This window comes from Danxiaibacter flavus, from assembly GCF_041060425.1.
In the GTDB taxonomy this organism is placed as follows: Bacteria; Bacteroidota; Bacteroidia; order Chitinophagales; family Chitinophagaceae; genus Danxiaibacter; species Danxiaibacter flavus.
On record NZ_JAULBC010000014.1, the window covers coordinates 1 to 57671 of the forward strand.

Annotated in this window: 45 protein-coding genes and 3 riboswitches (1 of these 48 running past the window's edge); of the genes, 23 read left to right on the forward strand and 22 right to left on the reverse strand. The window is 41.2% G+C overall.

From position 1 onward, the window contains the following. From QTN47_RS26880 to QTN47_RS26905, 6 genes are all read right to left on the reverse strand, one after another. On the reverse strand, positions 1 to 1362 hold a 1362-nt coding region (locus QTN47_RS26880), incomplete at its 3' end, for a phage tail-like protein (RefSeq protein ID WP_369332554.1). Positions 1363 to 1423: 61 nt separating this feature from the next. Continuing rightward, entirely contained in the window at positions 1424 to 3382 is a 1959-nt protein-coding gene (locus QTN47_RS26885) for an OmpA family protein (protein WP_369332555.1), read from the reverse strand. Positions 3383 to 3434: 52 nt separating this feature from the next. Next, positions 3435 to 4418 carry a PorP/SprF family type IX secretion system membrane protein gene (locus QTN47_RS26890; protein ID WP_369332556.1) on the reverse strand — a complete coding sequence of 328 codons (984 nt, stop codon included), beginning with the start codon at positions 4416 to 4418 and terminating at the stop codon, positions 3435 to 3437. Positions 4419 to 4488: 70 nt separating this feature from the next. Further along, positions 4489 to 5715, reverse strand: a complete 1227-nt coding sequence (locus QTN47_RS26895) for a T9SS type B sorting domain-containing protein (RefSeq protein WP_369332557.1) — start codon at positions 5713 to 5715, stop codon at positions 4489 to 4491. A gap of 910 nt (positions 5716 to 6625) precedes the next feature. Continuing rightward, entirely contained in the window at positions 6626 to 6967 is a 342-nt protein-coding gene (locus QTN47_RS26900; protein ID WP_369332558.1) for a DUF4907 domain-containing protein, read from the reverse strand. After that, positions 6960 to 8024, reverse strand: coding sequence for a Kelch repeat-containing protein (locus QTN47_RS26905; RefSeq protein ID WP_369332559.1), 1065 nt, complete (start codon positions 8022 to 8024; stop codon positions 6960 to 6962). The genes QTN47_RS26900 and QTN47_RS26905 overlap by 8 nt, the downstream gene beginning before the upstream one ends. Before the next feature lie 361 nt (positions 8025 to 8385). Here QTN47_RS26905 and QTN47_RS26910 point away from each other — a divergent pair, with 361 nt between their 5' ends. The 4 genes from QTN47_RS26910 to QTN47_RS26925 all read left to right on the forward strand — a co-directional run bounded on the left by QTN47_RS26910 (position 8386) and on the right by QTN47_RS26925 (position 13341). Then, entirely contained in the window at positions 8386 to 9720 is a 1335-nt protein-coding gene (locus QTN47_RS26910) for a DUF4270 family protein (protein ID WP_369332560.1), read from the forward strand. A gap of 8 nt (positions 9721 to 9728) precedes the next feature. Next, the gene (gene bamG / locus QTN47_RS26915) at positions 9729 to 10982 is read left to right on the forward strand and encodes a BamG family beta-barrel-assembly machinery protein (protein ID WP_369332561.1); all 1254 of its coding nucleotides are present in this window, start codon (positions 9729 to 9731) and stop codon (positions 10980 to 10982) included. Positions 10983 to 11545: 563 nt separating this feature from the next. Next, positions 11546 to 12631 carry a sensor histidine kinase gene (locus tag QTN47_RS26920; protein WP_369332562.1) on the forward strand — a complete coding sequence of 362 codons (1086 nt, stop codon included), beginning with the start codon at positions 11546 to 11548 and terminating at the stop codon, positions 12629 to 12631. Next, positions 12631 to 13341, forward strand: a complete 711-nt coding sequence (locus tag QTN47_RS26925; protein ID WP_369332563.1) for a LytR/AlgR family response regulator transcription factor — start codon at positions 12631 to 12633, stop codon at positions 13339 to 13341. Before QTN47_RS26920 ends, QTN47_RS26925 begins: the two co-directional genes overlap by 1 nt. 90 nt (positions 13342 to 13431) lie before the next feature. Here the strand turns inward: QTN47_RS26925 and QTN47_RS26930 are convergent, their stop codons facing one another. Next, positions 13432 to 14388 (reverse strand): energy transducer TonB, encoded by a 957-nt coding sequence (locus QTN47_RS26930; protein WP_369332564.1) that lies wholly within the window; start codon positions 14386 to 14388, stop codon positions 13432 to 13434. A 287-nt stretch (positions 14389 to 14675) separates the two neighbouring features. Here QTN47_RS26930 and QTN47_RS26935 point away from each other — a divergent pair, with 287 nt between their 5' ends. Beyond that, the gene (locus QTN47_RS26935; RefSeq protein ID WP_369332565.1) at positions 14676 to 15059 is read left to right on the forward strand and encodes a LytR/AlgR family response regulator transcription factor; all 384 of its coding nucleotides are present in this window, start codon (positions 14676 to 14678) and stop codon (positions 15057 to 15059) included. 355 nt (positions 15060 to 15414) lie between these two features. Here QTN47_RS26935 and QTN47_RS26940 read toward each other — a convergent pair whose 3' ends face one another. Together QTN47_RS26940 and QTN47_RS26945 are read right to left on the reverse strand one after the other, a co-directional pair. After that, the gene (locus QTN47_RS26940) at positions 15415 to 15993 is read right to left on the reverse strand and encodes a MarC family protein (RefSeq protein ID WP_369332566.1); all 579 of its coding nucleotides are present in this window, start codon (positions 15991 to 15993) and stop codon (positions 15415 to 15417) included. 161 nt (positions 15994 to 16154) lie between these two features. Further along, on the reverse strand, positions 16155 to 16859 hold the full coding sequence (locus tag QTN47_RS26945) for a Dph6-related ATP pyrophosphatase (RefSeq protein ID WP_369332567.1): 705 nt from the start codon (positions 16857 to 16859) through the stop codon (positions 16155 to 16157). 266 nt (positions 16860 to 17125) lie between these two features. Here QTN47_RS26945 and QTN47_RS26950 point away from each other — a divergent pair, with 266 nt between their 5' ends. Beyond that, positions 17126 to 18439 (forward strand): hypothetical protein, encoded by a 1314-nt coding sequence (locus tag QTN47_RS26950; RefSeq protein ID WP_369332568.1) that lies wholly within the window; start codon positions 17126 to 17128, stop codon positions 18437 to 18439. Between the two features lie 210 nt (positions 18440 to 18649). On the opposite strand, the gene metE is transcribed toward QTN47_RS26950, so the two are convergent. The 4 genes from metE to QTN47_RS26970 all read right to left on the reverse strand — a co-directional run bounded on the left by metE (position 18650) and on the right by QTN47_RS26970 (position 25893). Further along, entirely contained in the window at positions 18650 to 20968 is a 2319-nt protein-coding gene (gene metE, locus QTN47_RS26955) for a 5-methyltetrahydropteroyltriglutamate--homocysteine S-methyltransferase (RefSeq protein WP_369332569.1), read from the reverse strand. A 135-nt stretch (positions 20969 to 21103) separates the two neighbouring features. Then, positions 21104 to 21289, reverse strand: a riboswitch (cobalamin riboswitch). A 315-nt stretch (positions 21290 to 21604) separates the two neighbouring features. Further along, entirely contained in the window at positions 21605 to 23980 is a 2376-nt protein-coding gene (locus tag QTN47_RS26960; RefSeq protein WP_369332570.1) for a ribonucleoside-diphosphate reductase subunit alpha, read from the reverse strand. 305 nt (positions 23981 to 24285) lie between these two features. Further along, on the reverse strand, positions 24286 to 25254 hold the full coding sequence (locus QTN47_RS26965) for a ribonucleoside-diphosphate reductase small subunit (protein ID WP_369332571.1): 969 nt from the start codon (positions 25252 to 25254) through the stop codon (positions 24286 to 24288). A gap of 128 nt (positions 25255 to 25382) precedes the next feature. Then, positions 25383 to 25512, reverse strand: a riboswitch (cobalamin riboswitch). 168 nt (positions 25513 to 25680) lie between these two features. Continuing rightward, positions 25681 to 25893, reverse strand: coding sequence for a hypothetical protein (locus QTN47_RS26970; protein ID WP_369332572.1), 213 nt, complete (start codon positions 25891 to 25893; stop codon positions 25681 to 25683). A gap of 189 nt (positions 25894 to 26082) precedes the next feature. Between QTN47_RS26970 and QTN47_RS26975 the strand changes: the two genes are divergently transcribed. Next, a complete protein-coding gene (locus QTN47_RS26975) occupies positions 26083 to 26670 on the forward strand; it encodes a hypothetical protein (RefSeq protein WP_369332573.1) in 588 nt (195 codons plus the stop codon). A gap of 798 nt (positions 26671 to 27468) precedes the next feature. Here QTN47_RS26975 and tamL read toward each other — a convergent pair. The 5 genes from tamL to QTN47_RS27000 form a co-directional block, all read right to left on the reverse strand. Next, positions 27469 to 29805, reverse strand: a complete 2337-nt coding sequence (tamL, locus tag QTN47_RS26980) for a translocation and assembly module lipoprotein TamL (protein ID WP_369332574.1) — start codon at positions 29803 to 29805, stop codon at positions 27469 to 27471. A gap of 5 nt (positions 29806 to 29810) precedes the next feature. Then, positions 29811 to 34778 carry a translocation/assembly module TamB domain-containing protein gene (locus QTN47_RS26985; protein ID WP_369332575.1) on the reverse strand — a complete coding sequence of 1656 codons (4968 nt, stop codon included), beginning with the start codon at positions 34776 to 34778 and terminating at the stop codon, positions 29811 to 29813. 119 nt (positions 34779 to 34897) lie between these two features. Further along, positions 34898 to 35245 carry a hypothetical protein gene (locus tag QTN47_RS26990; RefSeq protein ID WP_369332576.1) on the reverse strand — a complete coding sequence of 116 codons (348 nt, stop codon included), beginning with the start codon at positions 35243 to 35245 and terminating at the stop codon, positions 34898 to 34900. Continuing rightward, a complete protein-coding gene (locus QTN47_RS26995; protein ID WP_369332577.1) occupies positions 35238 to 35597 on the reverse strand; it encodes a phage holin family protein in 360 nt (119 codons plus the stop codon). Before QTN47_RS26995 ends, QTN47_RS26990 begins: the two co-directional genes overlap by 8 nt. A 10-nt stretch (positions 35598 to 35607) precedes the next feature. Beyond that, on the reverse strand, positions 35608 to 35868 hold the full coding sequence (locus tag QTN47_RS27000; RefSeq protein ID WP_369332578.1) for a YtxH domain-containing protein: 261 nt from the start codon (positions 35866 to 35868) through the stop codon (positions 35608 to 35610). Positions 35869 to 35933: 65 nt separating this feature from the next. Here QTN47_RS27000 and QTN47_RS27005 point away from each other — a divergent pair, with 65 nt between their 5' ends. Further along, positions 35934 to 37037: an AI-2E family transporter gene (locus tag QTN47_RS27005; RefSeq protein WP_369332579.1), complete on the forward strand. Its 1104-nt coding sequence runs from the start codon at positions 35934 to 35936 to the stop codon at positions 37035 to 37037. A gap of 151 nt (positions 37038 to 37188) precedes the next feature. Here the strand turns inward: QTN47_RS27005 and QTN47_RS27010 are convergent, their stop codons facing one another. Beyond that, positions 37189 to 38355 carry a trans-sulfuration enzyme family protein gene (locus QTN47_RS27010; RefSeq protein WP_369332580.1) on the reverse strand — a complete coding sequence of 389 codons (1167 nt, stop codon included), beginning with the start codon at positions 38353 to 38355 and terminating at the stop codon, positions 37189 to 37191. A gap of 72 nt (positions 38356 to 38427) precedes the next feature. Continuing rightward, complete coding sequence (locus tag QTN47_RS27015) at positions 38428 to 39792, reverse strand: APC family permease (RefSeq protein ID WP_369332581.1); 1365 nt, start codon at positions 39790 to 39792, stop codon at positions 38428 to 38430. A 290-nt stretch (positions 39793 to 40082) separates the two neighbouring features. Continuing rightward, positions 40083 to 40287: riboswitch (cobalamin riboswitch) on the forward strand. A gap of 140 nt (positions 40288 to 40427) precedes the next feature. On the opposite strand from QTN47_RS27015, the gene QTN47_RS27020 reads away from it, so the two are divergent. From QTN47_RS27020 to QTN47_RS27055, 8 genes are all read left to right on the forward strand, one after another. Continuing rightward, positions 40428 to 42359 (forward strand): TonB-dependent receptor plug domain-containing protein, encoded by a 1932-nt coding sequence (locus QTN47_RS27020; RefSeq protein ID WP_369332582.1) that lies wholly within the window; start codon positions 40428 to 40430, stop codon positions 42357 to 42359. 19 nt (positions 42360 to 42378) lie between these two features. Continuing rightward, positions 42379 to 42957: a DUF6580 family putative transport protein gene (locus tag QTN47_RS27025; RefSeq protein ID WP_369332583.1), complete on the forward strand. Its 579-nt coding sequence runs from the start codon at positions 42379 to 42381 to the stop codon at positions 42955 to 42957. Positions 42958 to 43222: 265 nt separating this feature from the next. Next, a complete protein-coding gene (locus QTN47_RS27030) occupies positions 43223 to 44164 on the forward strand; it encodes an ABC transporter substrate-binding protein (RefSeq protein ID WP_369332584.1) in 942 nt (313 codons plus the stop codon). Between the two features lie 109 nt (positions 44165 to 44273). Continuing rightward, on the forward strand, positions 44274 to 44780 hold the full coding sequence (locus QTN47_RS27035; protein WP_369332585.1) for a bifunctional adenosylcobinamide kinase/adenosylcobinamide-phosphate guanylyltransferase: 507 nt from the start codon (positions 44274 to 44276) through the stop codon (positions 44778 to 44780). A gap of 50 nt (positions 44781 to 44830) precedes the next feature. Continuing rightward, positions 44831 to 45856, forward strand: a complete 1026-nt coding sequence (gene cobT / locus QTN47_RS27040; protein WP_369332586.1) for a nicotinate-nucleotide--dimethylbenzimidazole phosphoribosyltransferase — start codon at positions 44831 to 44833, stop codon at positions 45854 to 45856. A gap of 2 nt (positions 45857 to 45858) precedes the next feature. After that, entirely contained in the window at positions 45859 to 46650 is a 792-nt protein-coding gene (locus tag QTN47_RS27045) for an adenosylcobinamide-GDP ribazoletransferase (protein WP_369332587.1), read from the forward strand. Beyond that, positions 46635 to 47231 (forward strand): alpha-ribazole phosphatase, encoded by a 597-nt coding sequence (gene cobC, locus QTN47_RS27050; RefSeq protein WP_369332588.1) that lies wholly within the window; start codon positions 46635 to 46637, stop codon positions 47229 to 47231. Before QTN47_RS27045 ends, cobC begins: the two co-directional genes overlap by 16 nt. Positions 47232 to 47338: 107 nt before the next feature. Further along, complete coding sequence (locus tag QTN47_RS27055) at positions 47339 to 47551, forward strand: cysteine-rich CWC family protein (RefSeq protein WP_369332589.1); 213 nt, start codon at positions 47339 to 47341, stop codon at positions 47549 to 47551. 334 nt (positions 47552 to 47885) lie between these two features. On the opposite strand, the gene QTN47_RS27060 is transcribed toward QTN47_RS27055, so the two are convergent. Further along, complete coding sequence (locus QTN47_RS27060) at positions 47886 to 48761, reverse strand: SMP-30/gluconolactonase/LRE family protein (RefSeq protein ID WP_369332590.1); 876 nt, start codon at positions 48759 to 48761, stop codon at positions 47886 to 47888. Between the two features lie 221 nt (positions 48762 to 48982). Here QTN47_RS27060 and sucD point away from each other — a divergent pair, with 221 nt between their 5' ends. The 6 genes from sucD (at position 48983) to QTN47_RS27090 (ending at position 56319) form a co-directional block, all read left to right on the forward strand. After that, the gene (gene sucD / locus QTN47_RS27065; protein WP_369332591.1) at positions 48983 to 49855 is read left to right on the forward strand and encodes a succinate--CoA ligase subunit alpha; all 873 of its coding nucleotides are present in this window, start codon (positions 48983 to 48985) and stop codon (positions 49853 to 49855) included. Between the two features lie 249 nt (positions 49856 to 50104). Continuing rightward, the gene (locus tag QTN47_RS27070; RefSeq protein ID WP_369332592.1) at positions 50105 to 50521 is read left to right on the forward strand and encodes a hypothetical protein; all 417 of its coding nucleotides are present in this window, start codon (positions 50105 to 50107) and stop codon (positions 50519 to 50521) included. A gap of 129 nt (positions 50522 to 50650) precedes the next feature. Next, positions 50651 to 51727 carry an NAD(P)/FAD-dependent oxidoreductase gene (locus QTN47_RS27075; RefSeq protein ID WP_369332593.1) on the forward strand — a complete coding sequence of 359 codons (1077 nt, stop codon included), beginning with the start codon at positions 50651 to 50653 and terminating at the stop codon, positions 51725 to 51727. A gap of 34 nt (positions 51728 to 51761) precedes the next feature. Next, positions 51762 to 52229: a hypothetical protein gene (locus QTN47_RS27080; protein WP_369332594.1), complete on the forward strand. Its 468-nt coding sequence runs from the start codon at positions 51762 to 51764 to the stop codon at positions 52227 to 52229. 558 nt (positions 52230 to 52787) lie between these two features. Beyond that, positions 52788 to 55634 carry an FG-GAP-like repeat-containing protein gene (locus tag QTN47_RS27085; protein WP_369332595.1) on the forward strand — a complete coding sequence of 949 codons (2847 nt, stop codon included), beginning with the start codon at positions 52788 to 52790 and terminating at the stop codon, positions 55632 to 55634. Positions 55635 to 55803: 169 nt separating this feature from the next. Further along, positions 55804 to 56319, forward strand: a complete 516-nt coding sequence (locus tag QTN47_RS27090; RefSeq protein ID WP_369332596.1) for an O-acetyl-ADP-ribose deacetylase — start codon at positions 55804 to 55806, stop codon at positions 56317 to 56319. A 233-nt stretch (positions 56320 to 56552) separates the two neighbouring features. On the opposite strand, the gene QTN47_RS27095 is transcribed toward QTN47_RS27090, so the two are convergent. After that, positions 56553 to 57338, reverse strand: a complete 786-nt coding sequence (locus tag QTN47_RS27095) for a TPM domain-containing protein (protein WP_369332597.1) — start codon at positions 57336 to 57338, stop codon at positions 56553 to 56555. Between the two features lie 276 nt (positions 57339 to 57614). Here QTN47_RS27095 and QTN47_RS27100 point away from each other — a divergent pair, with 276 nt between their 5' ends. Then, positions 57615 to 57671 carry the beginning of a glycoside hydrolase family 140 protein gene (locus QTN47_RS27100; RefSeq protein ID WP_369332598.1) on the forward strand. 1344 nt of this gene lie beyond the right edge of the window, so only the first 57 of its 1401 coding nucleotides appear in the window; the start codon lies at positions 57615 to 57617; the stop codon falls past the right edge of the window.

Genomic DNA, 57671 nt, shown 5'->3' on the forward strand with positions numbered 1-57671 from the left:
GATACTGTCCCTGAAGTCATTGTTAATCACCAGCCAGTTGCTTACACTGTCACGGCTGATCCGTGTCACACTGTCCCGGAATACTTGCGTATTGGTGATACTGTCTGCGATGGTTGGCATATTTAGTTTCAGCCTGGCATATTTCAATAAAGTGCTGTCACCTACTTTGGTCACACCGTCTCTCGCCAACACATCTATAAACTTATCACTTGACAAAGAATCACCTTTCGCCTTCACTGTCATAAACACACTGTCCTGCAATATGGTATTCTTATCATACCAATTGGTTGTGCTATCCCTGATCACCTGAACTATATTGCTGTTCACCCAATTCGTCACGCTGTCCTTCACAATGGGATTGTTAACTACAATTGTAACAACCGAATCTTTGAATAAATTATTTGTTGTGAGATGCTGTATAAAAGAAGTATCTCCGGCTAGACCAACTACATTCAGCATCAGCTTAACATCTCTTAATACTGAACTGTCCCCGCCATTGATGACAAAATACTTATCTCCTGTAAGTGATTTTTTCACGATCATGTTAGTAGGCACCCATTGAGTGGAGTCATTCGGATCTCTTATGTAAACAAAGTTTGTAGTTGTATCGATAAATATACTTCTCGTTGAATTAATAGTTGTTGTACCCGGTACGCCCGGAACACCCTGCCCACCCTGAATTCCAGCAACGCCGTCCTTTCCGTCCCGGCCATTTTTGCCATTGATCTTCGTCCATGTACCATCGCTGTTCTGAACATATACATCACCTGTTGAATAATCTGTGTAGATATTAATGCCTTCCCCCGGATAGCCTGCATCACCTTTGTTACCGGGAGCCCCATTGCCACCCGCTACACCAACTTCACCCTTTGGCCCCTTCAAATTCCCTTGCTTTTCCCAAACGCCAGCCGTGGACTTTTGGTAATAGTCCCCGCTCACATTATCGATGTACAAATCGCCGGCTACACCTAATGTACTTGCAGGAGAATTGCTACCGGTGTATATCATCGCACCGGAGGCCCCTGCAGAAGACGTTTTTCCTAAAAGCACCCAGGTACTAGCCGGGCTTCCGTTGGGTCCGCTCCAGTAATAGAAACCAACTCCATCTCCGCCAACGATATCCGGATTTGTGTTGAACACAAGCAAACTTTGTTTGGGATTCAGAATGGTTTCTGCATCGTTGATATTTCTCAAACTTATACGAGGTAACAATACACCTTTACCCGTAGCGGTTACATCCAAAATAGCTGAAGGATCCGGTGTTTTTGTACCAACACCTACAGAACCTTCCTGGGCGCGGGCTGACATTGCTAAGAGCACCAGTAATAACAAGCTTAGGATTTTGTAAAAACAGCGTGGCATACTTATGTTTTTTAATTTCTTTATTTTCAATTCCTCCATAGCGAAGGGCCAGTTGAATTAATTATTTATCGATGATGGTAAATTCGGTTCTGCGATTTTGCTGATGCTCTTCTTCGGAGCATTTAACGCCGTTGCTACACCTGTTCACCAATCGTGTCTCTCCGTAACCTTTGGCCGTTAATCTGTCTGCCGTAATTCCATGCTCAATCAGGTATTTAACTGTTGACTCTGCCCGCTTTTGAGAAAGTTTCATGTTATAGGCATCATTCGCCCTGGAGTCAGTATGAGAAGACATCTCAACACTCCATGTAGGATTGTCATTCAATAATTTCACGAGGTGATTTAGGTCTGGTTCTGCATCCGGACGGATGTTCCATTTATCAAGGTCGAAATAGATATTATCCAGTTTTACAGGCTTATTCAGCTCTACCTTTTCCAGCTCAATGTCTCTTCTTAAAGTTTTCGATTCTGTCAGACCTTTTGTTGTAAGGTTTATACCGGTAACTGATGCATAATCTGTTTTTATTGCGGACAAATCATAATCGGTCAGACTATCGAGTTTAAAGCTATAGTGACCTCTTTCATCAGTAAGCGTTTTTTCAGGAGTTCCTGTGACCTTGTTGAAGAGTGTTATTACCGTGTTCTTTAGTGGTTCGCGTGTTGCCTTATCAACCACTGTTCCTTCCAGTGCAAACACAAGTATTTTCGAAAAATTGAATCTATAGATATCATCGCTTCCCTTCCCTAGCAGGCGATTGCTGGAAAAATACAATTCGAGCGGACGGGTAAAGAAAGGCGCAAAATCATCCTGCGCACTATTTACAGGACTACCCATATTGGTAACTGTCCAGCCATTGGCATTATTTCGCACAGCTTTGTAAATATCTAGCCCCCCCATTCCAACGCGCCCATTGCTGGCGAAGTACAAAGTGCCATCACTATCAAGAAAAGGCGTGCGCTCATTTCCTTCGGTATTAATGTCCCTGCCCATGTTTACGGGCGACATCCATTTGCCGTCTAAATCTTTCTGCATAGAATAGATATCAGTCCCACCAATATTCCCTTCGCCATAATTTGCAACGAATAACATGAAGGTTCCGTCTGCATTGATCCAGGGATCGCCCACAGAATAATCAAATACACCGTTGTAAGGAAAATCAACCGGCTTGTTCCAGTTTTGCCTTGTTGTATCCCAGTCGCATTTGTGTATGGTAACGTTAAGCGTATAGGGTTGCTCTTTTCCTAAAAAGCTCGCACTTTTTTTAACCAGCATTGTCTTAGCATAGTACATTTCCCGGCCATTGCTGGTATATGAAGCACTGGCACTATGATAGTCGCCATTAATATCCCGGTTCAGTAATTTGGTGCTATTGCTGTCTTTACCATTGCTTTGATATAAGTGCAGATAACTGTTGCCTGTCCATCCGTAATGATCACGTTTGATATTGCTATTTTGAAAAAACGGCTGACGTCTGACAGAGTCATACGGACGATCTGAAGAAAATACAAACTGATCGTTTATACGAACCAATCCCCAATCTGAATATTGTGAATTGAAGACCTGCATATTCTCGAGGTTGCCTTTAACCGGGTTTCTTAACCACTTTTCTGCTTCATCGCAACCTGCAAGCAAGTTTTCAGCAAGCCTGTCAGATCCTTTTTTAGAAAGATAACTTTGTAGTTGCTGTTTTGCTTCTGCATACTTGCTATTATTCATTAGCACTTCAGCAAAACTTAACTCGTCTTCAGGCGAGTGCCCGGGCATTGTCACAACTTTTGCACACCATGATTCCGCAAATTCATATTCATTATTGTTACGGAAGATCTCCGCAAGACCACGCGCAGCTTCCAGCGATTGTTTCTTATTGTATGCCTTAATGAACAATGGCTTTGCTGCTGTATAGTTGTATACAGCAGCCTGCCCGCGGGCTTGTTTCAATACATACTGTGCCATTACAACATTACATGTGAGCAAAAGCAGGGCTATAAAAAAAGAAATAGTTATTCTATTATCAGGCATTGAAATTCTGTTTAAATGCAATGACTTTTTCATTATTACAAATACTGTGTTTCTAGAAATACCGGGGCGATAACATTCTTGCCCTTGGGTTGTTAAAGAAGTAATTCAGGGATATTTCGTGCGTGGAATAATTATTCGCGGCTGTTCCATTAATGGTTTGGTCGTAGGCATAACCTATCCGTAACTTGTCATTTACAAACACTTCAATCATTCCTGCAACAGCTCCTGATTTGGTAAGGCTTTTATCAATGTTACTTCTGTTTAATACGGCAGTCCGGTAAGATGCACCCAGCCAAACCTTTTGATCCAAAAGAAAAAAGGCATTCAGGTCAAGGCTTGTGGGACCTGCAAAATCTTCTTTAATTAAGAGTGATGGCTTAAATAAGATCTCTTCGGAAAGAGGCACCAGGCCGCCCATTGTGAAATACATATGCGGCTTCATGGGAATATAATTTCTAAGGACCTGGTTCTTTCTAAAAACATCAGTGATAAGATTATCAACAGAGAGTCCTGTATAAAAACGATCGCTGTTATAAAAAACACCAAAGCGCGCATCCGGCATTATTGCTGTTTTCTTTGCGTTAATCAAAGCAAGATCCTCAGTTGGGAGCGTTTCATTCTCATCATGCAGTGCGTTTATGTTTAAGCGCTGCTGAAGAAATCCGGCACCGATACCCAGGGCAAGCGTTTGGCTACCTTCATCATTCAATGGAATACGATAAGCGTAATTGCCATAGAATGATGTGTTCTCCTGTGCACCAATTTTGTCGTTCATGATCTGCACTCCCAGGCCAACACGATTGTCATTTGCTATCCCATCGGCGGCGAGTGAAAAGGTTTTCGGTGCGCCGGGAAAACCTGTCCACTGGTTGCGGTAAAACATGTTAATGTTCCATTGCTCTCTATATCCGGCATACGCAGGATTTATATACAGGCCGTTAAACATGTACTGGCTGAATTGTGCATCCTGTTGAGCATATAGTTTTACAACTCCTGTACACAGCATCATACACACAATAAGTAAACTTCGCTTCATACATTCGTTTTTAATTATTTTGACTGGCCGGCATGGCCTTCCTTCTGTTTGATTATTGGCAGGTAGACTATTATCTCATGAGCATGATAAACCCTTTGTAAACTTTCTCGTTACCGTCTTTTTTTATCTTGAGTATGTAGAAGTAGGTGCCGGCATTCAATCCCTTACCATCCCAGGTGTTCGTGTAATTTTTGGTTTCATACACTATATTGTTCCACCTGTTGAAGATCACCACTTCGTTTTGAGCAGTCAGGTCCAGGCCTTTTATTTTCCATGTATCATTCTTACCATCGCCATTAGGCGTAATTACATTGGGAATGTAGAATTCATCATGATGCTCCATTGCCAGGTTAATATCAACGGGTAATTGGTTGTTAATTGCAATCGCAGCGCTTGTTTTAAAAATGTAATCGTTGGTATTATAGTCAAGGCTGGGTATTGCACCTGTAGATGGCAAGTTTTCCCACATGCGCTTGCTGTTATTCCATGTAACCATTTTTGAGTATACGCCGCCATCTGCAATGGAGCTTTCAGTAACCAGAACGTTAACTGAATTACCGTCAGCCGCATCTGTAGTTACTGCGTGATACCAGTTCTCATTTACTACCTGTATATCGGGCATTTTTTGTGATGCCGGGAAACCATCTTTCGAAGGATTGTAATCCTGGAATTGCCCGAATATATTACCGTCTTTGGCGGCCGAGATAACCATCGGGCGGAAACGGAACAGTGAACCATTTCTGTCACCGAGAGGAAAAACATATGAACTACCATGATGCATGTTACGAACAAGCCATCCGTGATTGCCTGCAGTTGTATTTACATAACCGCTTACATATTTTACCGCGGCCAGGTCATCTGATAATAATGTGGCCGTATTGCTATTAACATCAAGCTCTCTGTCTGTGAGATCCAGTACGTGACGGACCTCTACCGGCGCAAACTGCTGTTTTTTATCTGTGCCTGTTAACGTTAGATTGGGAAATCTTGTGTTAAAGCCATTAAATGTTTGCAATGCACCGCTAAAAAGCACATTCCCGGCAGATGCATCTGCAAATACTTTTTTGTCTTTTACTGCTGTATTATACCAATTGCCCTTTAATTCCAGCAAACCATCATGAAGAACAGATTGTTCCTTACTACCTGCGTATTGTACATCGCCGTTTACAAAAACAACAGCGTCTGACAATGTGGTCAGGTCTGCGTTTTCTATATATAGCTGTGCATTTATACCATTAAAGCAGCCTGTGAAGATTAATAGTGTTAGTATCCGGTATGTAAATGACAATACATTCATTGTATTATATTTTATTGGGCAATAAAGTGCCTTGTGAGTTTATGCTCACATGTGTACTTTGGCCGGTATCATTTCGTATTAAATATTAGCTCAGATGAAGAGCTTACGGGCCCTGGTTAAGCCGTTGAAGATTATACTCTGATATGAACTAGTGTTTTTTCATGATTGTATTTTAAATCAACATTGTCTAACGATACATTTCTAATTTGAGCAGCGGTTAAGTCATTAGTGATGCCGCGGAAGTAAAACTGCATGAATACGGTTAGTAAGCCGCAATTGCCTTCGGCAGCATTGTTTTTTTTCAGGTACGGTAACATGACGTTTTATTTTTCGCTTTTAGCAGTATTTTTTAGAACTACTTACAAACGAGAATGCAAAGTTCGGTCAGGGCAAAGAAAATTACTATCTACGCAATCTTTAAAAAGAGCTGTTTTTTTAATCAATCTGAACATTGCAAATCAACAGATTATCTTTTTTTCGCCTATTAGGAGACAGAAATTATCCCAATAGTCCAGCATTTTATCCTTTAAAGAAAACTTAGAATTTCTGTAAGGGCTGAAGAAAGATCAAATCCTTATTGGCGAAACGCGCACCGCTGCTATCATATGCATCAAATCCACAAAAGGCGCTGCAAAAGCCCGCAGAATTTTTATCAGTGTAGGTCAGAATTCAAATGGAGGATTGAAAATATAGCGTTTAAACATAGTACGGAGGTGCGAACGGGCAGTGAATGGGGCGAATGTGCAGATGTGCAAATGTGTAAATGTGTAAATGTGCGAATATGCGAATGTGCGAATGCATGATGATAAAAAAATGGATCGGGTGTAAGAGGGTGTTTGAGCTGGCGTGTAGAGGCACAAAAAAACCGGTGATGGAGATCACCGGTCTTCTTTATTTAAGTTCTTAAAATTTATAAGCTATCAAATGCTACATGAGCATCTTTAAGATCCTGAATGGTTACCGTGCGCTTTCCATGTTTCATCTTACTTACCACCAGGTTACCAATCTTCAGCGCATCCTCCTGGGTTTTGAAGGTTTGTAAGCCGGATACAGCAGGTATATTTGTCTGGTCGATAAATAACTTATCCTCCACAAACACCTGGTATCCCCATCCTTTTCCCGAAGGAACCGCAATTACCTTAACAGGCAACTTGTCATCTCCGGACGGCTCTTGTTTTTTATTGTTGCTATTGCATGAAGTTGTAAACACAAGTCCTGCAAACAGCGCTATGCACCACAAAGATCTAGTCATTCGCATTATACGTGTTGTTGGGATCAAGTTCCCAGATATCATCATAGAAAGAGCTGCTACCCGCACCACCTGTAGCAATAAAACCTCTGCCAGCAACGGTAAAGCCTACGGCACCTGTGCGCGCTTTGCCTTCGTAAGCAGTTCTTCTTGCCCAGGTATCGTTCGCAAAATCGTACTGCCATGTTTTAGTTGAAGTTCCGCTTGAACCACCAGTAGAAGATGATGGAGCGACTAACTGACCAGTGCTGATATATCCGAAGTCACCTATTACAAAAGTAGCTGCATAAGCTCTTGTGATGTCAGAATAGTCATCATCGAATGTGCTGTCTGTTACGTTTGACAATTTTCTTTTAGCAGTCCATGAATCCTTTGAAGGATCATAAGCCCACATGTCGTTTACACCGTATCCATTGTTCATACCAGCAAAAACGTAAGCAACGTTTTTGTAAACAAAAACTGAAGCTCCGGTTCTTTTATCACCGCCTAAGCTCGTTTTTTGCGTCCAGCTATCTGCTGAGGGATTGTATTCCCAAATGTCTTTCAGGTTACTGCTACCACCACTGGTGTTGTCGCCGTATCCTGTAGTAATATAACCTTTTCCGTTAATTGCAAAAGCTACTGCATCGTATCTTGCTGCACCAGAAAAGTCATTTTTCTTAGTCCATGTATTTGCTGTTGCATCGTAAGCCCAGTTGTCTTTCAGTTTAACGTTACCGTCGTTACCCGTTGCCACATATCCAACATTACCAACTGCAAAACCCACAGCATTGCTTCTTGCTGTACCTGTGAAGTCTGCAACCTGTCTCCATGAACCGTTTCCGGTCGGATCAAATTTCCAAAAATCATTTAACCTCGCTGTACCATCATAACCACCACCGATATAAGCGACGTCACCAATCACAAATGATGCTGCATTTGTTCTTTGTGAACCTTCAAATTCCGAACGTTTTATCCAGTTGCCCGTATCTTCCGAGCTTGTGGTACTGGAACTTTTATTACATGAAACAGAAATACAAACAGCCCCAAGAACTAACAAATAAAGACTAGCTTTTTGCATGAGTAAATTTTTATTTTCGGCGCCCAAATTATTCGCACGAATCGGTGCGATTTCGTTAAAATGGTTATAAGCCAATTAATTATCTGCAAATAGATTATATTTGTCGATAAACACATATTAAAGAGTCCTTAAAACTTCAGAAATGCTTAACAAAAATGAAGAAATGTTAACTGGGAGTAGAAATAATTTCACTTTTTTTGCCCCAAACAGGCTATCAGCGATTGATCATGCATAAAAAATGCTTCATCGATAAAAAGCTGGCGATGAAGGCCAAACCGAATACTTTTATCTATACTAACAATTCACTAACAGGATGGGCGAATAATATTGCGCACGTTTACCCATACCATATATAATATACATGAATATACGTGTAACTTTTGTGAAGATTTTTGTGGCTCTAACAGGACTAATTGCTTTGACAACGGCATGTAAAAAGGTTGATATTCAATTTGGACAACAGCTTGTTAACGGTTACACACAGGTAATAAAAACAGATACTTTCACAGTAAACGTTTCAAGTATTTATACTGATTCTTTTCCCACAAACGGCACTGGCTCTGCAGTAGCGGGTATTTATAATGACCCTTCATTCGGGCTGGTTAAAGCGGGCACTTATTTGCAGGTTGTCCCTCCCGGATTTGTAGACGATGACACATACAAAAATGCCACTTATGATTCGCTTGAGGTTGTTTTGAAACTGAATAAGGTCTATTATGGTGATACAACGAAACCTGTTCAGATGGAAGTTTATCGCCTTCAGGACAGCATTGTGCTTGATATGAACACCAACAGGTTGTTCAATACCAGCTCAGTGAAAACTCAGGCTGCTCCTATCGGATCTCAGTCTGTTTATCTAAAACCATACAGAACAGATACTTTGTCTATCCGTTTATCTGATGCGCTCGGCCAGGAACTGATGGCCAAGCTGAAAACAAAATCACAGGATATCAGGACTGTTGACAGCTTTTTACGTTACTTCAAGGGTATTAATATCAGAGGTGCAGGGAATGATGGCCTGGCATTTGGATTTAAAGACAGCGTCTCTTTAAATCTGCACTATACGGACAGGGGGCTCTATCCTGTTGCAAAGGTCACGAAGTTTACAATGAACAACAGTGGCCATCAGTTTAACAGTATTAGCATAGACAGAACCGGTAAGCCATTGCAGGCAATCGGATCTTCAAACAAAGAAGTATCTTCCAACCTTTCTGCAAACGCCGGATATTTGCAGCCAATAACGGGAACGAGGGTCAAGTTTACCTTTCCCAGTATTTCGCAGCTGCTGGATTTCCCAGGCTTTGTCAAGCTGTCTGCGGCGCAGTTAGTCGTCAAGCCGGTTAAGGGGACTTATGACCGGAGCATTTACAGGCTTTCGGATTCATTAAGGCTTTCTCAAACGGACCTGAATAACCAACAGGGTACTGATATCCAGATAAATGGAGCTACACAGGCGGGAAATTTTGTGTATGATTACCAATATGGGCAATCTACCTCATACACTTATGACATCACTACCTATCTGCAGGCCCAGATGCGCCTGGTTGGTCCTATCAACGAGAGAAATGGTTTAATTCTCAGCACTTTTGCAAAAAGGGAGTATTCATCTTTCTGGCGTACCGTTGTTGGTAACCAGCATCAGCCAAACGATTTTGACCGTGTTCAACTCATTATCTATTATATAGCTATTCAATAAACCGATACATGCAATTAAAGTATAGTCTATTTGCTTTTTCATTTTTAATGGTCGCTTGCGGAAGTTTACAGGCGCAGAACAATGCTTCGCCTTATTCTATTGCAGGTATTGGTGATATTGAGCAAAGTTATTTCGACCGTTCCTCTGGCATTGCCAACACGGGAGTAGCCCTATCTTCCAACAAATACCAGTACGCGGCTAACCCGGCCAGCCTGGTTAAGCTGGATGATTTTTTCTTTGATCTTGAATTATCCGGCAGATACAGAAATGTTAGTTACTCAGGTCAGCCAATCGGCCAGCTTGACACGCACTCCAACGATTTTCAGGTAAAAAGACTTGCACTGGCCTTTAAAATGAAGAGTTGGTGGGGCATTGGATTTGGATTGGCGCCATTTAGCTCTGCGAACTATTCATTTACAGCGCCCAAAGAAATACAGGGTTCTAACGATTACACTTCTGCCCATTATGAAGGAACAGGCGGCGTAAACAAAGTTTACCTGAGCAATTCGTTCGGCTTTGGCAAAAGGAAAAATCTGAGAATTGGTTTAGAGACATCTTACTTATTTGGTTCGCTGGAACAGAAGGAAACAATTACCTATTCCAATATAGTAACCAACAACCAGATACATTTAGACCATATATATTTTAAAGGCGGTATTCAATACTCGGCTAACATTGCCAAAAAATGGGGCATTGCTGTGGGCGCATCTGCAGCCAACAAGACTCAATTAGCAGTAAGCCAGGCGCTTACAGTTTCAGAAGCTAATGTCATAATTAACCAAAATGATGATTTTAAAAACAGCTATTTCAATCTTCCGGTTATATATACAGTGGGTGGAGCAATCACTTATAATAAAACTTTCACTGTAGCAGCAGACTACCAGAAACAAAACTGGAATGATGTAAATAATCTTGGAGGCCTCGGTTACATACTTACAGATGCAAACAGGATTTCCGGCGGTATTGAATATGTAAAAAATCTCAACTACCGTAGTGTATACCTGGAAAAATGGTATTTGCAGGCTGGAGCGTTTCACACCAACACTTACGTAAAATTGAGCGGACAGCAGATCGATCAGACAGGATTTACTTTAGGAGGCGGTATCAGTTCTCTGAAAATTCCTTTTGCAGTTCAGGCCAATGTTGAATTTGGACAACGTGGAACAACAAATAAAGGCCTGATTAAAGAAAACTATCAGCAATTTAATATTACCTTATTCTACCGCGATTTCTGGTTTACCAAACAGAAGAAATACGATTAAGCTTAAAGCCCAAAGTCTAAAGCGCAAAGCTTAAAACCGGTCGATGAGTGTTTTTTGAGCTTAACGCCTAAAGCCCAAAGCCTAAAACCGATCGATGAGTTTTATACCGTTTAAAATAATTGAAAGAGGTTGCCAGTTTCGGCAGCCTTTTTTGGCTTAAAGCCTTAAGCACAAAGCTTAAATCCGGTCGATGAGTATTTTTTGAGCTTAAAGCCTAAAGCGCAAAGCTTAAAACCAGTAGATGAGTTTTATACCGTTTAAAATAATTGAAAGAGGTTGCCAGTTTCGGCAGCCTTTTTTGGCTTAAAGCCTAAAGCGCAAAGCTTAAAACGGGACGATGAATTTTATATAGATTTACGCTGAGCAAAAAGATTAATGGCCGCAAACACCAATTCACGGAAGACATCCTCCGCTATAATCAGTTTTAGGCTTTAAGCTTTAGGCTTTAGGCTTTGAGCTTTAAGCTTTCTCCCCTCCCTCTCCTTCGCAGCAGTTTTTTGCCGATTCATCTACACATTTTGATTTAAATGGCGTTTACTGCCTTAAGTTGCTAACTTGCCGTGATGAAGTTGTTCAACAGCAAGTGGTTTATAGTTTTGGTGCATATTGCTATTTGGGTTGTGTATTTATATTCACCCTATTTCTTTCGCCCGTCAAATGCGGAGTTTATGCATGGAGACGCAATGCGCAACCACTTCATGAAAGAACCGCTTCCCCCACCATTGCCACGAAATTACATACACAGCATATTCACGCATTTTAACATGGTGCTTGACGTAATATTAGTAAGCTTTTTTTACCTGAACGCCTATGTATTACTTCCGAAGCTTGCCTATAAAAAGAAGTATGTCTCTTACGTAACAGCCATTCTTCTCTTTATCTTTCTTATCGTGATCGCGCATATTGCTATTTTCAATCCGGCACTCCACCCTCCTCAATTCCGGCCGGGGCCACCGCTTGGAGCCGGTTTTTTCAGATTTCTTACCATACTGGCCTGCAGCATTGCGTATAAGACGATCATAGATAAAATTGCACAGGACAAACTTGCGAAAGAAAAAGAAAACGAGAATCTAAAAACAGAATTGTCGTTGCTGCGCAGCCAGGTTAGCCCGCATTTTATGTTTAACGTACTGAACAGCATGGTTTATATGGCCCGCATGAAGAGTGATAACCTGGAACCTTCGCTAATTAAACTGTCATCTCTGATGAGGTACATGCTGTACGATGCAGACGAAGACAAAGTACCTTTACAGAGTGAAATAGAATATGTGGAAAGCTACATTGACCTGCAAAAGCAACGGTTTGAAGACACCGTGAAAGTTAATGTAACGATCGATGTAGATAGCATAAATCATTACATAGAACCGATGCTGCTGATCCCCTTTGTAGAAAACGCTTTTAAGCATGGCACAGGCATGATAGATGATGCAACAATCAATATAATGCTGCATGTAAGGGAACAGGAACTTAAGTTTGTAGTCACCAACAATTACAACGAGCGGCTGAAAGAAACGAAGGATAAGATATCGGGGATCGGACTGGCGAATGTGATCAGGAGGCTGAACCTCTTATATAGCAATGATTATAAAATGGATATAAAAGATGAGAATGGCCTGTTTGAAATTCATCTTACTTTAAAACTTACCTGATGCTCACTTGTATAGCTATAGACGACGAAAAATTTTCATTGGATCTGCTCGCGGATAACATCAGCAAAGTACCTTATCTGCAGCTGCTTGCAAAATGCAGAAACGCCATGGAAGCCATGACTTTTATGGAGCAGCAAAAACCCGATCTGATTTTTCTTGACATACAAATGCCGGGACTGAGCGGTTTGCAATTTGCTGAAACCATGACCAACAGGCCAATGATCATTTTTATAACAGCTTACGAAAAGTATGCGCTGGAAGGCTTTAAACTGGATGTTGTGGACTATCTGCTAAAACCGGTTTCGCTGGAGCGATTTATAAAAGCCTGCAACAAGGCAAAAGAACTTCATAATCTAAGACAAAGTTATTTACAGAATGCACCGTCCACAGTTTTTGATTACATTTTTGTGCCGGTTGAATATAGCCAGGTTAAAGTGAGCCTTTCTGACATAAGATACATTGAGGGATTGAAAGATTATATCCGCATTCATCTTGTGTCTACCAACAAGCCCATTATAACAAGAATGAGCCTGAAGAATATTGAGGAAAAGCTACCGCTGCAACAATTTATCCGAATACATAAATCCTATATCGTCGCCATTAAACACATTACAACGGTTCGCAAATCGAGCGTTTATCTGCAAACGCTTGAACTGCCAGTGAGTGAGATGTATAAACAAAATATTGTAGCGCTAACCGGCAATGCTTAGAAGCTATCAACATTCAGCCTTAAGCTATCAGCCAGTTCAACTCTAAGGGGCTGATAGCTGATTATCATGAAAATTGGGCAGCTCTAAGAATTACTCCGCGCTCTGAGAAAAACTTACTGTTTGTCTCATCCTGTATTTAACCGGGCGGTTATGTAACATTGCCGGTATCCATTTGGGTGACTTTTTAATAACATCTAAGGCAATCTTTTCAAACTCAGGATAAAAGGGTACACTTATTTCTGCATCTTCAACACTGCCATCCTCACTTAATGTAAAATGAGCCACAACGGCCACGAGGTCACTGTTTACAATTTTATATCCGGAAGGGAAGTACAATTGTTTCTGCAGGTATTTTGTCCATGCACCTATCCCTTTGGGAAAAGCTGCCGCCCTCATCATTCTGTTTGCGGTATCTGAAACAGCGTTACCAGTTTCATCAAATAACTTAACCTGCAATAAGTTACCATTATTGTAAAGCTCTATGCAACTCAGCTGCCCGTTGTGGTGATAATAGTTCCATTTGCCATGCTTTTTGTATCCTGCCGCATATCTACCTCCGGCAGAAGGCCTACCATCATCAAACCATTCCATTTCAATGCCGCTGCCATCCTTGTTGTAAAATGCCGAGTCAGTCATATAACCGCTTTTTGCCCATTTGATAGAAGTACCCACTGGTTCATTATCCAGGTACGTAATGGAGTTCTTCATCATACCCTCGCTATAGTAGCTGAAATATTGGCCTTGTTTTTTTCCATCGATAACCCGTCCAACGGATTCAAGGTTGCCGTTAGGATAAAAATAATAAGCCATACCATTGTGTACTTTGCAGGAACTATCGGTGTATAACGCCTGCATTTGCAGCGTCTTACGATGAATGTAATAGTCTTTTCTAAGCCACCCCGAATCAGTTTTATTACTCATGGAATAAAAACTTGCACCTGAAATATCCGTCTCCTTCCAGTTATAATTGTAATATTTTTCTACTTTTTGTGCATGTCCTGCAAGACAGGTTAGAAACACAAGGGCTAAGGTTGATACAGTTTTCATTAAGTAAATATAATTACAAACAGAATTGAACAGGCAAAAAGTACCGCGCTTTAAACAAAGCTTCATTCGTCGCATCTTTTGCTCGATTCACAGCTTTTTTTAAGGCCTATAATAAACATCCCTATAGCTTTGCTGCAAGCAAAATAAAAAACCTTTTCACGGAATATCCCCAATGAATCAGATCCGGATATCCTTGTAAAAGAGACAGGAAGGACTTGTTTGAAGGGTTCTATAAATTCAATTTTACCTCATTAACAACCTATTATTCATAAATTGATATTATATTTATGATAAGTACAAATTATTTTTCAGACACACAGGATATGCCGTTGCAACAAACAGGTTACCGCAGGAATTTTATACTTATCAAAAGTGAATATAAACTGATCAAGGCCTGGCTTGATGAAATTCAATACATCTCTGCTATGAAGGACTATACCCAGGTTTTCATTGCAGGCAAGTCAACGCCTATAACAACACTTCAAAACCTCAAGGATTTCGAATCAAAATTGCCCGAGGCCGATTTTATACGTGTCCACAGATCATTTATTATAGCACTGCATCATATTGATTGCATTTCAAGAAATGAAATAGGAATTGGAAAACATACCATACCTATTGGAGATGCCTACCGCGATGAATTGAAGAAAAAAATAGCACCGTATTTATAGCAAAAAAATTTTCAGCTTCTTTTAAACTTTAAAAGAGTAAAACAATCATATTTTCAATTTTTTGAGCATTGCAGCTCAATTACGTTAAATAAGGGTGAGGGGAAGTAGTCTTACTTCCCCAATTTTTTTGCCTGCGGCGAGGGGAACCACGGAGGCACGACGACACGGAGAAACACTACGATATTAACGCGAGAGGTAACATACCCTTCTGCTCGTTGCCATAACAGGAAAACTCGCAACAAATATCTAACGAGCCAACTAATTCATGCTTTTTTCTGCCTCAATTTAAAAGTTGATTTTAGTAGCAGCAATCTGATTCGCTGTGTCTCTCAGTGTCGCCCTGTCTCCGTGGTTCCTATTTGCCGAAGGCCGCGAAGTTGCTGCTGAATATTTTAACCGCAATTGCCAACAGAATAACACCAAAAAACTTACGAATGGCCATTAAGCCGCTTTTACCCAAAGCATGCTCAATCCACTTTAAGGATTTGATGACGAGGTAGACAATGATCAGGTTAATTAAGATCCCGAGAAGTATATACAGTTCCTCATAGTTGGCTTTGAGGGAGATAATAGTAGTAAGTGTTCCGCTGCCTGCGATAAGCGGAAAAGCTATAGGTACAACCGTACCGCTATGGCTGTCAGCATCACCTTTAAAGATCTCATGCCCTAGCACCATTTCGAGACCCAGAAGAAAAATCACAATAGAACCTCCAACCGCAAACGACCTTACGTCCAGGCCAAGAATATTCAGAAATTTTTCGCCGGCAAATAAAAAGAGGACCATCAGGCCGCCTGAAATAGCTGTTGCTTTTAGCGCTTTTATTCCGCCCATCTTTTCTTTCAAACTAATGAGAATTGGAATAGAGCCTACAATATCAATAATCGCAAAAAGCGTGAATGTGACTGTAATAAGCTGATCCGTCCTGAAGTTCATATATTGAAAATAACGAAAATGAAAGAAAACGCAAAAGAGAGGGATGTACGATTTTAGATGTACGGTTTTAGGTGTACTCTCTTAGGTAGTGATTTATGCCGTACTATTTTAAACGCTTACGGTGCGGAAGCATATGTCCGTTACCGTGATTTACAGCGCGATTAAATCAGATCACAAAAATAAAAGCCGTAAGATGTTTTTTCTTCATTCACACCGGCGGTTGACGGCGCATCATATGTTCTATAGACAATTTCTCCTTTTTCAAAATCAATGGGCTTTTTAAAGATCGGACCATCATATACAAATGAATGGAATTCGCCATTTTCGCCACAAGGATCAACATTGGAAGGGAGATCGTTCAGAAAACCTTCATCAATTATTCTTCCACAAAATTCTTTACTAAGATATTGCTCATTGATGCAAACAATCACAGCTTTAAAACCGAGTCCAATAAATTCTTTCAGCAGCACTGTAGTATCCTGTTTCCATAACGGGAATATACAGGACAGACCGGCTTTGGCCAGTTGTTGTTCTCTATAAACGCGTAAGTCTTCCAGGAAGATATCGCCAAACATGGCATGCGTGCAACCGGCTTCCTTTAAATTCAATACTTTCTTCATCATTGTCTCTTCATAGGATTGCATTGAAGGATTTTCAGGCAATTCAATCGTCTGTAAAGGAATACCTATTGATTCTGCCTGCTTTTCCAACAACGATCTTCTGACGCCATGCATGGAAATGCGATCATGTGTACTGTTAACGCTGGTCAGCAAATAACGGAAATCGTATTGACGGGATTGCATTGCTTTATACAGACAAAGAGAAGAATCTTTTCCCCCGCTCCAATTCATGTAGGTTGTGATCATAGTTGCAAAGTAAGGGCATTACAATAATTGAAAATTCCTGCCCGACTAAAAGTCATTCAGGCGGGGAAAATGGATAATTGAAAACGATGGCTGAGCGAGAAATAGTAATTCCTACGCCAAGTATCGAAATGTGGTCTTACATACCGTTAACGCAAATAAGCAAATAGCGGATGTCTTATTGATTGGATTGCATCGCAGCAAGCTTATTTTATTTAGCTATTCTTTTACTTCTGGGCAATTATTTTTGCTTACCCAAAAAAAGAATTATGTCCCTATACCCCACCCAACGCAGATGCTTCATTATATGCCTGCTCGTAATACTCAGCAATTTTTCGTTTACAAAGCCAGCACCAGACAGCACAACGATGATACTTTCCTCTCTTAACACCTCTCAAAAAACATCTTTATATCAGTTAGCGGTCCTCCAGCAGTCCGGCGCAGATGCCGAGGCTCAGCGTTTTTGGTCACAGCATCAATCCTCTTATCCGTCAATGAGTAACAATCTTAGGGATGCCATCCTGAAAGAAATATTCCAACATGCAAAAATTATTTATGTCCACTCCGAAAACGCGGCCGTGAGAGAATGGCTGCAAACTCAAACATTAATTAACTGGATCACATACCTGGCCATAATGGTAGCTATACTGGCCATAATCCGCCTTATCTATGTTTATTGGAACCCCATTATCTTGTTTTTAATAAAGCAGTTCAGACCTCTTTTTCGCATTTTATTTTCAACTATACTTTTAACCTATGAGTTATTGTTAGCCGGGATAACCTGCGTTATTGCCGGTACCCACATTCCAGATATAGCCATCAGCACGGTAATTGTTCACATAGGCATCTTCATTGCATGGGGACAACTCACTGCTTTGTTTACGAGTGAATATTTACTGGCAGATTATTTTAAAGTAGTCCGAAACATTATCAGGTACAATCAAAAAGAAAGAATATTCACAACATTATTTTTTCCGGTTATCATCACTTCGGCGCTTCTTTTATATGTGATAAACAAGTTGCCCTACAACAATTGGTATTATTATGAACTAGTCATGACGACTCTTCTCGCAATATATTCACTTCCTTTTGTAAGATGGATCGAGCCCCGCTTAAGTTTTGTTTTACTAGCCTTTAACCGCGCTGTTTCTGAAAATAAAAGACGAATAGCGCACTACACAGCTCTTTTGTTTTTCCTGTGGAGCATTGCAATGCTCTTTCCGGATGACTACTTCCCAATATACAGGACCACTATATCAGCGCTACTTATGCTCGGGTTGCTGATTACTTCTTTAAAAGAAAAGAATGACTCACGCCCGGGCTGCTATATTTACCTGCAAGTGGTTACTCTCACAATGCTTTGCTGTTTGTTATTGGCAAGCAGGCACATAACATCCCCCAACCCTTTATGGTTAAACCTTACAGGATGCACATTATTTCTTGTAATTAAGTATTGGGAAATTCCGACTTTATTTAAGCATTGGCAGTGGAACAAAAACAATGCCTGGTGGGGATTACTGGGTATGGCTGCATTACTATGGTTGATAAGTAAATGCATACAGTATTTTATCTGCCACTATTGATCTCATTATAAAAGAAATACATTCCACGGAGATCCACAAAGAAGACACAGAGCTGCGCAGAGATTCGCAACACTAACACTGTGCAGCTCTGTGTCTTCTCCTGCTTTTCCTCCGTGTAACAATAAACACATTAGAACCAGGATCTTTATATTATACTAAAAAGGCCGCCTCTGCAATAAGAGACGGCCCCACTTTTAAAACACAAAAACACTAATCAACAAGGGTTGCTTCTTTCACTTTATTCCTCAGATTTTTTGTTGCTAACATCATATTCCGGAGGGCATCTTCAGTTTCTTTCCAGCCTCTTGTTTTGAGCCCGCAATCAGGATTTACCCAAAGATTTTTAGCATCAATTACCTTCAACGCTTTCTCCAGCAACAGCTCCATTTCTTCTGAGGTTGGTACACGCGGAGAATGGATATCGTACACACCCGGACCGATCTCGTTGGGATAATCGAATTTGGCAAATGCGTCCAATAATTCCATTTGAGAACGGGATGTTTCAATTGTAATGACATCCGCATCCATCGCGGCAATACTATCAATAATATCATTGAACTTCGAATAACACATGTGCGTATGAATCTGGATTCCGTCTGCCACACCACAGGATGCAACTTTGAAAGCCTTCACCGCCCAGTTTAGATATGCAGCATGATTCTCTTTTCGCAAGGGCAGCCCTTCACGGATAGCAGGCTCATCTATTTGAATGATCTTAATTCCTTCAAACTCAAGATCTCTAACCTCATCGCGTATAGCAAGCGCCAACTGCATGGCAGTCGTTTCTCTTGGCTGATCATCACGCACAAATGACCACTGTAACATAGTGACAGGGCCCGTTAGCATACCCTTTACGTACTTTCCGGTTTGGGATTGCGCAAAGGTGATCCAGTTAACAGTCATCGGTTCTGGTCTGTATACATCACCGTAGATAACCGGAGGCTTTACACAACGCGATCCATAACTCTGCACCCATCCGTCTTTTGTGAAGGCATACCCCTGCAATTGTTCTCCGAAATACTCCACCATGTCATTTCGCTCAAACTCGCCGTGCACAAGCACATCTAATCCAAGCTCCTCCTGCAAACGAATACAACGGACTGTCTCCTCTTCCAACGCTTGTTGATAAGCTGTTTTAGTAATCGCTTTTTGTTTTACCTGCGCCCGCAATTTTCTCACATCAACTGTTTGCGGAAAGGAACCGATGGTTGTTGTAGGAAACAGAGGCAGTTTAAGATTCGCATGCTGAACCAACTGTCTTTTATCAAATGTACTTCTGCGTGATGCGTCGTCTATTGTAACAGCAGCAACTCGTTTCTTCACTTCCTGGTTATGTATAAGCGTGGAAGTTGATCTAGATATAACTGATTGTTTATTGGCTTCGAGCAATCCTTTTACACTTTCATCGCCATCCACAGCTTTCTTAAGTGTAATAACCTCCTGAACTTTTTGAGCTGCAAAAGCCAGCCAGTCTTTTATTTCAGGCGTCAACAATGTTTCTTCTTCCAGATCGCAGGGTACATGTAGCAATGAACAAGATGTTCCGATCATTACCCGTTCCTTTCCCAATGTTTCAACAGCGCAGTTGATAAAACCCAGTGATTTTTCAAAATTATTCTTCCATATATTTCTTCCATCAACAACACCCAAGGATAACTTCTTTGATGACGACACAAAACTGCTTTGCAAAATATCATCCAATTGCCCTGAGCATCTTACAAGATCCAGGTGAATTGCCTGAACGGGCAGTTGCAGCACAGTCTGCAGATTTTCACCATAGCACTCAAAGTAACTTGTGAGTATAACATTCAGCTTCGGCAACTGTTTGTATAATTCTTCATACGTCCACTTGAACGCCAGTCGTTCTGCATCTTCCAAATTCAATGCAAGACATGGTTCATCTATCTGTATACAAGTGGCTCCTTCTTCCAATAACTGTTTCAATAACTGCACATAAACAGGAAGCAGGTTCTTCAATAATTCAATCCGATGAAAGCCTTTTTCCTTTTCCTTTCCCAGCAATAGGAATGATACAGGCCCGACAATAACAGGTTTGGTATGAATGCCATGTTGCTTTGCTTCTTTGAACTCCTTTATGGCCTTATCCGACAATAAGTTGAATTTTTGTCCGGCATAAAATTCAGGAACAATATAGTGGTAGTTTGTATCAAACCATTTCGTCATTTCCATTGCGGTAATATCATAGCCGTTCTTTTGATAACCACGTGCCATGGCGAAATACAGATCTGTTTCATTAAGCTTTAATTCCTCAATCAATGAATGATAACGATGAGGAATTGCGCTTACGGCAAGGCACATATCAAGCACCTGATCGTAAAGCGAAAAATCATTAGAGGGAATGAGATCAACGCCTGCTTCCTGTTGCAGCTTCCAGTTGTGGAGCCTTATTTCGTTGGCTGTTAATTGCAGATCTCTTAAAGATGCTTTGCCTGCCCAATAGTTTTCGCAGGCAGTTTTTAGCTGTCGCCGGTTTCCAATGCGTGGATAACCAAGAATGTTGGTGAACATGTTTTTTTGTTTGTGCGTGAAACAATAATTAACATGCGCTTTGCCTGATGCCGTACGAAATAAAGAAGAATGGATATAATACTGCCAATGGAGAGAAGTAAAGTATCAATATCTGACCTGCCTTATATCGTGAAAGCATATCATCCGCAAGGGGCAAGTATCCTGGCTTGTAACAGCTAATGCCGTTCTTCTCATTCCGATGGAACAATGAACATAAATGGCACGCCTTAAGGTTACTTACAGTAGCACGTCTGCCCGTGAATTACACACGGTTCCTTTTTAATTCCGCTTTTGACGGAAACCCTATTGCATTGAATATAACAAAGAACAAGAGCGCAAAGATAGGGTAATTGAGAATTGAAAGTTGAGAATTGAAAATGAAGGAGGGCGAATGTGCAGATGTGCGAATGTGCGGATAATTGAAAATGGAAAGTTGACAATGAAGGGAGCGATAGAGCGACTCTGTTGATATTTGAAATGAATATGTATCCTTCTGCGGAGAAAATTAGATGTCTTAGCATAAAACAAAAAAACGCAAACCAATGAATGATTTGCGTCTCTTGTTATAGTCGTCATTTTCCATTTTCCCCCGCCTGAATGACGTCAGTCGGGCAGGAACTATCCATTGTCAACTTACTATGCGCTGCAGGCTTCGCAACTGCCATCAATCGGGCAGGCTACTCCCTGAACATCGTTGTCATTTTCTTCTTCCTGCTGATTGTTGATCAAAGGTTGAACCTGTGCGGCACTTTGTTTTTCAACAGTGAACTGAACAGCCTGTGCGGCAGCCTGTGTACGCAGATAATACATACCTGTTTTCAACCCTTTCTTCCAGGCGTAGAAGTGCATGCTCGTGAGCTTGGCCTTAGTTGGTTGCTGAACAAACAGGTTCAATGATTGTGACTGGCAGGTATAAGCACCTCTGTCAGCAGCCATATCAATCAGCGTACGTTGTTTGATCTCCCAAACAGTTTTGTACAGATCTTTCATATCCTGTGGTATTTCAGGAATGTTCTGAACTGATCCGTTTGCAGCGATGATCCTGTTCTTCATTTCATCGTTCCACAAACCAGCTTCAATCAGATCTTTTAACAGGTATTTGTTTACGATGATAAACTCGCCAGACAATACTCTTCTTACATAAATGTTAGAAGTATATGGCTCAAAACATTCGTTGTTACCCAGGATCTGAGAAGTAGATGCTGTTGGCATCGGAGCAATCAACAATGAGTTTCTAACACCATATTGCTTGATCTCACCCTGCAGTTTTTCCCAGTTCCACCTGTTACCCGGCACAACACCCCAGAAATCGAACTGGAATACGCCTTTTGATAGTGGAGATCCCTCGTAAGTGCTGTAAGTTCCTTCTTTCTTTGCAAGATCACAAGAAGCCTGCATAGCCGCGAAGTACATCGTTTCAGCAATATCCTTATTCAATTGTTGTGCAGCTTCACTTTCAAAAGGATGTCTTAATTGGATGAAAGTATCTGCCAATCCCTGGATACCCAACCCAATAGGACGATGACGCAGGTTGCTGTTGCGTGCTTCATCAACCGGATAATAATTTCTATCAATGATACGGTTCAGGTTAACGGCAGCCTGATAGGTTACTTCATATAATTTCTGATGATCAAATTCGCCGTTGTTCACAAAACGGGGCAATGCAATAGAAGCAAGATTACAAACCGCCACTTCATCAGGTGCGCAATACTCAACAATCTCAGTACACAGGTTTGAATTGCGGATAGTTCCTAAATGCTGCTGATTGCTTTTTCTGTTACAAGCATCTTTATACAACATATAAGGAGTTCCTGTTTCTATCTGTGCATCAAGAATGGCAAACCACAGATCCTGCGCTTTTACAGTTTTTCTCGCCTTACCTTCTTTTTCATAGCGCACATACAGCTCATCAAATTTCTCACCCCAGCTGTCTGTTAATCCCGGTGCTTCATGCGGACAGAACAAGCTCCACTCTTCATTCGCTTCTACACGTTGCATAAACAGATCAGAGATCCACAGTGCATAGAACAGGTCTCTTGCGCGCATTTCTTCTTTACCATGATTCTTTCTCAGGTCAAGGAATTCAAAGATATCTGCGTGCCATGGCTCAAGATATACAGCAAATGCTCCTTTACGTTTTCCACCACCCTGATCTACATAACGTGCTGTATCATTAAATACCCGCAACATAGGGATGATACCGTTACTTGTACCATTGGTTCCGCTGATGTAAGATCCCGTAGCTCTGATATTGTGAATGCTTAGTCCAATTCCACCGGCTGACTGGGAGATCTTTGCTGTTTGTTTCAATGTATCGTAAATACCATCAATGCTATCATCCTTCATTGTTAGCAGGAAGCATGATGACATTTGTGGTTTTGGCGTACCCGCATTGAACAATGTTGGTGTTGCATGCGTAAACCAACGTTCAGATAACAGGTGATAAGTCTTGATAACTTCTTCAATATTGTCCAAATGAATTCCAACGGCCACACGCATGTACATGTGCTGCGGACGCTCTACCACTTTACCGTTAAGCTTTAAAAGATAAGAACGTTCTAATGTTTTGAAGCCAAAGTAATCGAAGGCAAAGTCGCGATCGTAGATGATTGTTGAATCCAGCAGATCTGCGTGTTTGCAGACTACTTCGTAAACCTCATCTTCAATAAGCGAACTACGCAAACCAGTTTTGGGTTCTACATAGTTGTACAACTGTTCAACAGTTGCAGAAAATGATTTTACAGTATTCTTGTGCAGGTTGCTTACCGCTACGCGAGAAGCAAGCAAACTGTAATCAGGGTGTATGGTGCTCATTGAAGCAGCCGTTTCAGCAGCAAGGTTGTCTAGTTCTGTAGTAGTTACGCCATCATATAATCCTTCAATCACTTTCATCGCAACTTTAACAGGGTCGACAAATTTGCTGTTAAGGCTATAGCACAGTTTTTCCACCCTTGCGGTAATCTTATCAAACTTTACCGATTCTCTTCTTCCGTCTCTTTTTACTACGTACATATATGTTAATTGAAAATTGATAATTCCTGCCCGACTGAAGTCATTCAGGCGGGGACAATTGAAAATGCCCGATCGAAGTACGATTTACGAAGTACGAAGTACCTAGTTATCATCTTCTGAACAGAACAAAAACATCCTGACTCTCACAACTAAATTGAAGAAAATTGTTTCAGTTTATAAACCTTTAGTATTCGGGATAACGAAAAACCAACAATTAAAACACTTCCCATTCTGAAGCATTTTGCACCTGAGTACTTCGTACTTCGTAAATCGTACTTGGCAATCTCATTTTCAATTTTCCATTACTAAAAGTCTTCATCTGTTGAAAACACTTCTTCTGCTTTGTTTGAGGTAACGCCGGCTTTTTGATAATCGCCAACGCGTTTTTCAAAGAAGTTTGTTTTGCCCTGGAGGGAGATCATCTCCATAAAATCAAACGGATTCGTGGCATTGAACATTTTATCGTATCCCAACGCAACCAGCCATCTGTCCGCAACAAACTCGATATATTGTTTCATCAGATCGGCATTCATACCTATTAGCTTAACAGGCAAAGCTTCTGTGATAAATTGTTTTTCGATGCTAACGGCGTCCGCTACTATGTTAAACACCTGCTCCTGTGTTAGCCTGTTTTGCAACATGCTGTACAGTAAACATGCAAACTCGCAATGCAATCCTTCATCTCTTGAGATCAATTCATTGCTGAAGCTTAAGCCCGGCATCAATCCGCGCTTTTTCAACCAGAATATGGAGCAGAAACTTCCACTGAAAAAAATACCTTCAACTGCAGCAAAGGCAACCAGTCTTTCAGCAAATGTGCCGTTGCTGATCCAACGCAACGCCCACTCTGCTTTTTGTTTAACGCAGGGCACCGTTTCTATAGCGTTGAACAATCTTGCTTTTTCAGTTGCATCTTTGATATAAGTATCGATCAATAAAGCATATGTTTCAGAATGAATATTTTCCATCATGATCTGAAAACCGTAAAAACAACGTGCTTCAGGGATCTGTACTTCACTCATGAAGTTCACAGCCAGGTTTTCATTTACAATACCATCACTTGCTGCAAAAAAGGCAAGAATGTGTTTTATGAAATGCTGTTCACCTTCGTTCATGCTATCCCAATCTTTTAAATCCTGCGACAAGTCTATCTCTTCTGCCGTCCAGAAACTAGCTTCATGTTTTTTATACATTTCCCATATTGCAGGATACTTAATGGGGAGCAACACAAAGCGTTCTTTGTTCTCTTGTAATAGTAATTCTGTTTGTTGCATTTTGCCGGATTTTAAATGAATGATGCAATAAGCCGGCGATAGAGGAGACGAGGATATTGAACTGTGATAAGTTACAGAACAAAACTTTTCCCGAAACTCTGACCTGGCTTATAGAGCGTAAGCGCGTCAAAAAAACAATCATTAAGGCAGATTTTCTGACTTATACCGTTGGTAATTACAGTTGCGCCACAGTCCGGGATTTACACCCGGTTCCCCTTTAATTCCGCAGTTGCGAAAACCCTAACGACAGTGCAATTTTAGAACAGAAAAAAAAGAAGCAATAATTAACTTGTTAACAGGCTGTGTAAAAACGATTTCAACAATTTGTGTGAAACGAGAAAAGCCTTGCGGCGCAAGACTTTCAGGCAATAGAGATTATGCACGCGACTGCGTGAATTATTTGTTACACATTTTCATACATTTAATTCAATGACTTAATGAATCCGGAGGAATACCTGCTGAATCGTTTGCCGGAGCGGAGGTGTTAATGGAGCCCCCGTTTGTAATATTACCGGAGTATTTTTTTCCGGATTGAATAAAATAAGTTACAACGGAACTAACTATTGCAACTATAACACATAGTAAAAGCCAATTTCTTTGTGCGAAATTGAGCCTGTGCTGATGTTGTGAATTTTCCATGGTAACATGTTTATATAATCTTGTACAATAATAATGCCCTCGAGTTCATAAATAGAAGTGTAAACTTTGTTTTTATGGCACAATGTTTTTTGTAGTTTGTATGGAACGGTACGCTAAGTGAGTAAGCCTGACATCTACAATTTATTTTTCTTTTCACATGCGTCAGTTCTCCCCTGTAAATAACATAACGTGAAGCGGCTTTGTGTATCAGGATGTTTTTTTATTCTTCTTGTATTTTCTACAAAATGTACAAAAGAATACAGCTATGTAGGTGATCATAGTGTAGATACTTTTACAACATACGTGATACCGGTTAACGAACAGTTCAGTCTTCAAAATTATTATCGTACAACCGACGCTTCCAGCCTGAAGTTCGAAGTCATATTTGATAGTTCCTGCATCTACAAAACACTCGATCCGCTGAATCAATATGATATCAACAAGCTTTATGGCTTTTCCGATTGCGACAGTGCACATCTTATCAACAGTGCCAGAATTGGCTGGCGATGGAGTGATGATTCGCTAAGGCTTTTCGCTTTTGTGCATTATAACGGGCAGATCTTGTCGAAGGAGATGACAACAGCATCAATCGGTAGTATTATTTCTTGTTCAATAATTTGTGATACCAACATCTATAAGTTTCAGGTGAACGATTCCTGTACAGAAATTCATCGTTTTTGTAATGGAGGGAAGTACCGGCATTACTATTTATATCCTTATTTCGGAGGGGATGAAAAAGCTCCTCATGAAGTGGTGATTAAGATACGGGAATTGTGAGGAGTGAATGGTGAATAGCAAACGGAGAAATGCGATGGATGATGTCTGATCTCTGATCTCTGATCTCTGATGTCTGATTTCATCAAGTGCAACATCGTAACTAAATCATAACCGCTTCAAAAGTTCCTCACATTTGCAACCGTCAAACAAACATAACATCGTCAAAATTGAACAGCAGCTGAAAGCTGATCGCTGACAGCCAGAACGGATAGCCAATGCTATGTTCCAGACAATATTATGCTTGCGCCAGTCGGGGTTTCCGAAGTCAATTTGATCAAATATCCATTTGACTGCCGTTGGTATGGAGCGTAGCAACGTGCTTAAGCCTACCAACAACAAATTAGCGAGTTAGACGCTTCACGAATTAGGCTTTTTCATTTTTTTAGCTTATTACTTTCTTTTTCTTGAAAAAAAGAAAGTAATCAAAGAAAATTCAAGGCAAACATCCCCACAATACTGTGGGGACCGCCCCACGCCTCTCCAAAATGCAGTCCTCCTTCACTTTGTGTAGCAACGTCTACCTACAGTTTTTAAAAGACATCCATTACAATCCTCCTTCTGTTGCCGGAATTGTAAACAAGCTCATCCCTTTGCTATGTTTAGCTTGGCTCTCTTAAATTTCTAAGGCCTTGGTCTTCTTTAAACACCTTTGTTGTTCGATTTTCTCGTTGATACGAGGAGCAATAGCTGTGAATGCGAAAATCAGAAATCAAAACATCAGACATTCTTACCAATCCTCAACCGCTTCAAAATTGAACAGCAGCTGAAAGCTGATAGCTAATAGCTCATAGCTCATAGCTAGAAAGGATAGCCGATAGCTATGTTCCAAACAATATTATGCTTGCGCCAGTCGGGGTTTCCGAAGTCAATTTGATCAAACACCCATTTGGGGCCACCCGGCTCATAGGGTTTCCGTATGGGGAATGCAACATCTAATCTTATTACAAAGAATTTAATATCGGCCCTTATACCGAGACCAGTACCGACAGCCATTTGTCGAATAAAATCGCTGGAGAACTTTCCACCCGGCCTGTAGGGATCATCCCGATTCAACCAAACGTTACCAGCATCGGCAAAAACTGCACCTCGCAAAATGGATACGATTTTAAAGCGCAACTCGGCATTCAATTCAAGCCTGATATCACCTGGCTGATCTGCAAGAAAAGCCGAATCAACCGGGTTGCCTCCATAGTAAGTACCCGGGCCAATTGTCCGGGCTCGGAATGCACGGATGCTGTTCGGACCACCTGAGAAGAATGCTTTGGTAAACGGCATCAACAATGTATTACCGTATGCATAACCAACACCGGCAAAGAAGCGCGAGACAAACATGTTGTCCTTGCTTAGCCGTAAGTAATGCCTGAAGTCAACTTCAGCTCTTATGTATTGAGAGAAAGGTGTGCCAAATAGTTCTTTTTGCTTACCTTCTTTTTCGCTTGCTCCGGTTATAAGCCCAAGCAAATTAGATGACAAATCCAGGTTTCCATTAAAATAGTAATTGTTCTTCCTTCTGTTTGGCTGTAGTTGTGTGTTAAAGTTATAGTTATAGATGGGCCCGATAATAAACTGACGCTCCACTGCTCTTGCCAGCGTAATGTTTGTGTCTATTTCCTTTCTGAAAGAATCGGTAATATTGGTTGGTCTTACAAAATTTACTGAAAGTACCTTAAGATTATGTTCAGTTTTTATATTCTCTTTCCATATATATCCAAAACTACCATTGGCACTACTCAACGTGTACTGGGCGGAACGCATATACAATTCGTACCCGGCAGTTATGGATGTCTGCGGTACAAAATCTGAATTGGTTTTGAATCTTATTGGAGCTATAATTCTCGGAATAAGCAGGTTGGCCGTCAAACCCACGCGGTTATTGTGTACACGTTGTACACCGGTATATTGCCTTTCGAAACCGGCGTAAGCACTCATTGTAAACAGTTCTGCGCCCTTCAAAAAGTTTCTGTGTCTCCAGCTTAACGTAAAGTCGGCACCGTTAGAATTATTAGACTTGGTTAAGCCTGAAGCTTCCAACCGGATCGATTTCTTTGCCGTTGGCGTCAAATAATAATAGGCATTTAACATCGGTCTGTGTGCGGTATCATCTTCCACAAATTGCGCCTTGACAAATTTGTATACCCCCAAACTTACCAATCTGTTTAGCGCCATACCATGTGCTCTGCTGCTATAGAGATCACCCGGTTTAAAAATGAGCGTCTGCGGAAATATTTTCGGATTGAATTTCTTTTCCGGATCAATAATATAATATCCCTGGAATTTCTTAGTTGAATCAAGCACAACGGATGAATCGCGATTGATGCTGTAGTCCGCATATACAATTACATTGTTGATCCTGTAAGGGAAAAGTGATTTAATGCGCGCACTCCGCTTAATGCGGATATACATGTTCACCATATTGTCTCCAATGGTCGAGTCAACATTTACTATTATATCCGTTGCATTAAAAAAGAAGAAGCCTTTTTCTTTAAGACGCTTGTCGATTCGCTCACGTTCGCCTTTAACAAGATCAAGACTGTAAGCCCGGCCTGGCTTAAGTAAAGTTCTGCGCGATGTAGTTCGCATAACATTATACATAAATCCGGAGTCCGTGGGAAAGTATGTATTCTTTATCTTATACTGTTTGGTAAGCATGGCCACATAAGTTGCATGCATTTTTTTGTTCTTAATCACACTGTCAGCGGTTACCTCTGAATGGAAGTAGCCGTTGTTCTCCAATCTGTTTTGCATTATTTGCCTGTTCTTTTCCAGGTTAACGCTGCTGGCCAAAACAGGAGGTTCTCCTACTTTGTATTTCAACCAGTACTTAAAGCCCTTATTCGCTTTTGGTGTATCCACCATATTAAAAATCATCAGCTTAAAGCGAACACCTAGAAATGATTTGTTAGGGGCAGGCCGCACCAGGGCTTCCAGTTCACTTTGCAAACCTTTATTTTTTACGTTGGAGCTATCCTTAATGCTTTTTAATTTAACATCAGATCCGGTGTATAATGCGTCGTTCGGCGGAATACTTTTAGTTACACTGCAAGAGTAAATACAAGCAGCAAGAGTGAACAACAAGCTTAACCTACCAATTGTCCGGAATGCTTCTATGAATCTTATGTTATTGTTATACCCCATTCCTGTTAATCATTTTTCTTAGCCTTTGTAAACAATTCTCTGAATTTATCGTAGTCCAATGTGAGTATAAATGTCAACCCGGTTTCTATTACCTGTCCTTCCACTACGGCGTCATATTTGTTCTTTCTGTAGCCGCGCACTTTATAGCGACCATCTTTTGAGAGCTGATAGTCAACAGCCACATCACCAGCTATGTTTGAATTTGCCTGGGCGCTGTTAGCCGGCTTTTCGAGCATAAAATCACTGCCAACGCTAACCTTCAACCGGTCATTCAGCAGGGATTTGGAAACACCAACGCTGAAATCGGTAGATGTCTCGCGCTGGCCCGTATAATAAGTATCTCCTGAGTTTATGCCGAAGTTTACATCTACTCCCTTAATCAAAGTACCCGCCAGTTGATTTAGTTGATCGGTCAGTATACGGCTAACGCTTTCACGTGCCATGCCCTCAGCAGTACCACCGGCATTTGAAGCCATCGGATCTTCCTGCATAAAGCGACCCAACAGCAGCAATGCAAACACCTGCTTGTTCATCTCTGCTTCATTTGCCCTGAGCTGATCAAGTTTTGCCTCTACGTCGCTCCACTGAGATTGTTGCTCCTGCGGTATGGTAATATCAAAAGTGATAACTGGTTTTAGTAACTCTCCTTTCATTTTCAACAATACCGTTACAGGAATTTTTTCTTTGTACTTATTTGTTTCTGATTCGGATTTACCTGCCAGTTGTTGTTCAACAAGATCTATAGGTGCAGTTTTTATGCTATAAGCCGCAGTAATGTCCACATTCGCCGAGGTGGGATCTCCCGTCCAGGTTATTACGCTTCCGCGCTGTATATCAAATTTTCTTTTTAAAATGCTCAGTGTTAACTGGTAGCTTCCCTGCACCAACTCATAGTTACCTGTTAATGTAAGCCTGCCGCTTTCATCAACCCCGCCGGAGAGGTCTGCTTTACCCCTGATCTTTAAAGCGTCACCGTTTCTTTCATCAATAACCAGTATGAATTGTGCTGCACTATCAGTTTCTACATTCGCTGAAAGATCAAGATCTGCAAGCGCCTGAAATCTTGGCTGCTGGAACTGCCGTGCAGTGGTAACGGTATCTTTAGGTGCATCCATATCCACAAACCGGACAATACCTTTTCTCTCTTCCAATTCTGGGTCTTCACTGGGCAAAACAAATGTGAAGTTGGTCGATTTGTTTACCTTCAGGCCGGCCTGTATGGCAGGAGTCCTTAAATCCCCGTTCACTTTTATATCCGCATCAATATTCAGTTTGCCGTAAAACAATTTATTATCCGCCTGGGTTGAGCTTACCACACTAAACTCATCTGCCTTCAGTGTCAATCCGAATTGGTAGTTTACATAATCTTTTGTGCTGATAGTACCGTCAAGTATAGCCTTGCTTCCGGCAGAATCGGTTAATGTAAACTTGTTAAACGTTATCGCTTTTTCCTGTATGGTAATGTTTTCATTTGCCAACTTGAACCTTTCACCCAGCATTGTTGGAGTAACAAATGCATCAACAAAACGGAGATTGCCATTTACAACCGGCTCCTTGGTAGTTCCAGCAATGTCAATATTACCTTTCAGGCTGCCCCCCGCATCTCTCAGGCTTCCTGCGGAAAAGTTCTTTATGGTTGCCAGGTTAACATTGTTCAGGTTTAATTTCAGATCCATTTTTCCTTCACCCGTATAATAATTTCCGTTTAGTGTTATGTCATTTCCATGACCATCAATCTTAACATCGGCATTATATACATTGGATGTTTCGTTGTTCACTTTAAGGGCAATATTACCAACGGTGTCGGTTTTGTAGCTGATGTCTTTAAACAACATATCTGCAGTAAATACCGGGTTCTTCGTTACATCTTTTACAACAGCTTTACCATCAATAACCCCATCCATGAACAGCGAATCCTGATCTGCAAATTCAGTAAGCGTTTTGATTCTGAAATTTTCAAAAGCAACATCTATAGGTGCGTTTGGCGTGTGTGCAGTACTGTTAAGCTTTATTGCCTGATTACCTTTATTCAGGTTGAAGTCATTTATTATAATACCTGATGAATCATATTGAAAGTAGTTATCAGCCGGCATATTCCATGCTTCGTAATTCAGCATAAGACTGTCCGGAACAAAAGTTATTTTAATTGCACTGTCAATTTGCTGAAGTTTGGTCATGATATGATACCTGTCCTTCGCCTTCTTGTCCTTTAACAGCACTGATGTTGTTATGGCAGCAGTATCTATGTTACCATATATCGCAGTTTGATTCAGCCGGAAGCCTTTTGTTCCCGCGTCCGCTATTTTAAGTGCATAAGCAATATTCTTTTCTGATGTTTGGGCCGTCAAGGTCAGTTTATCTATTGTTTGTTCTCCATATTTTATTTTTGGCGCATGCATGTTCACCTGCAAGTCGTCTTCTTTACTTTTATATTGTACCATTGCTCCGATTGTATCAGAAGCCCGTAATTCAGGAACAAATTGTAAGATTGTCGGCGATGATGGCTTAATAAACACATGCATCTGCCAATCCTGTTCTGTAAACGCCGTATCCTTAAAACCTTTTAACCTGTAGTACTTATTTATAGTGTGCTGCAATGCTGTCGCCGTCTCTGTAAGTTTGTACTTCCCTTTCCAGTTAACCTCAGCAAAAGACGAAGTAAGTGCAATTGATTGTGTGTCGCCGCCGTGGGCCGCCAATACTTTTACTGTGTCTATCGCAAACCTGTTTGAATCCTGTAAAATGATGGTTTCTGCAATGCTGATTAATCCGATCAAACTATCCGGATTCGCAGATGGCATATCCGCAAATAGTTTGGTATGAAACTGAAGTGAATCTGAAGAAAGATGAAGGGCTTGAAGATTCAGTGTATCAAGATCCAATCTGACTCTAAGATTCGTCGGAAACTTAGATGCAAGATTTGCACGCGCCCTCAACGCATACCGGATATTGGGATCATCAATCGAAGATTCCACAAAAGCACTGTCCGGTTCAGCAAAAGCTTTTAACTGCAGATTCTTATATGTATATCCTTTCAATTCGCCTTCTACAAGTGTTGCATCCACATTTGTGGTGAGCGTTTTGTAATCGAATCCGCGACCTTTTGCAGATGCAGTTAACGTAATTCTTCCGATGGTAGAATCCTGGCTGATAAGGTAGCCAACATTCAAATTTTGAGTAGACGCTTTGAGGTTGTATGCTTCTGTTCGCGTATTAAGCGATCCGGAGACCTTTGCAGTGCCGTTGGTTGTTCTTGCATTTAATACGGTGGAGAATGCAGAAGTAGTGCCTTTGTAATTACCGCTTAGCAAAATTGATTGCGGTATTCTTATATTAGAGGGTAGTGTATTTTTAGGGATCAATGCCAGCAAATCTTTTCTTGAGGTAGACAGCTTCGCGATATTAATATTATAGTAAGCATTCTTTCCATCCGGGAGGCCTTTTATATTTCCACTCATTTGCACGGCTGTGCTGCCGTAGCCACTTAATTCTATATTGTTAAGCGCGATATCTTTTACATAGCCATGCGCTTTTCCTTTTAGCTTAATAACGGCCTGTTCGTGACCTTTCAGATAGGTTTCAAGGGATGGAGATAAAAGTAGGATATCTTTTGCAGCAAGATTAAAAGTGTCGATAGATGCATCAGTAAAAATTTCTCCGGGCTTTGTTGCCAGCATTTCCTGCGACGGATATTTTGCGGTAACCGAAGTACTGATCCTCGATGAAGGTGTAGCAACCTGCAAATTTTTCAACTGCGCGTCTTTCTCCCCATACAGAAATTGAGTAGACACATTATTCAATACAAAGCCACTTTTATCTTTAAATGAAAGTTGTTTTAAATCCCCTTCAAACTTCACAGGTGTGAACGCAAGGTTCGAAGCCTTTAAAATGAAATCGGTGATACCAAGATGGCTGTAGTCCATTCCTTTTTTAACAACTGCAGCATTGCTGTCATTGTAAGAAAGCTGGTTGTTGTTAAAATCAACCTGATCAAGCACAATCTTCCACGGATTGTCAACCTGAGCTTTAACGTTCTTCTTTACTTCTGTCTTAACAACCCTGGCTTGTTTTGCCCTGCCCAGGTTTACCTTTACGGAAGTATTGTCTAGTTGCAGTTGCTTCAGCTGAATAAACAGTTTGCTTAAATCCGTTGCGCCGGCCAGGACTTTTAGCTTCCCGAGATCAAGCGCAGTATACAGCCGCGAAATATCATTTTCATAGTCAAGATGAATATCGTTCAGTTGAATATTTTTTAGCTGCAACTTTACTTTTATGGGCTCGTTACTTTTCGTTTCAATTGAGTCCATTGGCTTTGGTTCAATCAGTGGCTTGTATTGCCTTACCGAGGAGCTTATTCCTGCAAGCTGTATGTTGGGAATATCGTAGTCTGATCGTGAGGGATCGAAAGTGTCTATGGATGTTTCGAATTTTGCCAGGTTAACAGTGGCATCCATTCCCGCTACATCATCATGGTATATCGCCCTGATCTTATTGAGACGGATCGTACCTATTTCAAACTTCATCGAGCTTGTGTCAGTCGAAGTAGTTGTATCCTTTGATCCTGAAGAAAAAGCATTAATAATGTAATCAAAATTGAAAGTTGTGTCTGGTTGTAATCTTTTTACTTTGGCTGTAATTCCGTCCAGCTCGAGGTAATTTAGCTTTACTGTGTTACGAAGCAGCTTCAGCATGGAGATGTCAACCTGGATTTTGTCACCTGCCAGCAAAGTGTCTTTTGTTTGATCCTCAAAATAAATTCCTTCCAGCACAATTTGCTTGGGAAACTTAATGGATAACTTACTGATCTGAACTTTAGTGCGAATTTTATTTTCGAGGTAAACGACGGCTTTTTTCCGGGCAAAGCTCTGCACTGCCGGTACCTGGATTAAAATTAATACCAATACCAGCAAAAAAATAAGGCTTAACAGTATCCACCCAATAATTTTTAAAGAACGCCTGATAAATTTCTTCATGAAAAGTCACGCTTATAAATATCCACTGCAAAGAATGAGCAGCAATTATATATCAGGACGGCCAGCCACAAAACTGTCATTCAGTGGAATAAAATCCCCACACTCAGATGCTTGGCGCGTTATTTTCCTTTCCAGAGTTTGTAGGCAGTTTTGGCAAGGGTAAACAGGCCTAATTGACTGGCAATGCCGAAAATGCCTCTTTTTTTGCTTTGTCCGGCCTTGTCTTTGCCTTTTCCGCCCAACGCACCAATGGCGTTGGTTACGAGCTGCCAGGATTTATCAAACACCTTGTTGTTGAGATAAACGGGCAATAAAAGCGAGATGCCTGATTTAAGCCCTTCCCCGGGTATCCGTTTCAATCGGGTTTTCAGTTCTTCTTCATGCAGTTTTAGCCTCGCATCCGTTACCTGTATCTCTCTCCGCAAATCGGCAAGTGTGTTTATATGAGATAAATTTCTCTTACTCATTATCATCTGTTTTATCGAAGATTATCTTGATGACCTTATTGCTAATAAGTGAACGCAACCAGTTTTTACTTGACAGGAAGATTACCAGCAACACAATAATATAGATGCCGGCAATTATTCCAAAGCCGTAAAAAAGGTTTCCTGTAAGATCAGCAAAGTAATACCCGCCCATGATACTCAGAAAAAAGAGAATAAACACGCTCACAATGGCTATGATAATGCCTATAAACATAGCGGCGGCCAGTTTTGAAGCCTGTTCAACTGTTTTAAGTTTAAAGAGGAGGAGCCTGTCTTGCAGATATTCCTCCACTTTATCCCTTGATTCTGCGAAAAAGTTTTCCTTTTGTTCCATAATAGCCTTTTTAAGATATTGCATCTTGTGTCTTGTCTTCCACATCTTCCACAAGACTTTTGCCTTTTTTCAGCAAACCTTCCACACCTTTGTCTAAATCATTCCACTTGGCAGTAATCTTTTCCTTCGCATCTTCGGCAAAATCTTTGAAAGATGTCTTGAGTGATTCTGCAAGTTCTTTTCCTTTTTCAGTTTGCAAAAACCAGGCAATGGCTGCACCAGCTGCGGCTCCGCCAAGCAAGCACACGAGGATTTTTTGTTGCTTATTCATACGCTTTGATTTAATTTAAATAAATTTTGGCATCTACTGTATAACTGAACAAATATTGCACCGATATGTTAAACCGTCAGGATTATAAAGTTAACAGATACTTCTTTTTGGGTATTATTATTTTATTTGCTTCGTTGCTGTTATACAGTATGATCGATTTTTTTACCGCCTTTCTGGCGGCTATCATTGTATACGTATTAAGCAGGCCTTTTGTTGAATATCTTGTAAAAAAGAAAAGATGGAAGAAATCCTGGGCCGCTATTGCCGTTATATTCATTTCGTTCTTTATTATTCTGCTTCCCATTTCGTTAATGGGTACAATGTTGTATAATAAAATTGTGCCTGTAGCTCAAAATCCTGATATCATTATCAAAGCTGTAAAACAATTTGATCAGTTATTGCATGAAAAATACGGCCTTAACCTGTTTACAGAGCAAACTGTGGGAAAAATACAGGCACTGGCAGCCGGCCTGCTGTCCATCATTCTTAATCAAAGCCTCGGCATTTTCACTACCATTACCATGATGTATTTTTTCTTGTACTTCATGCTGATGAATGTAAACCGGATGGAAGCGGCTATTGTTTTCTATCTGCCGTTTAAGCGAAGCAAGATCATGATGTTTGGCAACGAGCTGGTGGCTCAAACATTCAGTAATGCTATCGGCATACCTCTTATTGCTATTGCTCAAGGTTTTTTTGCCTACCTGAGCTATTCAATTGCAGGCCTTAAGGAAGCCGCTTTTTGGGGTGTAATTACAGGCTTCGCCTCTATAATACCTGTAGTTGGAATTGGGATAGTGTGGGTTCCCGTTGCCATATTTTTACTGATAAGCGGCCACACGTGGCAGGGCATTTTTGTTGCTGCGTGGAGTGTTGTTTTTTCCGGCACCATAGATAACGTGATCCGGTTTATACTGGCCAAAAAAATGGCAGATGTTCATCCGGTGGTAACTGTTCTCGGAGTGATCATCGGCCTGAAGTATTTTGGTATTACAGGACTTATTTTTGGTCCGTTAATCATTTCTTACTTTATCATTCTTGTCCGGATCTACTACCAGGAATACCAGCAGCCGACTCTTGCCCGCAAAAACAAACCGCGCCAGATCGTTCCCGAATACATGCAACCTTTCCTTGGAATAAAAAAGAGCAAACCGAATAAGAAGACTTAATTGACAATTGAAAGTTCCTGCCCGACTGATGTCATTCAGTCGGGCAGGAACTTTCAATTATCAATTAATACGCCCATTCTCCTATTTGCACATCTGCCAATTTGCATATTCGCACATTCCCTCATTCGCACATCCCATTTTCAATTCTCAATTATCCATTTTCAATTACATTAAAAGCTTGTTCAAGGTCCTTAATAATGTAATCAGCATCTTCCAAACCGCAGTAGAGACGGAGCATTCGCTGATCGGCAGAGCCGTTAAAACTTTCGGGTTTAATACCCGCACAACGTGGAATGATCAATGATTCATGACCGCCCCAGCTAACGGCCATCAATATATGTTTTAGTGATTCACAAAACTTTTCAATGCCTGACACAGTGTAGCATTTGATAACAAAAGTGAGGAGGCCACATCCGCCTTTCATCTGACTCTTCGCAAGGTCGTACTGCGGAAATGCTTCATCCAACGGGAAGATCACTTTTTCAACCAAAGGATGGCTTTTCAAATAATCCAGCACTTTTTCAGTGGTTGATGTAATCCTGTCGAGGCGCGCTTGCAGTGTTCTCAAACCTCTTATCAGCAACCATGCGTTAAATGGTTGAATACCGCTGCCAATATTGTTGTATTCACTGTTGAAAATGCGCTTAATAATATCACTTCCGCCGCAAAGTACGCCGGCAATAACATCGCTATGTCCGCCGATATATTTTGTTGCAGATTGCAGAACAAGATCTATCCCAAGCTCAATTGGCCTTTGATATAAAGGCGTACAAAAGCTATTATCACAAATGGTAATGATATTGTGTTGTTTTGCCAGTTGGGCGACGGCAGCAAGGTCCTGCAATTCGTAAGTCCAGCTATTGGGACTTTCCAAATAAAACAACGTTGTATTCTCACGGATGGCTGAAGAAAAATTATTAACGTCAGTGCCGTCTATATAGGTGGTCCGGACATTGAACCTCGGTAATATTTCATCAAACATTTTCTTCGCCCATGTATAAGGATTGCGAACGCTCACAATATGATCTCCGCTTTTTACATTAGCGAGTACTGAAGCAAAAATGGCAGCAGATCCGCTGTTGAACACAAGGCAATCTTCCGCTCCGTCAAGTGCAGCAAGTTTTTTACGAAGTATTTCCACCGTCGGATTCAGGCCACGGCTGTACAGCCATGTAGAATACTCATCGTCAAAACTGCTCCGCAAAGCCTCCACCGTTTTAAAGGCAAAGTTGCTTGTCTGCATAATCGGCGGCGCAATCGCTCTAAAGTATTCGTCCCTGTCTTCAGCGTACTCATTTAAAATATAAGATATATCCATAAAAAACTATTAATTCTAAAAATCAGTTGATGTACGGTGTACGATGTGCGATGTACAACGTAGGGGTTTACATTATTTCTTTGGCACATCGTAATTATCGTCACCTGTTTTCTGCCTGCTTATTTTCTTATGTGTCAGGAAATATATGCCCATAAAAGAAGCGAGGACAATTAGCCCCACAAGAGCGGTACCGGGCGTTTGCATAGCAATATTTATTCCAACAAACACATAAGCGCAAATAAAAACCAGCGGCATCAACGGATATAGTTTCATTGAATAAATACCCGTGCCATTCAAATGCTTTGTCTTTCTTCTTATCGAAAAAATACTTGCCGCTGAGGCCGCCATCCCAAAACAATCCAGAAAAATGGTAAAGTTCAGTATCTCCTCAAATGTCTTAGCAAGAAATACGATAATAATACATATGGCCGCAAATGTAGAAAGAGAGATTACCAGTACGTCTTTCTTTTTCGACTTTTGTTGAAAAATTGCAGGCAGCACACCATCTTCACTCATAGCAAACATTACACGCGGGTTACTCATCAACAACACATTTACATAAGCCAGTACAGATAAAAACAGCAAGGCCGAAAACGCAGATCCGCCCGATTGACCAAACATTTTTGCTGCAACAATTGAGGCAATTTCTTTTTGGCTTTGCAATTGCGTAAAACCAATCACCTTAAAATAAGAAAGATTTACGAGAAGATATAATCCTATAATTATGGCGATTCCCATGAAGATGCCCCGCGGAATATTTCTGGAAGCGTTTTGCACATCACTACCAAAATTGATCGTTTGCTGATAGCCTCCATATGTGAATGAAACGGCAATAAGGCTTGCCCCAAATGAGTGGATCCAGGAAGGAAACGAAACATCCGAAACCGCATTACTTTCGGTTACAGGCTGATGGATCTCGGGCATAAACAGTGCAGCTATAAGCATTACGATCATACCAATCTTTATGATCATCAGAACATTCTGCGTTTTAGCACTCATTCGCAAACCCAGCAAATTAACACCGTAAAATACCACAACGGCAGAAGTGGCAATCAGTGCTTTTGTAAGATCTGTTGCGGGTTCATTAAAAATTACCTGGCTTATATAACCGGAGCCGATCAACGCTACAGCGCCAAGAGAAGCTGCGTTTGAGATGAGTATGATACAGTTTACAGAAAACGCGATAGATGGATGATAAGCATGGGAAAATATGCGGTAATAGCCACCGGTCACCGGGTAGCGGCTGCCTATTTCAGCGTAAGTCAGTGCACCACATAAAGCGATAAGTCCACCCGCTATCCATGCACTAAAATATATTACCGGGTTAAGGGCATATTGTGCGGATGTAGCGGCCGTTCTGAAAATTCCCATCCCGATAACCAGCCCCACCACAACCATGGTCAAATCAAAAAGCGTTAGTTTCTGTTTGGAACTCATAAATAAAAAATAGCCTTAAATGTAGCGAAAATGTGCAAATGTGCGAATGGGCGAATGTGCGAATGGGCAAATAGGCAGATGCGTAGATGCGCGAATGGGCAGATGTGAAGATGGATGAATGGGAGCATGGGTCCATGCGCGAACTAGGAAAGCATAGATGTTTGAATAAGTGAATATTAAATAGCCGCGGGCAAAAGTCCACGCCTGCGCCTATACGAGGTTTATGGATATTTACTCTGTTCATTCACACATTTACTCGTCCGCACATCTACTAATTCGCACATTTCCCTTACTTTTGCCGCGGATTTGGTTGGCGCACGCGCCATTAAAAGGGAAGTCCGGTGTAAATCCGGCGCTATCCCCGTAGCTGTAAGCTTAACGAGCAGGATGCAAGGCATCCTTACTCAATATCTGGATCTTCATACCACTGTATTTTAACGGGAAGGTGTTCAGATGTAAGCGAGCCAGAAGACCTGCCTGATTCAAACAAGATCACTGAGCTTTCGGGAGAAAAGCCGGAGATGCAGCTACGAAAGTTTTAATAATAACTCGTTGCTGCTTTTCTACTCTTTCATTATTCGAAAGTTCATTCTTCATTAAGCATTTCAGAACAAAATACAAACAGAAGAATGAGCATGAAAAAAATTGCACTTTCAGTTACAGCACTCATGACAACACTAACGTTATGGGCACAAAAGGACTCTGCCACTAACGCCCTTGACGAAGTTGTTGTAACCGCAACCAAAAGTCCTAAAAAATTAAGCGAGACAGGCAAAGTACTCACTGTTATTTCTCACGAACAACTTGAACGCAGTGCAGGAAAGGATATTGCACAAGTACTGAATGAGCAAACAGGCATCGTTGTAAATGGCGCTACAAGCAATCCGGGCAAAGACAAAAGCATCTACATGCGTGGCGCTAAGAGTGATTATACATTGATATTAATAGATGGCATCCCGCTATACGATCCGTCAGGCCTCAGCAGCAATTTTGACATCCGCACAATACCCATTGAAAATATTGAACGTGTGGAAATATTGAAAGGCAGTCAATCTACTTTATATGGGGCAGATGCCATTGCAGGCGTTATCAATATTATCACCAAAAGAAAAGGCAATAAAGAAGTGGGCGCTTTTGCGACCGCGAGCTACGGTAGCTTTAATACATTCAAAGGCAACGCAGGGGTTAATGGAAGCACGAAAACGCTTGACTACAATGTCGCCTACACTTACTACGATACAAAAGGCATTAGCGAAGCCAAAGACCCAAACGGCACCGGAACATTTGACAAGGATGGTTATAAACAGCATGGTGTATTGGCCAATCTTGGTTTTAAAGTAAATGATCATTGGAAAATAACTCCGTTCCTGCGCTACAACACCTACAATGGTAAACTGGATGCGGGGGCTTACACAGATGACCGGGACTATACCTACAAAAGCAAAAGTCTGCAAACGGGTGTGCGCAGTGAATTAACCTTCGGCAAAAGCAGGTTTACACTAAACTATAGTTACAATACTATCAAAAGAGACTACCTCAACGATTCAGGTTATGTGCCACCATATAGCGACCAATACTATTCCGGTGGCTATAAAGGAACAGACCAGTTTGCGGAAATTGTTTACTCTACTGAGCTGGCTAAAGGTTTACAACTGGTTTCGGGAGTTGATTACAGAACATCGAATACATCTCAATCCAATACGTACATTGGAAGCTGGGGGCAGGACGTTAGCAAAATAAGTAAGGACAGCGCCATGCAACACCAGTTTAATGCATACGCATCTCTTCTGTACACCGGTAAGGTATTTCACGCCGAGGCTGGCGCCAGGTATAATAACAATTCTATTTACGGCACCAAGTGGACTTACAACTTTAATCCTTTCGTTTTCCTGAACAAAGAAGTGAAAATTTTTGCCAACATATCCAGCGCGTTTAAAACACCTACACTGTACCAATTATACGCACCAATGTATGGCAACAGCTCTTTAAAGGCTGAATCTGCGGTTACCTACGAAGGTGGAGTGCAGTATTTTCAACCTGAACAAAAGTTCAACATCAGGGGTGTTATTTATAAGCGTGACGTAAATAATGTAATTGCATTCACAAACAGATATGTAAACCAGGATGAACAGCATAACTGGGGTGTAGAAATTGAACCAACCATCAACTTCACAGAAAATCTACAGTTAGTATTACAGTATGCACACACGAAAGGTAAATTAAATACACAACTGAACGGCAAGGATTCCAGTTCATCTACATTATTGCGTGTACCAGAAGATACTTACAGCATGGCATTGAATTACCGCGCGTCTAAAAAACTGTTTTTAAGCATGAATATACAAACCTTTGGCGCAAGAAAGGATTTGGATTTTAGCACTTATCCATCTACATTGGTTAACTTGGAGGCCTACACTTTGTGGAGTGCATATGGTGAATATAAATTCAACAAACACGTTAAGGTTTTTGCTGATTTTAAAAACATTACCAATACGGATTATGTTGAAGTATTGGGATATAGCACTCAACCGGCAAGTGTACAGGCTGGATTAACTGTAACTTTTTAAATTCCTAAATAGTCATTATATGTCAATTCCAAAATTCAATCCCCGCACAACGTTACTATTACTGATCATTTGTTTTGTGGCTGTATTACGTTTATCCACAAACATGACAAAGGAGTTAAGCCCACTGGTTATGTATTCACCACTTGGCGCAATGGCCCTGTTTGGTGGCGCCTATTTTAAGGGCAACATAAAGCCATTTGCGTTTCCTTTATTAGCATTATTTATTAGTGACCTTGTTTTATCATTTACTGTATTTTCCGAATTCAGAACAGGTTTGTTGTATGGTGGCTGGTACTGGGTGTACGGATCTTTTGCATTAATGACTATCGCTGGCAAACTTCTCATCAAAGACGTAAACATCCAGAGTATCTTAACAGCAACACTGGTAACCGTGTTAATTCACTGGCTGGTCTCTGATTTGGGCGCGGCGCTATCTCAAAACGGCTTTGCAAACATCATGACAACCTATCAACTACGTCTTGTCACTGCAATTCCTTACGAATTAAGATTTCTCTCTTCCACCATTATTTATAGTGGAATTATGTTTGGCAGTTTTGAATTATTAAAGAATAGAGTTACTGCACCCGAAGCAAGATAAATGTGCGAATGAGTGAATGTGCGGATGTGCAAATGTGCGGATGTGCAAATGTGTGAATGAGTAAATATGCAAATGAATTCCTGCGAAGTTGTTTATTGCTTCGCAGGAATTATTTAGATCTTTAGATGCAGAAATCCAATCTTTTTAGAAACATTACCAGTTTTAAGCTTTAGGCTTTGAGCTTTGGCTTAAGCTTTGGGCTTTGGGCTTTGAGCTTTGAGCTTTAAGCTTTAAGCTTTTCCTCAACGTAAAACTTATCACTCCCATGGTTGCCTGTTCCTTTCTCCCCGCGGTTACACAAATGATCTATGATATGGGCCTGCAGCACTTGCTGCACGGTGTAACATTTGAATGTCCATCAAAGGCATTAAAAGAAAAACACAGGGTTGTCAGATATTTACTTGAAGGCAACAACTATTCAAGTATTGAGATAGATCGCATTTTTTCCGCAAGCAAGTCGCAGGGAAAAAGCCTTTATTTTGTAGATGAGGATTTGCTCAAACAAATTCAGCCGGATATAATTTTCACACAGGATGTTTGTGAAGTATGTCAGATTGATACTGCCTGCACGGCAGCTGCAGTTGCAAAACTTGAGAAGCAACCGGCAATAATTCCAATAACGCCACAGACACTGGATGATGTATATCAAAGCGCCATTACCATTGCATCGGCATTGGGCCAGGAAGAAGCTGCATACACTTACCTTACAAAACTTCAGAAAAGAACTGACAATATTCTTGATACTTTGCGTCAGCATAAAATGCCTTTAAAACGTGTGATGCTGATAGAATGGATTGAACCTGTTTACAATTGCGGACACTGGATTCCTTACCAGATTGCCCAGGCCGGTGGTATAGATATGCTTAGCAACCCTGCAGGAGACTCTATCGTAACACAGTGGGATAAAATTGTAAAGTACGATCCTGAAGTTTTAATAATTGCCCCATGCGGATTTACCGTTGAACGTACGTTGGAGGAAATGCATTTGCTTACTGACAGGAAAGAATGGCAACATTTGCAAGCTGTAAAAAACAACCTGGTATACATTGCCGATTTCGATTTGTTTACCCAACCAAGCGCATCTACGCTTGTGGATGGAATCGAAGTACTCTCCAGTATGTTTCACCCAAAGCTGTTTCAAGCTCCGGAATCATTGGAGCATAAATTTGTGCAACTCAATAAACAGCATGCCCACGCGGACGTATGAACATAAAGGCTTCCACGTTAACATTTCGCATACAAAGCGTCAACACACGCGATAAAAAACTACACAAACGTTTAAGTGTTTGTTACAGCACCCAGAAAAAAAATACACTATGATCTGTTTTATTACCGGCGGTGCCCGCAGCGGAAAAAGTAGATACGCACAAAATGAAGCACTGGCTTTGTCTGACAGCCCAATTTATATTGCCACATCCAATGTAACCGATGACGAATTCAAACAAAGGGTAGCCAGGCATAAGGAAGATCGCGATGAAAGATGGACCACATTTGAAGAGCCATTGTATGTGAGCAGGCTGCCCATAAGTGAACGCATTGCGGTGGTAGACTGTGTCACATTATGGCTCACCAATTTCTTCTTTCTGTACAAGCAGGATGTTCAAGCAAGTCTCGAGGCACTGAAGAAAGAAATAGATGAACTGGCTAAGCATCCGGGCACATTTCTAATTGTAAGCAATGAACTTGGCATGGGTTTACACGCGGATACAGAGACCGGCAGAAAGTTTGTCGATTTACAAGGCTGGGCCAATCAATATATTGCAGCCAAAGCAAGCAAGGTTGTTTTCATGGTTTCCGGCATTCCGGTTTCCATCAAGGGCTGAACAGATAAATGCCAATACACTTCTGCAATCTGATCTAAATAACAAGAGAAATGATCAATATTAAACAGGCACTACAACACATAATCGATCATAAAACGAAACCGCCTGGTTCACTCGGGCAGTTAGAAGACATCGCGCTACAAGTTGGATTAATTCAAAACACGGTATCACCGGTTATCAAAAACCCATCTATTATAGTGTTTGCAGGAGACCACGGTATTGCTGCCACGGGTCTCGTCAATCCATATCCACAAGCTGTAACGGCGCAAATGGTATTGAATTTTGTAGCAGGCGGTGCTGCCATCAATGTATTTTGCAAACAGCACGGCTTACATCTTTCTGTTGTTGATGCAGGCGTGAACTTTGACTTCGAGCCACGACTCCCCATTATACACGGCAAAATTGCGAAAGGAACTGCCAATTACTTAGAGCAACCAGCCATGACTATTGCTCAATGTGAAGAGGCCATCAGCATAGGCAAACTGATTGTCGCAAGAATGCTTAACAATGATTGCAATTGTATTGGATTTGGAGAGATGGGCATCGGCAACACTTCCTCGGCGGCGTTGCTCATGAGTGCTGTGATGGGCAAACCGATCGGGTTTTGTGCAGGCAGAGGTACCGGCGTAAATGACGAACAACTGCAAACAAAAATTGAAACGCTGAAAAAAGTGTTCGACCTACGTCAGTTGCAAACACTTGCAAATGCTCCCATACAATTACTGGCAACTGTTGGCGGATTTGAAATAGCTATGATGGTGGGCGCGTTTGTAGCCGCAGCCGAAAACAATATGATCATAGTAGTGGATGGTTTTATTACCACAGCGGCGTTATTAATTGCTCAACAGTTATCTCCAGGTATTCTGCAGTATTGCATTTTTGCGCACCAAAGCAATGAACAGGCACACGCAGCCATGCTGGAACATATGGAGGCCAAACCGCTGCTACAACTGGGCATGCGACTGGGAGAAGGCACAGGCGCTGCTCTCGCAATGCCGCTTATACAGTCTGCTGTTAATTTTTTAAATCAAATGGCCAGCTTTGAAAGCGCGTCTGTAAGTAATAAGGAAGAATAACCATGCCGATACTGCAAAGACTCAAAAGTGAACGTGATATTTTCTTCACAGCACTGATGTTTTTTACACGCATACCTGTACCACGTAATATTGGCCACGGGCAAAACATGCTGCAAAAATCGTCGCGTTACTTTCCATGGATCGGCCTACTTGTTGGTGGCATTAATGCGCTGGCATTTTATCTTTTTCAGTTCTTTTTTCCTTTACAGCTTTCCCTTCTGTTTACAATGATCGTAAGCATTCTCACTACAGGAGCTTTTCATGAAGATGGTTTTGCTGATGTTTGTGATGCGTTTGGTGGAGGCTGGACAAAAGAAAAAATATTAACGATCATGAAAGATAGCCGTCTTGGCACATACGGCGTTATCGGATTGATTGCAATACTCAGCAGTAAATTTATTTTGCTGGAGACACTGGCGTCGCATCAATCATTGACCGTATTTCTTTTGATCATCGTCGCCGCACATAGCAGCAGCAGGTTGGCGGCTGTTACGCTGTTACAGCAATATAGTTATGTAACCGATACCGATCAAAGCAAATCCAAACCGGTTGCTGACAGAAAACTTAATACGTTAGAGTTGTGCATTGCATTTGCTGGCGGGCTGCTCCCTTTTTGCTTTCTTCCTCCGGTTTACCTCTTGCCGTTGGTATTGGTTATTATTGCAAGACTATACTTAGGTAACTATTTTTACAAATGGATTGGGGGACAAACCGGCGATTGCGCCGGCGCTACCCAACAAGTTTGTGAAATTGCTTTTTATACCGGCATTATTGTACTATGGAAATTTATTTAATACGCCATACCACTCCTGATGTAGCCAGAGGCATTTGTTACGGCCAGGCGGACATTGATGTAACGGACTCATTCCATACCGAAGCTTCGTTGATAAAGGCTTATCTGCCTGCAAGCATACAGCAGGTACATTGCAGCCCATTGCAACGTTGCCGCAAACTAGCCGAGTTACTATTTCCACAAGCGCTTATACAATACCATGACGCTCTAAAGGAAATTAACTGCGGGGATTGGGAATTAAAAAAATGGGATGATATAGACAAAGCAGAAATACAACCATGGATGGAAGACTTTGTCAACGTCTGTATTCCTAACGGAGAAAATTATGTGCAACTGCATGAGCGTTGCAGTCTTCTTTTTGATCAGCTGATACAAAATGCTCCGGCAGCTATCGTTACACATGGTGGCGTAATACGAAGCATCTTGTCTCATATCACCAGCACGCCGCTAAAAGAATCATTCAATAAGTTTTCTTTACACTACGGCTGCGTTGTAAAAATCACAATGGAGAATAGTCAATACGCTTACAATATCGTTCATAATATTATCCCGCCGGAAGTGGAAACTCATAAGCCTAAATAGAATGCCGATTGAATTGAACTTCTGGTTACTATGCTTTCCTGAAGTTGTTCGGAGAACGATCTTTTTTTTAAAGCATAAATTTGTACATCTGAATAAACAACACGTCTATGCCTGTGCATGAACATAAAACCTGCCCACGTTGTAAGCAACCATTTGAATGCAAGGTGGGGGATGTAGCCAATTGCCAGTGCAGCAGCTTTACTTTTACTGCGGAAGAAAAGAAGTTTATCGCAGAACGCTACAGCGATTGCCTCTGCGCAAATTGCCTGAAAGAATTGAAGAATAAGTATGTGTTGTTTAAGGAGAAGTATATGTCTTAGGAGTTGTACGTTGAAAGTTATACGTTATACGTTTATCGGAGCGAAGGAATGTTCAACACCTTACTATTGTTGATTCACTATTCACTTCTAAGTATTTCTCCGTGAAATTATGCGTAATGGTTACACGGAGAAATACAGGAGAAGACACGGAGTTACACAGAGGTTTGCAACGACCTCTTCCCGCCATTTTCACCATTGACCATTTACTTCTTCCTGCCACCGTTATGAAATTTCCAAAACAAAGCACTGCTCCCCCCTTTCACCATTGACCATTCACTATTCACTTCTTCCGCATCTTAGTGCCCCTTTTTGTCTTTGTGCCTTTGTGGCAAAACTATCCCTTATAAAAATTCGCCTTCACTCCTTTTACCTTCAAATCAACAGCAAACAAACTTCCACTCAAAGGATATTTTTCCAAATCCTCTTTGCTCATGTTTTCCCGCGCAGTTGTTATGTACAATGTTGAAAGATCTTTTCCACCAAAAGCACAGGCAGATACCTGAGGAACCGGCACAGTAACTTTTCCTAATAATTCGCCTGTCAGCGGATTCCATCGGGCTACAGAAAAGTCTCCCCACAAGGCTGTCCATAACATGCCTTCTTCGTCAATGGTCATACCATCAGGAGAACCACTTCCTTCGGGAACATGGATTACCGTCCGCCGGTTGCTGATGTTGCCGGCGGCATCATCGTAATCAAACGCATCTACTTTTTTTGTAGGAGTATCTACATAGTACATTGTCTTTTTGTCCGCACTCCATGCAATACCGTTGGATATTGTTACATTATCCAACATTTGATGCACTACATCATCTGCGTCCATTCTGTACAACGAAGCTTTACCTTTTATTTGCTTTAAGTGCATGGAACCGACCCAAAATCTTCCCGAAGGATCACATTTTCCGTCGTTAAAGCGGATCTCCGGATCTGGCAGCGGGTTAGTCATAAATACCAACTCGCCCGTTGTTGTATTCATCTGGTGAATGCCGCTCTGCAGGGCTACCAGTACATCGCCGTTTTCCATAGGTACAACGGTCCCGATTTTTTCAGTTGTCTCTAACGCCCTGTCTTCTTTCGTTTCGGGATCATAAATATGTAGCTTCCTTCCATCAATATCCACCCAATACAATTTATTTTCCCTGTAATTCCAGATCGGACCTTCGGCCAGCTCTGCCCTGGCATCTAATATCAATGACGCAGTTAATTCCATAATTTAATCAAGCAAGATTAGAGATGTTGTCAACAAGCCCGGCCTGTTAGCCGGTTATTGTATTATCGTTAATAATTATCAGTCAATATACTTTGATCTTAGTTAATTACGGCTGTTTTTTGCCAATATCACAATTAAAAATCGGTGATTACCATTTTAGTAATCACAAATTGCTGTTTACGCCCTATTTTTGCCAGACTTTTTACTAAAAAACAATTTCCATGTCTGTATTAGTGAATAAAGATTCAAAGATCATAGTTCAGGGTTTCACCGGAACGGAAGGAACATTTCATGCTACTCAAATGATAGAATACGGCACCAATGTAGTGGGTGGTGTTACCCCTGGTAAAGGTGGATCAACCCATTTGGACAGGCCTGTATTTAATACCGTTGAGCAAGCTGTTAACCAAACAGGCGCTAACGTAAGCATCATTTTTGTGCCGCCGGCTTTTGCTGCTGACTCAATTATGGAAGCTGCTGACGCAGGTATTGCATTGGTGGTTTGTATCACTGAAGGTATTCCTACACAGGACATGGTAAAGGTTAAAAATTACCTGCAAGGCAAAAACACGCGCCTTATCGGGCCAAACTGCCCTGGCGTTATTACTGCCGGCGAAGCTAAAGTGGGTATCATGCCCGGCTTTATCTTCAAACCAGGCCGCATAGGTATCGTTTCCAAATCAGGTACGTTAACCTATGAAGCTGCTGATCAGACTGTAAAAGCAGGTCTTGGCATCAGCACTGCGATCGGTATCGGTGGTGATCCGATCATCGGAACACCTACGGTTGAAGCCGTAAAATTATTGATGGACGACCCTGAAACTGACGGCATCATCATGATCGGCGAAATTGGTGGTAGCATGGAAGCTGATGCAGCCAACTGGTTGAAAGACAATCTGCGCAAACCTGTTGTTGGTTTCATCGCAGGACAAACTGCCCCTCCCGGTCGCAGAATGGGACACGCCGGTGCGATCATCGGTGGTGCGGACGACACTGCAGCGGCAAAAATGAAAATTATGGCTGAATGCGGTATTCACGTAGTCGCCAGCCCTGCGGACATCGGAAAAACAATGGCAGAGGCACTAAAGAAATAATTCGTATATACGCCTAGACAAGTAGCCTCACCCAACCGTGAGGCTACTTTGCGTTCTGGCCTTGCCAAAACCTAATTTAAAATGACCGTTTAAGACTTCACCCACTTTCGTATTTTTTTATCTACTACTTTAGTAGTGAATTATCAGTAAATGCTGAAGTATTCAATTTCATTGGGGGTTAAAGCTTGTAGCTAACAACTACAAGCTTTTTTATTTTCTTTTTGAGTAGGATAGCTTTCTTTTGCATCCATGAAGCTTTTTTCCGTCTTCGCATTAATTGGATTTATTATATGTAGCAATAGCATTTTTGCAGCGGACAGCACATATTCCCGCAAAAATACTTTGGCTGCCTGGCAGGTTACTGTTCCGGCTAAAATCCCCGTTAACCAACTTTACGAACTACCTGTACAATTGGAAAACAAGAGTGCCGAAGAATGGACGGGCTACCTGGTTTTTGAATTGCAGGACGATTCTTCCCACAAGGTTGTGGATGGCTTGTTCAGCAACGTATTTCCAAACCAATATTTTACATTAGAAAAAAATGGCAGGGCAGAGATAAAATTTCCTTTCACGGTGCCAGCATCGTTTCACAACAATGTGCATTTCGTGATTAAGATGTATAAGAAGGAATGCATTGATACGCTGATTGGGAGGATAAAGCTGTGAGCTTGTCTGGACCTGGATTACAGGATTTGAAGATTAACCGGATAATATTTTTAATAGACTATTTAACAGCGCTGAAAGCTGATAGCTGGCAGCCACCTGATACCTGAAACCTCATACCTCATACCTATTATGACAGACTACATCATCATCGGACAAGGGCTTTGTGGAACCTTCCTGAGTTACTACCTGCACAAGGCGGGCAAAAAGGTTATTGTGATTGATGAAAGCCAGCCATTCTCTTCTACCAAAGTGGCTAGCGGTGTTATTAATCCTGTCACAGGAAGGCAGATTGTTACCACCTGGATGATTGATGAACTGCTTCCTTTTGCGTGGAATGCTTATAGTGAAATAGGAAAAGCTTTGGATGTTGATCTGATCTCTGAAAGGAACGTAATATCGTTTCCCTCGTCTCAGCAAATGCGTGACTTTTATGACAGAAGAATTGACGAGAAAAATGTTTACCTCGCCAACATAGAGGCGGCAGACGTTAAGTACAATCCATACTTCACATTTTTATTCGGCGCGGTTGAAATTCACCCGGTTTACCTGATCAATCTTCATTATATGTTGAAAGGATGGCGTAAGCAATTGGCGTCTGAAAACCTCCTGCTTGAAGAAGCATTTCATGAAGAGCAACTGAAAGTTTTTCCTGACCACATTGAATATAAAGGCATTCATGCTGAGAAAATTATCTATTGCAATGGTATTAATGCCTATCAATCGCCATATTGGGAAAATCTTCCGGCAACATATAATAAAGGGGAAGTTGTGATTGTAGATATTCCTGATCTGCCACAAACAAACATTTATAAATTCGGCAGCACCACACTCGTTCCATGGTATGACGGCTTATGGTGGGTGGGCAGCACTTACGAAAACAACTATACAGATGCCGGACCTACAGAATTATTTAAGCGCAGAAAGGATGAAGAACTAAAATTTCTGTTGAAACAACCTTACACTATTATAGATCATATTGCGTCTATCAGACCGGCGGCAATGGAACGCAGACCTTTTGTGGGCTTACATCCGGTGCAGCAAAATGTCGGCATTTTCGATGGTATGGGAACCAAGGGCTGCTCGCTCGCTCCGTTCCTGGGAAAACAGTTCAGCGACCACCTTACGCAACAGCAACCATTGTTACCTGAGGCCGATGTAAAGCGTTTTCAAAAAATTTTAAGCGGCAGGTTTTCCAAGGCTGATTAATATTGCACTGTTTTACATTTAAGCTATTATTCTCATGAGCGACACCGGTTTAACCACCAATACTGGCATTACTGACCATGCCGGCAATAGCGGCGACAATTTTGTCGTAGCAACCACGACTGAACAGGATTACATTATCCCTTTGCGTTATCGCAAAATGGAAAACCTTCATATTGTTTTCTGGTTATTTAAAGATGTGAGTTGGTGCCTGGTATGGAAGCCTTTAGGCATTGCGATGATTTTTCCAACCCTCATCATTTCGATTGTCATTGCGTATCGCACCCGCCAGTATGTTTCCGAACTCTGCCACAATCTCGCAATAACGATCTGGATCTCAGCCAACTCCTACTGGATGATCAGCGAGTTCCTTCATTTTGATGAGCACATTGTTTTTGGCAACATAACTTTCAAACATCTAACGTTAATACCTTTCGGACTTGGGATATTAATATTAGCTTACTTCTATTTGTACTGGCAGCCGAGGCATAAGAATGAAATTTGAGTATTTGCAAATGTGCAAATTTGTAAATGTGCGAATAGGATTCCGAAGGTAACTCCAATCGAAAAACAAAATAGGGCGTAAAAATAAAAGCTGACTACTCAATGCTGATTGCTAATTGCTGGCTTTCATTGCGTCGCACTCTTCAACGGCTTGTTATTAATTGAGTACTACAATGCCTCTTCCACTATCGCGAACCCACTACCTCCATCATAGCCGCAGCCGAAATTGCTTCTTAAATATCATATTGACAATAAGCGACAGCTTATTTACTTTTATGGTGGATATTTTTCTAACGGACAGAAATACTTTTAAGAGTAGCATGAATTGGTGGTATTTTTCAACCTCTATCATCATAATACAACAGCCTGATTCATAAAAAATGCAAACCCAATTGTGGTCTCTCTTCTAATAAACTAACAACTTCCAGTTTTATTATTATTTAGGCCGGGATGTTATGCGTGCTTTCGCTGTCATCTGAATGTAAAAGATTAATGGCAACAATTAACAACAGCCTATTTTACTATAAAATATTGCTACTTCAACCTAATACTATAAACAATGAAAAACAGGTCAACTTCAAAAACCTTTAACCACCTGCCTGCAACCCAGCAAAGCAGGTGTAATTACCAAACAAACCGGCATTCCAAAAACTTTCCTGCATTATTATTAAGCCTGCTACTTGTATATTCAGTTACAGCCCAACCGGTAATAACCTCTTTTACGCCGCTTAGCGGCTTTTCAGGCAGCACAGTCACTATTCGCGGTAACAATTTTTCGTCATCACCTTCCGGCAACATTGTTCACATTGGCGGCGTGCGCGCAGTGGTACTAACCGCGTCATCAACCGTACTTACGGTAAGGGTGCCCAAAGGCATTACTTATAAACCCATCAGCATTAATACAAATGGGAAAACCGCCTATTCCTCAGTGCCTTTTATTATTCCATTTAAAGGCGGCGGTTTAATAACTAAAGGCTCTTTTGCCAGCGACATCAGACTTCCTATCCTCTCCAGGCATGATCCCAAAGAAAATCTACACATAGAAGATCTTGATGGCGATGGAAAAATTGATCTTTTTGTTGAGACCGAAATACCTTCGTTCTATCCCTTTTTTAGTGCTTACCGCAATACAAGTACACCCGGTAATATTTCATTCGAGATAGGCCCCTCCTATGAAAAGCCATTTGATTATGGTGACAGTCCCGGCTTTTTAGCGGATATTGATGGCGATGGAAAAGATGACTACATTTTTCGAAATTTTTATTTTTACCTGAGTAGGAACATAAGCACTCCCGGCCATATTTCTTTTGATACGGTCAAAGTAATAGAGACAAGAGATGAGGACAATGGGACTGAGGCATTTAACATCGGAGATCTGGATGGCGATGGCAAAGTGGACTTGTTTACAATTACCTACTGGCATGCGGTTAATTTTATGAAGAATACCAGCGTAAACGGCAATGTATCTTTTGCCCCTTCCACTCAAATACCCGGTGATTTCTCCATTTTTGAACCAGTAGATCTCAATGGCGACGGTAAACCGGAAATACTGACTAAATATATTACCGTATTTACCGATACCAGTTCAGTCTCCATCTTTAGAAATACCAGCGAAAATGGCCAGTTTTCGTTAGAACCATCAATAATACTACCGCATACACGCGCACATTCTCTTGCGCTGACAGGTGATCTTAATAAAGATGGAAAACCCGACCTGGTTTTCCAGAATGATCATAACGATACCGCCGTTATATTCATCAACACCAGTAGCGGTGGAAACATTTCTTTTGCACCACCCTTGCTCGTGCCTATATATTTGACATACCAAAACAAGCTGATTGATATGGATGGCGATGGCAAGTTAGATATAGTGGGCAGTCATTTTGTTTCAAAGAACACAACTGTTTCTAACAAAATATCATTTGCCGAACCTGTTTCTTTTGATGGCATGGCCGGCAATCTGCTTAATACCGGTGATTTTGATGGTGATGGCAAACAGGATCTTGCTGAAACCGTTTCATCATTGCGTTCATATGTATCAGTTTACAGAAGCCAGGTTGATACGGCTGTCGCAGCACCTGTAATACAATCGTTTTCTCCTGCAACAGGCATTGTGGGTGATACGATAATGATTAATGGATACAACTTTGCCGGAATTAGTAATGTGGCATTGGGTGGCACGCCTGCCCGATCATTTAGTGTGTTATCCGATAGTCTGATTATGGCTATTATAAATAACGGATCAACCGGCAACGTTCAGGCAACAAATGCGAAAGGCTCTGCTACCAAAGCTGTCTTCAATTACAGGAACGATACCATTGTTAAAATACTTAGCAATACCGATTCCATTATTTGTGCAACAATTGAACCGCTTATGCGGGCATATGCTATTAATGCCAACGCAGTTTATTACGACTGGTATAAAAACGGCGTATTATCCCGCCAACACTTCTCTGAATATGGATATACGAAGATCTTCGATGGTGATTCTATTTGGTGCATGGTATATTTAGATAAAGACCCAATACCAAGAAAGAGCAACGTACTTCGGTTCCGTGTTAATCCCAATATTACTACCAGGCTCTATATTAAATCCGACAAAGGAACAAGCGTTTGCAAAGGCAGCACCGTTACATTTAAATCAATTGTTATTAGTGGTAATATACAGCCTGTCTTTTTGTGGAAGAAAAATGAGATAGTTGTGGGCAATAGTACAGATACTTATACAGATAGCAATCTCAACAACAACGATTCGATTACCTGCACTATTGTTCAGGCGCAGCCTTGTGCAACGGTCAATGTAAGCGCGGGAATGAAAATGAACGTCTATAATAACCCTCCATCAACGCCTCCGTCAATCGCCGGGCCTGCTATGGTCACAGCTTCGCAGAACAATATTGTTTTCAGTGTAACGCCAGATACAAATGTGGCCAATTATAACTGGTTACTACCATCCGGTACATCACTCATATCCGGCTACAGCACCAATTCAATCACAGTAAACTGGGGCACAGCTACAGGCAAAGTTTCAGTAAAAGCCAATAACAGTTGTGGCAGTGCGGCTGTTGTTACTAAAACTGTACAGGTTATTACAAATAATACACGAATTGCTAAGAAGGCGGATAATAATAACAATACAGATAATACTATAGGGACATTCTCTATATATCCAAATCCATCAACCGGCGTTACATCTGTTGCTTACTTCAGTGATAAGCAACAAAAGTTTACCGTCCAGGTAAAGGATATTAATGGAAAGCTTTTGTTATCAGAAAATACAAATGCATTGAAGGGAAACAATACGTACAACGTAGATGTTTCTCCCTATCCATCGGGTGTTTATTATGTAATTTTGATTGACAGTCAAAATAATACCATCTACAAGCGCCTGTTAAAAGATAAATAAGATGTAAAAAGTCAAAATTCAAAAGTAAAAATTCAAAACTTCAATGCTTAACAGCACTACCGGGCACACCAACTACAAATTCAAAGAACGTATTTTTGCAGAGGATTGAAGTCTGTGTCAACCGGGACTGTGGCAACTTTTTTGAATTTTTACTTTTGAATTTTGACTTATGACTATTCAACTCACCAAAGGCGATATTACCAAAATAAAAGTTGATGCTATTGTCAATGCAGCAAACAGTTCCTTATTGGGCGGCGGCGGCGTTGACGGAGCCATTCACCGCGCGGGCGGACCAAAAATATTAGAAGAATGTATCCAGATCAGGAACAGGCAGGGCGGCTGTAAAACAGGCGAAGCAGTTATTACAACAGGCGGCAATCTTCCTGCAAAATATGTAATACATACCGTTGGACCGGTTTGGCATGGAGGTGATAAGCGTGAAGAAGAGTTGCTGCACAACGCTTATACAAACAGCCTTCGCCTGGCGGAAGAAAATAATGTAACATCGATTGCCTTTCCAAACATTAGCACGGGCATTTACGGCTTTCCTAAACAAAGGGCTGCTGAGATTGCAGTAAAAGCTGTGAGCGACTTTAAGGCATCCACACTAAAGCAGGTTTTCTTTGTTTGCTTTGATGATGAGAATTACAACATTTACAAATTGCTTGGCGTAGAAGCAGTTTAATTACTACACGTTCTGGTAATCCTTGCACAAAGCTTTGCACTCTTCGAATCAGAAGCAGTGAGCCACTGATAAGAAACATATTAGTTAGAATAAGACCAGGCGATTCCTTTTATGCTCGGCGAGACCTTCTGGCTTCGTGGCCTTACACTATCGCTTGCAGCGATGGCTTCAATCGCCAGAGGCGATAGCGTAAGACTGCAGAGCTAAAAGCTCAGAAGAGCGGAAAAAATTTATTACCAGCTATCACTTGCACCGCCTCCTCCGCTATCTCCGCCGCCAAAATCACCGCTATCGCTGCCATTGTCTCCGTAGCTATCTGAATAATAGCCGCCATAATCAGAATAACTATTCCCGCTACCGTAATACCTTCCGGGAGGATATTTCTTTATAGCATTAAGCAACAAGATCAAAAAAGCAATGAGAAAACTAATGATGTAGATCGCAGCCTCCACAAGATTAACACCACCTTGTTCTTCAAAATCCGGATCAACGTATTCTACAGGGGTCGCATTGGCAACAACCGGTTCATTATACTCTCCCACAGCAGCGCGGGCCAAATCATTTGTAGCACTATCAAGACCTGTAAAATATTGTCCATCTTTAAAGGCCGGCTTTATGTCATTTGTAATAATTTTTTTAGCTGTTATATCAGGGATGGTACCTTCAAGGCCATATCCAATTTCAATTCTCATTTGGTGATCATTGATTGCAGCGAGAATAAGCACACCATTATTTTTCTTTTTTTGACCTATCCCCCAGGTACGGAATAATTGATTAGCGTACTCCTCAATAACGGCACCATTTAAGGTTGGGATCAGGACGACAACTATTTGGTTGGAGGTCGCATCATTCAGCCGTTTCAGTTTGTGCTCTAATTGAGATCGTTGATCGCCGGACAAAACACTTGCTTTATCCGTAACGAAGCGGGCTGGTTTTGGCTTAGGGAGTACATGCTGTGCAAATGTCATCGTGCATAACAACAGCATGGCTGTAAATACAGCAATCGTTATTGTTCTCATTATGTCGGGTCGGTTGTTTATTTCTTTCTTTTAGCTTTCATGTCGTTCCGCCTGATGGAATTCGGCGATATGTTGTCCACTTGATATCGCAATCATCATATCTGCAAGCATTGCATGAACGAGGGCGATAAAGAAGGCTCAAAAAAATTTTCACCTAATGTAGTTAATATTGCGAGGCAACAAAAAATATTTCGGGCAGCATATGATGAAGGCTTGCAAAATCATTGCAACATTTTTAAGATATGGCTTATCTTCCTTATCCAAATCAAAACTGTTATGAAACGATTGGCTTTGCTAGCTATCACAATGCTTGTTTCTATTTACAATTTTGCC

What these genes read in the sequence shown, in the direction of transcription:
- QTN47_RS26885 (WP_369332555.1), bottom strand. Translation starts at nt 3,382, where the DNA reads ATGCCTGATAATAGAATAACTATTTCTTTTTTTATAGCCCTGCTTTTG.
- QTN47_RS26890 (WP_369332556.1), bottom strand. Translation starts at nt 4,418, where the DNA reads ATGAAGCGAAGTTTACTTATTGTGTGTATGATGCTGTGTACAGGAGTT.
- QTN47_RS26895 (WP_369332557.1), bottom strand. Translation starts at nt 5,715, where the DNA reads ATGAATGTATTGTCATTTACATACCGGATACTAACACTATTAATCTTC.
- QTN47_RS26900 (WP_369332558.1), bottom strand. Translation starts at nt 6,967, where the DNA reads ATGACTAGATCTTTGTGGTGCATAGCGCTGTTTGCAGGACTTGTGTTT.
- QTN47_RS26905 (WP_369332559.1), bottom strand. Translation starts at nt 8,024, where the DNA reads ATGCAAAAAGCTAGTCTTTATTTGTTAGTTCTTGGGGCTGTTTGTATT.
- QTN47_RS26910 (WP_369332560.1), top strand. Translation starts at nt 8,386, where the DNA reads ATGAATATACGTGTAACTTTTGTGAAGATTTTTGTGGCTCTAACAGGA.
- bamG (WP_369332561.1), top strand. Translation starts at nt 9,729, where the DNA reads ATGCAATTAAAGTATAGTCTATTTGCTTTTTCATTTTTAATGGTCGCT.
- QTN47_RS26920 (WP_369332562.1), top strand. Translation starts at nt 11,546, where the DNA reads ATGAAGTTGTTCAACAGCAAGTGGTTTATAGTTTTGGTGCATATTGCT.
- QTN47_RS26925 (WP_369332563.1), top strand. Translation starts at nt 12,631, where the DNA reads ATGCTCACTTGTATAGCTATAGACGACGAAAAATTTTCATTGGATCTG.
- QTN47_RS26930 (WP_369332564.1), bottom strand. Translation starts at nt 14,388, where the DNA reads ATGAAAACTGTATCAACCTTAGCCCTTGTGTTTCTAACCTGTCTTGCA.
- QTN47_RS26935 (WP_369332565.1), top strand. Translation starts at nt 14,676, where the DNA reads ATGATAAGTACAAATTATTTTTCAGACACACAGGATATGCCGTTGCAA.
- QTN47_RS26940 (WP_369332566.1), bottom strand. Translation starts at nt 15,993, where the DNA reads ATGAACTTCAGGACGGATCAGCTTATTACAGTCACATTCACGCTTTTT.
- QTN47_RS26945 (WP_369332567.1), bottom strand. Translation starts at nt 16,859, where the DNA reads ATGATCACAACCTACATGAATTGGAGCGGGGGAAAAGATTCTTCTCTT.
- QTN47_RS26950 (WP_369332568.1), top strand. Translation starts at nt 17,126, where the DNA reads ATGTCCCTATACCCCACCCAACGCAGATGCTTCATTATATGCCTGCTC.
- metE (WP_369332569.1), bottom strand. Translation starts at nt 20,968, where the DNA reads ATGTTCACCAACATTCTTGGTTATCCACGCATTGGAAACCGGCGACAG.
- QTN47_RS26960 (WP_369332570.1), bottom strand. Translation starts at nt 23,980, where the DNA reads ATGTACGTAGTAAAAAGAGACGGAAGAAGAGAATCGGTAAAGTTTGAT.
- QTN47_RS26965 (WP_369332571.1), bottom strand. Translation starts at nt 25,254, where the DNA reads ATGCAACAAACAGAATTACTATTACAAGAGAACAAAGAACGCTTTGTG.
- QTN47_RS26970 (WP_369332572.1), bottom strand. Translation starts at nt 25,893, where the DNA reads ATGGAAAATTCACAACATCAGCACAGGCTCAATTTCGCACAAAGAAAT.
- tamL (WP_369332574.1), bottom strand. Translation starts at nt 29,805, where the DNA reads ATGGGGTATAACAATAACATAAGATTCATAGAAGCATTCCGGACAATT.
- QTN47_RS26985 (WP_369332575.1), bottom strand. Translation starts at nt 34,778, where the DNA reads ATGAAGAAATTTATCAGGCGTTCTTTAAAAATTATTGGGTGGATACTG.
- QTN47_RS26990 (WP_369332576.1), bottom strand. Translation starts at nt 35,245, where the DNA reads ATGAGTAAGAGAAATTTATCTCATATAAACACACTTGCCGATTTGCGG.
- QTN47_RS26995 (WP_369332577.1), bottom strand. Translation starts at nt 35,597, where the DNA reads ATGGAACAAAAGGAAAACTTTTTCGCAGAATCAAGGGATAAAGTGGAG.
- QTN47_RS27000 (WP_369332578.1), bottom strand. Translation starts at nt 35,868, where the DNA reads ATGAATAAGCAACAAAAAATCCTCGTGTGCTTGCTTGGCGGAGCCGCA.
- QTN47_RS27005 (WP_369332579.1), top strand. Translation starts at nt 35,934, where the DNA reads ATGTTAAACCGTCAGGATTATAAAGTTAACAGATACTTCTTTTTGGGT.
- QTN47_RS27010 (WP_369332580.1), bottom strand. Translation starts at nt 38,355, where the DNA reads ATGGATATATCTTATATTTTAAATGAGTACGCTGAAGACAGGGACGAA.
- QTN47_RS27015 (WP_369332581.1), bottom strand. Translation starts at nt 39,792, where the DNA reads ATGAGTTCCAAACAGAAACTAACGCTTTTTGATTTGACCATGGTTGTG.
- QTN47_RS27020 (WP_369332582.1), top strand. Translation starts at nt 40,428, where the DNA reads ATGAAAAAAATTGCACTTTCAGTTACAGCACTCATGACAACACTAACG.
- QTN47_RS27025 (WP_369332583.1), top strand. Translation starts at nt 42,379, where the DNA reads ATGTCAATTCCAAAATTCAATCCCCGCACAACGTTACTATTACTGATC.
- QTN47_RS27030 (WP_369332584.1), top strand. Translation starts at nt 43,223, where the DNA reads ATGGTTGCCTGTTCCTTTCTCCCCGCGGTTACACAAATGATCTATGAT.
- QTN47_RS27035 (WP_369332585.1), top strand. Translation starts at nt 44,274, where the DNA reads ATGATCTGTTTTATTACCGGCGGTGCCCGCAGCGGAAAAAGTAGATAC.
- cobT (WP_369332586.1), top strand. Translation starts at nt 44,831, where the DNA reads ATGATCAATATTAAACAGGCACTACAACACATAATCGATCATAAAACG.
- QTN47_RS27045 (WP_369332587.1), top strand. Translation starts at nt 45,859, where the DNA reads ATGCCGATACTGCAAAGACTCAAAAGTGAACGTGATATTTTCTTCACA.
- cobC (WP_369332588.1), top strand. Translation starts at nt 46,635, where the DNA reads ATGGAAATTTATTTAATACGCCATACCACTCCTGATGTAGCCAGAGGC.
- QTN47_RS27055 (WP_369332589.1), top strand. Translation starts at nt 47,339, where the DNA reads ATGCCTGTGCATGAACATAAAACCTGCCCACGTTGTAAGCAACCATTT.
- QTN47_RS27060 (WP_369332590.1), bottom strand. Translation starts at nt 48,761, where the DNA reads ATGGAATTAACTGCGTCATTGATATTAGATGCCAGGGCAGAGCTGGCC.
- sucD (WP_369332591.1), top strand. Translation starts at nt 48,983, where the DNA reads ATGTCTGTATTAGTGAATAAAGATTCAAAGATCATAGTTCAGGGTTTC.
- QTN47_RS27070 (WP_369332592.1), top strand. Translation starts at nt 50,105, where the DNA reads ATGAAGCTTTTTTCCGTCTTCGCATTAATTGGATTTATTATATGTAGC.
- QTN47_RS27075 (WP_369332593.1), top strand. Translation starts at nt 50,651, where the DNA reads ATGACAGACTACATCATCATCGGACAAGGGCTTTGTGGAACCTTCCTG.
- QTN47_RS27080 (WP_369332594.1), top strand. Translation starts at nt 51,762, where the DNA reads ATGAGCGACACCGGTTTAACCACCAATACTGGCATTACTGACCATGCC.
- QTN47_RS27085 (WP_369332595.1), top strand. Translation starts at nt 52,788, where the DNA reads ATGAAAAACAGGTCAACTTCAAAAACCTTTAACCACCTGCCTGCAACC.
- QTN47_RS27090 (WP_369332596.1), top strand. Translation starts at nt 55,804, where the DNA reads ATGACTATTCAACTCACCAAAGGCGATATTACCAAAATAAAAGTTGAT.
- QTN47_RS27095 (WP_369332597.1), bottom strand. Translation starts at nt 57,338, where the DNA reads ATGAGAACAATAACGATTGCTGTATTTACAGCCATGCTGTTGTTATGC.